49 protein-coding genes, 1 tRNA gene and 1 pseudogene (1 of these 51 running past the window's edge) are annotated in these 57,671 nt (G+C 39.7%); 33 read left to right on the plus strand and 18 right to left on the minus strand.

The features are described from left to right. Nucleotides 1–253: 253 nt before the first annotated feature. From FTT94_RS01730 to FTT94_RS01745, 4 genes are all read right to left on the minus strand, one after another. A complete protein-coding gene (locus FTT94_RS01730; RefSeq protein ID WP_168377838.1) occupies nucleotides 254–784 on the minus strand; it encodes a gamma carbonic anhydrase family protein in 531 nt (176 codons plus the stop codon). 103 nt (nucleotides 785–887) lie between these two features. Continuing rightward, complete coding sequence (gene dacC / locus FTT94_RS01735; RefSeq protein ID WP_078191838.1) at nucleotides 888–2,036, minus strand: D-alanyl-D-alanine carboxypeptidase PBP5/6; 1,149 nt, start codon at nucleotides 2,034–2,036, stop codon at nucleotides 888–890. 118 nt (nucleotides 2,037–2,154) lie between these two features. Beyond that, complete coding sequence (locus FTT94_RS01740; RefSeq protein WP_180088102.1) at nucleotides 2,155–2,541, minus strand: MCR_0457 family protein; 387 nt, start codon at nucleotides 2,539–2,541, stop codon at nucleotides 2,155–2,157. A gap of 228 nt (nucleotides 2,542–2,769) precedes the next feature. Continuing rightward, a complete protein-coding gene (locus FTT94_RS01745) occupies nucleotides 2,770–3,144 on the minus strand; it encodes an MCR_0457 family protein (protein ID WP_078190174.1) in 375 nt (124 codons plus the stop codon). Between the two features lie 116 nt (nucleotides 3,145–3,260). Between FTT94_RS01745 and surE the strand changes: the two genes are divergently transcribed. From surE to FTT94_RS01760, 3 genes are all read left to right on the plus strand, one after another. Further along, nucleotides 3,261–4,034, plus strand: a complete 774-nt coding sequence (surE, locus tag FTT94_RS01750) for a 5'/3'-nucleotidase SurE (RefSeq protein WP_180170121.1) — start codon at nucleotides 3,261–3,263, stop codon at nucleotides 4,032–4,034. A gap of 114 nt (nucleotides 4,035–4,148) precedes the next feature. Beyond that, entirely contained in the window at nucleotides 4,149–4,979 is an 831-nt protein-coding gene (locus FTT94_RS01755) for a peptidoglycan DD-metalloendopeptidase family protein (protein ID WP_180009371.1), read from the plus strand. Between the two features lie 92 nt (nucleotides 4,980–5,071). After that, complete coding sequence (locus FTT94_RS01760) at nucleotides 5,072–6,001, plus strand: LysR family transcriptional regulator (protein WP_180004878.1); 930 nt, start codon at nucleotides 5,072–5,074, stop codon at nucleotides 5,999–6,001. Between the two features lie 68 nt (nucleotides 6,002–6,069). On the opposite strand, the gene FTT94_RS01765 is transcribed toward FTT94_RS01760, so the two are convergent. After that, a complete protein-coding gene (locus FTT94_RS01765; protein WP_180170122.1) occupies nucleotides 6,070–7,281 on the minus strand; it encodes an aspartate aminotransferase family protein in 1,212 nt (403 codons plus the stop codon). Nucleotides 7,282–7,479: 198 nt separating this feature from the next. Here FTT94_RS01765 and grxD point away from each other — a divergent pair, with 198 nt between their 5' ends. Further along, a complete protein-coding gene (grxD, locus tag FTT94_RS01770; RefSeq protein ID WP_067762767.1) occupies nucleotides 7,480–7,821 on the plus strand; it encodes a Grx4 family monothiol glutaredoxin in 342 nt (113 codons plus the stop codon). A 182-nt stretch (nucleotides 7,822–8,003) separates the two neighbouring features. On the opposite strand, the gene FTT94_RS01775 is transcribed toward grxD, so the two are convergent. Further along, nucleotides 8,004–10,673: an ATP-binding protein gene (locus tag FTT94_RS01775; RefSeq protein WP_180170123.1), complete on the minus strand. Its 2,670-nt coding sequence runs from the start codon at nucleotides 10,671–10,673 to the stop codon at nucleotides 8,004–8,006. Nucleotides 10,674–10,857: 184 nt separating this feature from the next. On the opposite strand from FTT94_RS01775, the gene FTT94_RS01780 reads away from it, so the two are divergent. From FTT94_RS01780 to rpmE, 5 genes are all read left to right on the plus strand, one after another. After that, a complete protein-coding gene (locus FTT94_RS01780) occupies nucleotides 10,858–13,002 on the plus strand; it encodes an MFS transporter (RefSeq protein WP_180170124.1) in 2,145 nt (714 codons plus the stop codon). Nucleotides 13,003–13,200: 198 nt separating this feature from the next. Beyond that, a complete protein-coding gene (gene gloA / locus FTT94_RS01785) occupies nucleotides 13,201–13,602 on the plus strand; it encodes a lactoylglutathione lyase (RefSeq protein WP_078190168.1) in 402 nt (133 codons plus the stop codon). Nucleotides 13,603–13,826: 224 nt separating this feature from the next. Next, nucleotides 13,827–14,801 carry a bile acid:sodium symporter family protein gene (locus tag FTT94_RS01790; RefSeq protein ID WP_078190167.1) on the plus strand — a complete coding sequence of 325 codons (975 nt, stop codon included), beginning with the start codon at nucleotides 13,827–13,829 and terminating at the stop codon, nucleotides 14,799–14,801. 51 nt (nucleotides 14,802–14,852) lie between these two features. Then, nucleotides 14,853–15,323, plus strand: coding sequence for a hypothetical protein (locus FTT94_RS01795; RefSeq protein WP_180050539.1), 471 nt, complete (start codon nucleotides 14,853–14,855; stop codon nucleotides 15,321–15,323). 217 nt (nucleotides 15,324–15,540) lie between these two features. Continuing rightward, a complete protein-coding gene (gene rpmE, locus FTT94_RS01800; protein ID WP_078190165.1) occupies nucleotides 15,541–15,765 on the plus strand; it encodes a 50S ribosomal protein L31 in 225 nt (74 codons plus the stop codon). An 83-nt stretch (nucleotides 15,766–15,848) separates the two neighbouring features. On the opposite strand, the gene FTT94_RS01805 is transcribed toward rpmE, so the two are convergent. The 3 genes from FTT94_RS01805 to epmB are packed head-to-tail and all read right to left on the minus strand — an operon-like array spanning nucleotide 15,849 to nucleotide 20,736. Beyond that, a complete protein-coding gene (locus FTT94_RS01805; protein WP_180162589.1) occupies nucleotides 15,849–17,978 on the minus strand; it encodes an EAL domain-containing protein in 2,130 nt (709 codons plus the stop codon). Beyond that, on the minus strand, nucleotides 17,960–19,705 hold the full coding sequence (locus tag FTT94_RS01810; RefSeq protein ID WP_180170125.1) for a GTPase: 1,746 nt from the start codon (nucleotides 19,703–19,705) through the stop codon (nucleotides 17,960–17,962). The genes FTT94_RS01805 and FTT94_RS01810 overlap by 19 nt, the downstream gene beginning before the upstream one ends. Before the next feature lie 14 nt (nucleotides 19,706–19,719). Then, a complete protein-coding gene (epmB, locus tag FTT94_RS01815; protein ID WP_180170126.1) occupies nucleotides 19,720–20,736 on the minus strand; it encodes an EF-P beta-lysylation protein EpmB in 1,017 nt (338 codons plus the stop codon). A gap of 388 nt (nucleotides 20,737–21,124) precedes the next feature. Between epmB and efp the strand changes: the two genes are divergently transcribed. The 7 genes from efp (at nucleotide 21,125) to FTT94_RS01850 (ending at nucleotide 28,536) form a co-directional block, all read left to right on the plus strand. Further along, complete coding sequence (gene efp, locus FTT94_RS01820; RefSeq protein ID WP_067762759.1) at nucleotides 21,125–21,694, plus strand: elongation factor P; 570 nt, start codon at nucleotides 21,125–21,127, stop codon at nucleotides 21,692–21,694. A gap of 194 nt (nucleotides 21,695–21,888) precedes the next feature. Then, complete coding sequence (locus FTT94_RS01825) at nucleotides 21,889–23,991, plus strand: carbon starvation CstA family protein (protein ID WP_180170127.1); 2,103 nt, start codon at nucleotides 21,889–21,891, stop codon at nucleotides 23,989–23,991. Nucleotides 23,992–24,004: 13 nt separating this feature from the next. After that, nucleotides 24,005–24,307, plus strand: a complete 303-nt coding sequence (locus tag FTT94_RS01830; protein WP_078190160.1) for a YbdD/YjiX family protein — start codon at nucleotides 24,005–24,007, stop codon at nucleotides 24,305–24,307. Between the two features lie 229 nt (nucleotides 24,308–24,536). Beyond that, nucleotides 24,537–25,493: a MoxR family ATPase gene (locus FTT94_RS01835; RefSeq protein WP_180170128.1), complete on the plus strand. Its 957-nt coding sequence runs from the start codon at nucleotides 24,537–24,539 to the stop codon at nucleotides 25,491–25,493. Nucleotides 25,494–25,505: 12 nt separating this feature from the next. Continuing rightward, on the plus strand, nucleotides 25,506–26,411 hold the full coding sequence (locus FTT94_RS01840) for a DUF58 domain-containing protein (RefSeq protein WP_180170129.1): 906 nt from the start codon (nucleotides 25,506–25,508) through the stop codon (nucleotides 26,409–26,411). Between the two features lie 3 nt (nucleotides 26,412–26,414). Continuing rightward, entirely contained in the window at nucleotides 26,415–28,427 is a 2,013-nt protein-coding gene (locus tag FTT94_RS01845; RefSeq protein ID WP_180170130.1) for a DUF3488 and transglutaminase-like domain-containing protein, read from the plus strand. Between the two features lie 32 nt (nucleotides 28,428–28,459). After that, nucleotides 28,460–28,536 (plus strand) — tRNA-Val (locus FTT94_RS01850). An 86-nt stretch (nucleotides 28,537–28,622) separates the two neighbouring features. On the opposite strand, the gene FTT94_RS01855 is transcribed toward FTT94_RS01850, so the two are convergent. Together FTT94_RS01855 and FTT94_RS01860 are read right to left on the minus strand one after the other, a co-directional pair. After that, nucleotides 28,623–29,369, minus strand: a complete 747-nt coding sequence (locus FTT94_RS01855) for an IS5 family transposase (protein ID WP_180170131.1) — start codon at nucleotides 29,367–29,369, stop codon at nucleotides 28,623–28,625. A gap of 401 nt (nucleotides 29,370–29,770) precedes the next feature. After that, entirely contained in the window at nucleotides 29,771–30,199 is a 429-nt protein-coding gene (locus FTT94_RS01860; RefSeq protein WP_078191820.1) for an OsmC family protein, read from the minus strand. 148 nt (nucleotides 30,200–30,347) lie between these two features. Between FTT94_RS01860 and crp the strand changes: the two genes are divergently transcribed. The 8 genes and pseudogenes from crp (at nucleotide 30,348) to FTT94_RS01900 (ending at nucleotide 41,101) form a co-directional block, all read left to right on the plus strand. Continuing rightward, nucleotides 30,348–31,058 (plus strand): cAMP-activated global transcriptional regulator CRP, encoded by a 711-nt coding sequence (gene crp / locus FTT94_RS01865; RefSeq protein ID WP_180004890.1) that lies wholly within the window; start codon nucleotides 30,348–30,350, stop codon nucleotides 31,056–31,058. Nucleotides 31,059–31,260: 202 nt separating this feature from the next. Then, nucleotides 31,261–32,310 carry an NADP(H)-dependent aldo-keto reductase gene (locus FTT94_RS01870; RefSeq protein ID WP_180115110.1) on the plus strand — a complete coding sequence of 350 codons (1,050 nt, stop codon included), beginning with the start codon at nucleotides 31,261–31,263 and terminating at the stop codon, nucleotides 32,308–32,310. Nucleotides 32,311–32,657: 347 nt separating this feature from the next. Beyond that, complete coding sequence (gene clpB / locus FTT94_RS01875) at nucleotides 32,658–35,237, plus strand: ATP-dependent chaperone ClpB (protein WP_180021988.1); 2,580 nt, start codon at nucleotides 32,658–32,660, stop codon at nucleotides 35,235–35,237. A gap of 225 nt (nucleotides 35,238–35,462) precedes the next feature. Further along, nucleotides 35,463–36,297 (plus strand): annotated as a pseudogene (locus FTT94_RS01880) (hypothetical protein). Next, nucleotides 36,297–37,847, plus strand: a complete 1,551-nt coding sequence (locus FTT94_RS01885) for a GH3 auxin-responsive promoter family protein (protein ID WP_180170132.1) — start codon at nucleotides 36,297–36,299, stop codon at nucleotides 37,845–37,847. The pseudogene FTT94_RS01880 and the gene FTT94_RS01885 overlap by 1 nt, the downstream one beginning before the upstream one ends. A gap of 1 nt (nucleotide 37,848) precedes the next feature. Continuing rightward, complete coding sequence (locus FTT94_RS01890; RefSeq protein ID WP_180170133.1) at nucleotides 37,849–39,015, plus strand: GNAT family N-acetyltransferase; 1,167 nt, start codon at nucleotides 37,849–37,851, stop codon at nucleotides 39,013–39,015. A 128-nt stretch (nucleotides 39,016–39,143) separates the two neighbouring features. Then, a complete protein-coding gene (locus tag FTT94_RS01895) occupies nucleotides 39,144–40,445 on the plus strand; it encodes a DUF945 family protein (protein WP_180170134.1) in 1,302 nt (433 codons plus the stop codon). A gap of 233 nt (nucleotides 40,446–40,678) precedes the next feature. Then, on the plus strand, nucleotides 40,679–41,101 hold the full coding sequence (locus FTT94_RS01900) for a hypothetical protein (protein ID WP_078188623.1): 423 nt from the start codon (nucleotides 40,679–40,681) through the stop codon (nucleotides 41,099–41,101). A 41-nt stretch (nucleotides 41,102–41,142) separates the two neighbouring features. Here the strand turns inward: FTT94_RS01900 and rlmKL are convergent, their stop codons facing one another. Then, nucleotides 41,143–43,347: a bifunctional 23S rRNA (guanine(2069)-N(7))-methyltransferase RlmK/23S rRNA (guanine(2445)-N(2))-methyltransferase RlmL gene (gene rlmKL, locus FTT94_RS01905; RefSeq protein WP_180170135.1), complete on the minus strand. Its 2,205-nt coding sequence runs from the start codon at nucleotides 43,345–43,347 to the stop codon at nucleotides 41,143–41,145. Nucleotides 43,348–43,568: 221 nt separating this feature from the next. On the opposite strand from rlmKL, the gene FTT94_RS01910 reads away from it, so the two are divergent. The 5 genes from FTT94_RS01910 (at nucleotide 43,569) to FTT94_RS01930 (ending at nucleotide 49,405) form a co-directional block, all read left to right on the plus strand. Next, nucleotides 43,569–43,925, plus strand: coding sequence for a hypothetical protein (locus FTT94_RS01910; RefSeq protein ID WP_180010389.1), 357 nt, complete (start codon nucleotides 43,569–43,571; stop codon nucleotides 43,923–43,925). A 369-nt stretch (nucleotides 43,926–44,294) separates the two neighbouring features. Next, nucleotides 44,295–45,311 (plus strand): aspartate carbamoyltransferase catalytic subunit, encoded by a 1,017-nt coding sequence (locus FTT94_RS01915; protein WP_180010388.1) that lies wholly within the window; start codon nucleotides 44,295–44,297, stop codon nucleotides 45,309–45,311. A 9-nt stretch (nucleotides 45,312–45,320) separates the two neighbouring features. Next, the gene (locus tag FTT94_RS01920) at nucleotides 45,321–46,556 is read left to right on the plus strand and encodes a dihydroorotase (RefSeq protein ID WP_180170136.1); all 1,236 of its coding nucleotides are present in this window, start codon (nucleotides 45,321–45,323) and stop codon (nucleotides 46,554–46,556) included. Nucleotides 46,557–46,779: 223 nt separating this feature from the next. After that, entirely contained in the window at nucleotides 46,780–48,255 is a 1,476-nt protein-coding gene (locus FTT94_RS01925) for an OmpA family protein (RefSeq protein WP_180170137.1), read from the plus strand. Nucleotides 48,256–48,376: 121 nt separating this feature from the next. Next, nucleotides 48,377–49,405, plus strand: coding sequence for a DUF1311 domain-containing protein (locus tag FTT94_RS01930; RefSeq protein ID WP_180170138.1), 1,029 nt, complete (start codon nucleotides 48,377–48,379; stop codon nucleotides 49,403–49,405). A 48-nt stretch (nucleotides 49,406–49,453) separates the two neighbouring features. Here FTT94_RS01930 and FTT94_RS01935 read toward each other — a convergent pair whose 3' ends face one another. Both FTT94_RS01935 and FTT94_RS01940 read right to left on the minus strand, forming a co-directional pair. Then, on the minus strand, nucleotides 49,454–49,900 hold the full coding sequence (locus FTT94_RS01935; RefSeq protein ID WP_180170139.1) for a universal stress protein: 447 nt from the start codon (nucleotides 49,898–49,900) through the stop codon (nucleotides 49,454–49,456). Nucleotides 49,901–50,041: 141 nt separating this feature from the next. After that, nucleotides 50,042–50,485 carry a universal stress protein gene (locus FTT94_RS01940; RefSeq protein ID WP_078191806.1) on the minus strand — a complete coding sequence of 148 codons (444 nt, stop codon included), beginning with the start codon at nucleotides 50,483–50,485 and terminating at the stop codon, nucleotides 50,042–50,044. Between the two features lie 311 nt (nucleotides 50,486–50,796). On the opposite strand from FTT94_RS01940, the gene FTT94_RS01945 reads away from it, so the two are divergent. The 3 genes from FTT94_RS01945 (at nucleotide 50,797) to FTT94_RS01955 (ending at nucleotide 52,792) form a co-directional block, all read left to right on the plus strand. Continuing rightward, entirely contained in the window at nucleotides 50,797–51,804 is a 1,008-nt protein-coding gene (locus FTT94_RS01945; protein WP_180170140.1) for an alpha/beta hydrolase, read from the plus strand. A gap of 81 nt (nucleotides 51,805–51,885) precedes the next feature. Then, the gene (locus FTT94_RS01950; protein ID WP_078188613.1) at nucleotides 51,886–52,230 is read left to right on the plus strand and encodes an SMR family transporter; all 345 of its coding nucleotides are present in this window, start codon (nucleotides 51,886–51,888) and stop codon (nucleotides 52,228–52,230) included. Between the two features lies 1 nt (nucleotide 52,231). Continuing rightward, entirely contained in the window at nucleotides 52,232–52,792 is a 561-nt protein-coding gene (locus FTT94_RS01955) for a TetR/AcrR family transcriptional regulator (protein WP_180055160.1), read from the plus strand. A gap of 304 nt (nucleotides 52,793–53,096) precedes the next feature. Here the strand turns inward: FTT94_RS01955 and FTT94_RS01960 are convergent, their stop codons facing one another. From FTT94_RS01960 to FTT94_RS01975, 4 genes are all read right to left on the minus strand, one after another. After that, on the minus strand, nucleotides 53,097–54,266 hold the full coding sequence (locus tag FTT94_RS01960; RefSeq protein WP_180114066.1) for a benzoate/H(+) symporter BenE family transporter: 1,170 nt from the start codon (nucleotides 54,264–54,266) through the stop codon (nucleotides 53,097–53,099). A 560-nt stretch (nucleotides 54,267–54,826) separates the two neighbouring features. Continuing rightward, the gene (gene leuE, locus FTT94_RS01965) at nucleotides 54,827–55,477 is read right to left on the minus strand and encodes a leucine efflux protein LeuE (RefSeq protein WP_180170168.1); all 651 of its coding nucleotides are present in this window, start codon (nucleotides 55,475–55,477) and stop codon (nucleotides 54,827–54,829) included. A 72-nt stretch (nucleotides 55,478–55,549) separates the two neighbouring features. Further along, nucleotides 55,550–56,539, minus strand: coding sequence for a transaldolase (tal, locus tag FTT94_RS01970; RefSeq protein ID WP_078191801.1), 990 nt, complete (start codon nucleotides 56,537–56,539; stop codon nucleotides 55,550–55,552). Between the two features lie 89 nt (nucleotides 56,540–56,628). Beyond that, nucleotides 56,629–57,519 (minus strand): LysR family transcriptional regulator, encoded by an 891-nt coding sequence (locus tag FTT94_RS01975; RefSeq protein WP_180170141.1) that lies wholly within the window; start codon nucleotides 57,517–57,519, stop codon nucleotides 56,629–56,631. Nucleotides 57,520–57,635: 116 nt separating this feature from the next. Between FTT94_RS01975 and aceI the strand changes: the two genes are divergently transcribed. After that, nucleotides 57,636–57,671 carry the beginning of a chlorhexidine efflux PACE transporter AceI gene (gene aceI / locus FTT94_RS01980; RefSeq protein ID WP_168377760.1) on the plus strand. 390 nt of this gene lie beyond the right edge of the window, so the window shows 36 of its 426 coding nt (coding positions 1–36); its start codon is at nucleotides 57,636–57,638; its stop codon lies beyond the right edge, outside the window.

The following is a 57,671-nucleotide window of genomic DNA, read 5'->3' on the forward strand; positions in this document are numbered from 1 at the left end:
AAAGTTGACCATGAGATGCCTGTGTATCGCTTGAACTGAGGATCAGAAAGCTTGTTTGAATCGATGTATTTCATCCGCAGATTATGCACGAATGCTAAGAAATCCGGAGTGCAAATATTAACCAAAAAGAAGATCGTTTTTTGATTTATGAAAGAGATCTATTCTAATATATGCATTTTAGGTGCAAAACAATAAATAAATTTTTAGCATTGAAATAATGCTTTAATAAAAATTAACCTAAATAAAATCTATTTTATTTATAATTCCCCGACACCTTCACATAATTCTGCGCTGAATACGGTAAAAATGCTTTTTCTTTATCGGTTAGGGGGCGGACTTTTTTGACTGGACTGCCCACATATAAATAACCACTTTCCAAAACCTTATTTGGTGGAACAAGTGAACCAGCACCAATCATCACATCATCTTCAACAATTACATCATCTAAAATAATCGTACCTATACCGACTAAAACACGATTACCAATGGTACAACCGTGTAATTTCACATGATGACCAATTGTCACATCTTCACCAATAATCAGTGGAGAACCCTCAGGTTTATCGGCTTTTTTATGACTCACATGCAACATTGAGTGATCTTGCACATTAGAGTTTTTACCAATACGAATATGGTTTACATCACCACGAATCACAGCAAATGGCCAAACCGAAACATTTTCAGCCAATACAACATCGCCAATCAAGACTGACATTTCATCGATATAGCAAGAGTCAGCAATACGTGGAACAGTGTCTAAATAAGGGCGAATGTTTTGGCTCATAGGAAAGTCATCTACAGGTTTTTAGGCAGTATAAAATAAAAAAGCACCTAGACCGAAATCTAGATGCTTTCACTTTAGTCTTAATATCGAGTTTTCATCAAATTTAGAATAAGTTACTAAAGAATTGTTTGATGTGATCAATCATTTTTGCAAAGAAACCAGCTTCTTCGACATTTTGTAGAGCGACAAGTGGTTTTTCAGCAATGACTTTGCCATTAAGCGTTGCAACGTATTTACCAACCACTTGACCTTGTTTTAAAGGAGCAGTCAATTTAGGTTGAACAACCAATTGAGTTTTAATGGCGTTCGCTTCGCCTTTAGGCATCGTCACGTTAAAGTTTTCAGCTAGACCTACTTGAACTTCATTGTCTTTACCGTACCAAACTTTTGCTTTTGCAAGCACTTGTTTAGCAGGTTGAACTTTTACAGTTTCAAAGTTTGCATAACCCCAAGCTAAAATTTCACGTGTTTGAGATGCACGTTCGTTCATGCTTGGCGCACCAAAGATCACTGAAATTAAACGTAAAGGACCACGTTTAGCTGAAGTCGTTAAGCAGTAGCCAGCTTCTTCAGTATGACCAGTTTTTAAACCATCTACACTTGGGTCAGTATAAAGCAGGGCATTACGGTTGCCTTGCTTAATGCCATTGAACGTAAATTCTTTTTCAGAGTAGATCGGATAGTATTTTGAACTGTCATGAATGATATGTTGCGCAAGAGTCGCCATATCTTTGGCAGTCGAGAAATGACCTTCAGCTGGCATACCTGTCGCATTGATGAATTGAGTATTCACCATGCCAATACGTTTCGCTTCTTGGTTCATCATGTGGGCAAAGGTGCCTTCATTGCCAGCAATATGTTCTGCCATAGCTTTAGAAGCGTCATTACCCGACTGAATGATAATGCCACGTAACATTTCTAATGCAGTTGCAGTACCGTTGAGCGGAACGTACATACATGACTCAGTGCTGCTGCCGCGACACCAAGCCGACTCATTCATACGTACTTTTTCATTTTCAGTTAGTTCACCGCTTAATAACTTTTGCTCAATGATGTAACTGGTCATCATTTTTGTCATTGAAGCAGGAGCTAATTTTTCGTTTTCATTTTTAGAAGCAAGGATTTGCCCTGTCTCATAGTCCATCAGCACATAAGATTTATTATTTAATTCAGGTGGTGCAGAAAGGACAGTTGCCGCGAATGAAAAACTAGGTGCAAGTAGTAATGCGGCAAGGGCGGTTTTTCGGGTCATTCTGGGTGGTTCCAATAACTTAGGTATAAGCACAAAGAGCCTAGCATTTTAGGACAAAGCTAGGCGGACTGCTATGGGGTGCAAGCGCTTATTTTAAAAGTATTGTAACCAATTGGTATTATTTGCTGTAAGCAGTCAATTCTTTGCAAATCGCACCATTTTTCTTATCGCCAGCTTTCTTCGCATCAGACTGCGCTTCTTTTAAAGCATCTTTAAAACTTTTTTGTTTGCTGAGTTGCTGTAAAGCATTTACTGGGTTCTTTTCATTCGGCATATATTCTTTAGCTAATTTTGCATAACCCGCTTCAAACTTTGGTTGATCTTTGTCATTCACCAGTTTTGGGCAGACTTCAGATAGTACATAGATAGCTGCAAGTTCTTGAGTAGTCACTTGAGGTGTAGGGGTAACTTCAATTTTTTCATCTGCGGCATGTGCAGACAAGGTAGTGAAAGCAAAAGCAGAAAGACTAAGGGCACAAAGAGATTTTACAAAGGAGTTTTTCATTTAAATAACCTGTTAAATAACCTAAAAGATATCAAATAGCTAAAATTTATTTGCTTAGCTTAATCGTATTTCTGGTAGAGATCAGTAGAAAATTGTATTGAAGCTGTTTAAAAATCAATACATTGTGAAAGAAAAAAGGATGAGGCTATAAGGCTTCATCCTTTTTTTGGCAGGTTTGATGCAATAAGGACTAACCTATTTAGAGGACGTCCAAAGCTGAATGATCAATTAACCTTCATAACTTAAAACGTCATCACAAACTGATTTTTGCTCAGCTTTATCAGTTTCTTTAGCAGCTTGACGCGCTTCTTCAAGAACTGATTTATATTCGCTGTCAGACTGTAGTTTTTCTAATGTCATTGATTTATCAGAATAATCAGCAAGATATGTTTTAGTGAGTGCTTGAATGTTGGCATCAAATTTTGCATTTTGACCAATAATCGCAGGGCATACTTCTAACATGACTTGTGCAGATGCAATGTCTTCTTTTACGATGGTATTGGCTTCTTCTTGAGTGAAGTCATTGTCTGCGACCACAGTTTGAGTCATGCAAGCTGCTAGAGCAAAGCCCAATAAACCACGAAGTGCTACGGTTTTATTCATTTTGTACACACACATTTATGCTGGATGTTGAAATGTAAATATATATAATTATTCATATATTTCAATAAAATGTTCTTGCGAGTCATTTTTAATTTTTTAGTAATGGAAATTTAGTTGTGAATATTTTAATTGCCAATGATGATGGCGTTTTTGCTCCCGGTATCCAAGCTTTAGCACATGCATTGCGTCCTCTCGGTCGTGTGGTGATCGTGGCGCCTGAAAGCGAACGCAGCGGTTTTTCAAGTGCTTTAACTTTAGATCGACCATTACGACCTGTCGAAATTGCACCGAATATGTGGGCGGTAAATGGTACACCTGCGGACTGTGTGTATTTATCAATGAATGGCTTGTTCGACTTCGAATTTGATCTGGTGGTGAGTGGAATCAATAGTGGCGCAAATCTGGGTGATGATGTGCTGTATTCAGGGACAGTGGGTGCGGCATTTGAAGGCCGTTTAATGAAACAACCTGCGCTAGCCGTCTCTTTGGCTGGGCCAAATGTGCGTAGTTATAATAACCCAGAAGATTATGCAGTCGCCGCGCAATGGGTGCATGATTTTATTGCCAATGGACTACCCGCGCTACCTGCACGACATATTTTTAATATTAATATTCCAGATGTTGCTGAACTTCAAGGCACCAAAGTGACCTATCAAGGAAGACGTTTACAGTCCAAACCGATTACCAGTCATGTAGACCCGCGTGGTCGTCAAGTCTATTGGATTGGATTGGCAGGCGAGGCAGTGGCAGAGCCTAAGAAAGGCTTAACGCATATCGAATCAGACTTCTTTGCAGTTGCAAATGGTTATGTCAGTGTAACGCCTATACAAATGGATGCTACAAACTATGAGATTTTGAATAACTTACACGCAGAGTTATCTAAATCTTAAGTATTAATGTTATAACTTTGTGAAAATGGTTATGCCGCAACTTTTTTAGAGTGGATTTTTGCTAATCTTAGCCCATTCATAATGACTATATTTGAATTATTAGTGAGGAAGATGATGTCCCTGGTGTCACAATATCGCGTTATTGCCGCTCCTGCAGCATTATTTAAGACCCTTGTTTTATCTGCTGCGGTTGTTACGACTTTGGTCATGACTGGCTGTGCGTCAAAACCACAAATTAATAATGCGACCCGTTATGCGACTGCTCCGGATTATTATACAGTTCGTTCGGGAGATACTTTAAGTGGCATTGCCGCTCGCTATGGTTTGAGCTATGTCAGCATTGCAGAAATGAACGATATTGCGCAGCCTTATCGCATCTATGTTGGACAATCCATTCGCCTTAAAAATGGCGGCTCACGTCGTACAACGTCTACGCAAGCCATGACTCAAGCGGCACCAATTCAACGCCAAACGATTGCAATGCCAACGCAAACAGCGCCCGTGACTCAAGCTTCAACCACTCCATCGACAGTGACGCGAACTACAGTTCCAACGCCAGTGGTCAGTTCTTCAAGTTTACGTTGGGTGAGTCCAGTATCACGTCCTACGGTATTACAAGGCTATAACTTAGCATCGAATGTGAAAGGAACACGTTACGCAGGTAATACAGGTGATCCTATTTTTGCAGCAGCTGATGGTCAAGTGGTCTATGCCGCCGATGGTCTTAAAGAGTACGGCAATTTAATTTTGGTGAAGCACATTAATGGCTATATCACTGCATATGCACATAACAGTAAAATGAATGTCAAAAGTGGCGATACTGTGAAAGCAGGGCAGCAAATTGGTGAGATGGGTTCATCGGGTACAAACCGTACGATGCTTGAGTTTCAGGTGCGTTTAGATGGTAAACCAATCAATCCAACTTCAGTTTTACCAAATAATTAAATATATAATGCAAAAGCAAAATATCCCCGTATAATACAATGAGTTGCTTTTATCGAAAGATGAAGCTTCTCATAAGTTTATGAGGGAAATTTATGTTAGATCAACTTCGAGCAATGGGTGTCTTTGCTTGCGTTGTGGAAAAAAATTCGTTTAGCGGTGCTGCTCGTGAGTTAGGTATTACCACGAGTGCCGTGAGTCAGCAAATCCGCTCACTAGAGCAGGATATGGAAGTCATTCTTTTACATCGTTCAACACGTAAGTTAAGTTTGACAGAAGCTGGACAAGCTTTTTTTCATAGTTGCCAAGAGATGCTATCTGCCGCAGAGCGCGGCAAAATTCGTATCAATGAACTTCGTGACGACTTAGTCGGTGAATTACGTATTGCATCGACACCAGAAATTTGTGCGAATCATGTGATTCCTGCATTGTCACATTGGATGTCGGCACATCGCGGTTTATCCGTTCATCTAGAAGCAGATAATCAATATATCGACTTAATTGATGGCCGCATTGATATTGCGCTACGCATGAGTTCAAAAATTGATGATCAACAGTTTCATGTGGTGCCATTGGCACATGTTGAACAAGTTCTCGTTGCAGCACCAAGCTATATCAACCAAACCAGTTTAATTACACGACCAGAAGATTTACAAAATCATGATATGGTTCAAATAAATTTGGTTAAAAACTTTCAGCATTTTGCATTTGAAAATGCAGTGACTAAAGAGCAGGTTGCATTGGATGTGCACTCCCGATTTACAACAAATAATGTATTTGCTGCAAAAGCAATGTGTCAACAAGGACATGGCATTGCAAGAATATTATATCTAGATACGCAAAAAGACTTATTAAACGGTTCTCTTGTTGAAGTTTTACCAGAATGGCGTTTACCATCATTTACTCTATATGCGGTGATGTCTAAACGTGATCAACAGCCTACTAAAATTCATCGTTGCCTAGATGCATTAAAATTGTATTTCAGTCAATTACCAGGCGGACGTGTATACCAAGAAGCCTCATAAAAACAAAAAAGGTTTAAAAAGATATAAAAAAAGCCGCAATCAGCGGCTTTTTTTACTTTCGGCACAAATTACGCTAGAAAGTTTTTCACCATTTTAACAATGCGTTCAATCAAGATATCCGCTTGTTTTTTATTGATGTTCAGCGTAGGTAATAAACGAATCACAGAGCCTGCTGTTACGTTAATAATCAAGTGATGCTCATCACGTGCAATATTCACAAGTTCGCCACATGCTTTTGGTAATTCAATGCCGACCATCAAACCAAAACCACGAACAGTCACGTTTTGCTCTGAAAGTTGCTCTGTGAATTGCTCAACAAGATACGCCCCCATATTTGCAGCATTTTCAACAAGGTTTTCTTTTTGAATGGTATCAATCACGGTATAAACCACACGTGAACCTAATGCTGTACCGCTATAAGTTGAACCGTGGTTACCCGCTGTTAAAACGCCAACACCACGACCTTGAGTCATGACTGCGCCGATAGGGAAGCCATTACCCAGACCTTTAGCTGTAGTTAGCACATCAGGAACAATATTAGTGTGTTGATACGCAAAGTATTTACCTGTACGACCATTACCTGTTTGCACTTCATCAAGCATCATTAACCAGTTGTGCTGGTTACAGATACGACGAATTTCTTCTAGGTAGCTAAAACCCTGAGGTGCAGTATTTACACCACCTTCACCTTGGATCGGCTCAACCAAAATCGCTACGATGTCAGGGTGGTGAATCGCCGCTTCCTCAATCGCTTCGATATCACCGAAAGGTACACGGATAAAACCTTCAACCAATGGGCCAAAGCCTTCTTGAACTTTTTTGTTACCTGTTGCAGATAAGGTTGCCATGGTACGACCATGGAAAGAATGATCAGCAACGATAATTTTTGGTGTTGCGACACCTTGCATATGACCAAATTTACGTGCAATTTTGATTGCACCTTCATTTGATTCTGCACCACTATTTGAGAAGAAAACTTCTTCCATACCCGCAACTTCAGCTAATTTTTGCGCAGCAGCCGTTTGCCAAGGCACTTCAAATAAGTTACTGGTATGAATGAGGGTCGCTGCCTGTTCAGCAATTGCAGCTGTAATTGCAGGATGTGAGTGACCTAAACCACAAACAGCGATCCCTGTCAGTGCGTCTAAGTATTCTGTGCCATCTGCGGTATACAGGTGAGCACCTTGACCTCGGACAAAGCTGATCGGTTGGCGGCCAAATACTGGCATCAAGTGCGATGGTTGATCAGTTTGTACTGGGGCAAGGGTAATGTTATTCATGACTAACTCTAATTTGTCAGGTGATTGAAATAATATAGAGGAGACGCCATATATATATGAGCATCAAGAGGTCTATATAAGCAAAATATGACTCACTTGAAAAGCTGAAATGTAAATAAAACGTGAAATATTGCTTTAGTCATATTGTTTTACTCAGTTTTGGGTATAATGCGAAGCAGATTTATTGAGGATATATCAATGACTGAACAAGCACGCGATACAGAAGCGTTAATTCGTGACCAAATTGCTAAACACGCAGTTCTACTTTACATGAAAGGCACTCCACAGTTTCCACAGTGTGGTTTCTCTGCGCGTGCAGTAGAAGCGCTCAGTCAAATTGGTCGTCCGTTTGCTTATGTAAATATTCTTGAAAATCAAGATATTCGCGCAACTCTTCCACAAATTGCAAACTGGCCGACTTTCCCACAATTATGGATCAATGGTGAGTTGATCGGTGGTAGCGACATTATGCTTGATATGTTCCAAAAAGGTGAATTACAACCTTTAGTTGAACAATATAGCCCAGCTCCTGAAGCTTAATTGGATGTGTATTTGATGATTTTGATCATTGGATACAGATAAAAATAGCGCCTTTAAGGCGCTTTTTTTATGACTTATTTATCAAAAAAGTCGTGGTTTATGCGTTTTTCCACCATCCCCATACGCATTTAAAGCACAAAGGGTGGTGGAAAAATCAACAAATGAATAAACTCATCGAAGATTTATGACGGATTGTCTTCAGTCGGACTTTCTTCAACACGTTGCTCGTTTTCAGCAATCCCATTTTTAGCAGTACTGTCTTGAGCTTCAGACTTCTTTGCCTTTTTATCTTTATTCTTTTTTGACTTCTTCTTTTTTTTCTTTTTCTTTGGCTCTTCTTCCTCAAACTCAGCACCGTCTTCAATCGCTTGCCAGTACTCAAGTTGCTCCATGACAGCAGCGTAGATTGAGCCTTTGCTATAACGACCTTTTTTATCAAGAGTGCCTACTGGACGCGCCATCAAAATTTCTAATGCTTGATCAATGGTATCTATGGCGTGAATATGGAATTGACCTTGTTGCACAGCTTCAATCACATCTTTGCGTAACATTAAGTGCTGCATATTTTGGCGTGGAATAATCACACCTTGCTTGCCTGTTAGCCCTTGTAATTTACATGCATCATAGAAGCCTTCAATCTTGGCATTTACACCACCAATCGGTTGAACTTGACCCAATTGGTTCATTGAGCCAGTGATTGCCCAAGATTGATCGATCGGTAATTGGCTAATAGCGGAAATAAGAGCTGAAAGCTCTGCAACAGTTGCGCTGTCGCCATCTACTTGGCCATAGCTTTGCTCAAAGGCAAGGGCAGCAGAGAAATGTAAAATTTGTTCACGACCAAAGTGTGCCTTTAAGAAACTCGACATCAATAGGACGCCTTTGGCATGTAAAGAACCACCAAGTTCTACACTACGCTCGATATCTAAAATATCGCCGCCGCCTTGATAAACCGAAGCCGTTAAGCGTGACGGTAAACCAAATTCAACATCTGCATATTGAATCACAGAGAGGGCGTTGATCTGCCCGAATCGATGACCTTTGGTTTCGATTAACTGTGTACCGCGACTGAGATCTTGCCAATACAATTCACGTAAGTAGCCTAGACGGTATTTACGATGATCAAGAGCGGTGTTGATATGTGTTTCTGTCACCATTTTATCGCCAGCAAGTGCTGCATGATGATGTGCTTCACGAATCAAATCACCTAAGGTGAGGGCATGTAATGACAAAGAGCTTTGATCTTCAGCTTGACGACTTGAATCAGTTAACAGTGCAGCAAGTGCCGTACGGTCAAACGGCAGAAGTTTGTCAGTTTGCACATAGTCAGCAATCAGCTGCATATATGCCTGCTCATTAATGTCATTACGTTGTAATGTATCGGTAAAATCGGCACGAATTTTAAAGACACTGCCCAGTTCTGGTTCGAGTTCTAAAATATCGTAATAAATATCAGGTTCAGCAAGCAGGATCACTTTGATATTTAAATCAATAGCTTCAGGCTCAATCGAAATACTGCCTGTCAATGTAAGCATATGTTCAAGTGAAGACAGCTTTAAATGTCCTGACTTTAATGCACGTTTTAGACCTTGCCATGCATAAGGCTGCTCTAAAAGTTGTTCAGCTTCCAAGATGAGGAATCCACCATTGGCCTTATGCAATGCACCAGGACGGATTAACGTAAAGTCTGTGGTGATGGTGCCATTTTGGGTCAGTTGTTCGACATGACCTAGCAAATTGTAATGGGTTGGGAAATCTTCAAAAATAACTGGCGCACCAGCATTTGGTTTGTGTGAGGCGATAATGTTAGCTTGGTAGCGAGATGGCACGCGGTTAAATAGGCCAGGTGTAAAGTCATCTTCTTCTTGCTCAAGCACAAACTCAACATTTTGAATGATGTCATCTGCATATTGCTTCAGATAATCTTCCAAGCCTTCAACCATGCTGAATTTATTTTGAATTACATCAATACGCGGCATGACGACTTGTTTAGCAATTTCACGGTTTAAAACCTGAACTTTATCGCGTGCGTCATCTTCAAGATCACCAAGATGTAGACCAAGACGTTCAAGTTTTTTATCCATATAACGGACGTTTGACGCAATTTCAGCACGTTGTTTGCTGCTTAAAGCATTGATGTCTTCTTTGGACATTTCTTGGTATTTGTTATCGACCAAATGCACGGGAACGAAACAATGATCATCATCCTGAGAAATCAGTTTAAGATCGAGCTCTTCACCTTCTCGGGTTAATTCAACTAAAGCAAGATGTTGTTCATCACCAGCATGTTGGCGAATCATTTCAATGCGATTGTGATAGGTTTCTGCGGTGAAGCGACGTTCAAGCTGTTTTAATATAGTTTGCCAACTTTGATGTAATAACGTTTGGAATTTTGTCGCTTGACCAGAAGGAAGTTTCAGCGCAATCGGTTCACGCGGAAACTTGAAATTATTGACATACACCCAGTCTGAAGGCGTTGGCATATTTTTAGCGTGTTGTTGTAATAAGCGCTTAATCATGGTGCGCTTACCTAAGCCTGCGGTACCTACAGCAAAAATGTTATAGCCTGAATAGGGCAATGCAATGCCAGCTTCAACCGAAGCACGGGCACGATCTTGTCCTAAAAAGTCATTGAGTGGTTTGATCCGCTTGGTAGACGTCGGTATTTTTTTAAGCTCAGGCGTATGCGTCAGCTGAAGCGGCTGCAACTGGGTTTTAGTTAAAGTATTCTGTATTTCGGGTTGATCAAAAGCACTCTTTAGTGTCGTTACTGTTTCTGCTAAGTTTTTTGTGTTGGTTTCATTAATGGTGGTTGATAAAGAAGAGTGAATTTGTTCAAGTCGCTGGGTCACTGTTGAATCCAAAAAACTAAAGAATAGAGATATGTAATTAAGGTATACAGGTTTAATGCCAAAGATCAAGCAACAGCATGCGAAATATCGATAAAATAAAACAATGATTTCATAAATGTTGTTGAAACCGTTGTCATTAAGCGCTTGAATAGCAACATTCGATTTTGACAAAAATAACTGAGTCATGACAACACAAGCTTCAGGATGGAAATCTGCTTTTACTGCATTTTTAGACCGACGTGCGCTGATTATGCTTTTTCTTGGCTTTTCGGCCGGTATCCCAATTTTACTGATCTTTTCCAGTTTATCGCTTTGGTTAGGTGAAGCAGGAATTGATAAAAGTGCAGTGACTTTTTTTAGTTGGGCAGCGCTTGGCTATTCGTTTAAGTTTGTTTGGGCGCCATTAATTGATGAGTTACCTGTGCCATTTTTAACCAAACAACTCGGACGGCGCCGTGCATGGTTGTTGATCGCTCAAGTTCTCATTATCTGTGCAATTTGTATCATGGCATTTTCAGACCCAGCTTTAGGACAAAGCTATATTTACCAAATGGCTGCTGGAGCCGTATTACTAGGTTTTTCTGCCGCAACGCAAGACATTGTGATTGATGCTTATCGTATCGAGTTGGCTGAAACTGAAATGCAGACCGTTTTAGCTTCGACCTATAATGCAGGTTATCGTATCGGCATGATCGTGGCAGGTGCAGGGGCGTTATTTTTGGCTGCATATTTAGGCACGGCCAAAGGTAACTATATTTATGAAGCTTGGAAATATACTTACCTTGCAATGGCTGCTGTGATGGCTATCGGTATTATCACAACTTTATCGATACGTGAGCCGCAAGTTGACCGTGTACAAAAGCATTATAAACGGACCGACTATTATCGTTTAGTCGCTGTATTCTTTGCTGCGGTGGTTGCCTTTGTCTTGAGTTATATCTATTCAGGTGTAGCGGTTGAAAGCTTGAAAGAGCAGTGGCAAATTTCAGACTCATTCGCCTTGTTCTGTTTAGAGGCTGTACGCTTTATTGGTTCAGCTGTGGTTGCTTTTGGTGTCGGTTCTGTTTTAGTGAAATCGGGTGCTGTAAATAAGCAGATGGCATTTGAAACTTGGGTTAATCCAGTTGCAGATTTCTTTAAGCGTTATGGTCTAAAACTGGCTTTAGTGTTGTTGTTACTTATTGGTTTTTACCGTATTTCCGATATTATCGCCGGCGTCATTTCTAATGTGTTTTATCAAGATTTAAACTTCACCAAAGAGCAGATTGCCGAAGCTGTAAAAGTCTATGGTGTGATTTTTAGCTTGGTTGGCGGCTTCCTTGGCGGTTTGCTAGCGCAGCGCATGAACATTATGAAATTGATGTTTGTTGGTGCGATTTTAGCAAGTTCAACAAACTTGATTTTTATCGGTTTGGTCAAATCAGGTCAGCCATTGAGTGATGTTATTGTTAATGTAGCAGGGCAGCAATATACAGCGACGCCGGATGACACGGGAGCTTGGGCAGTTCAAATTCCAAAAGCAGTCTTGGCAGCTGATCAAAATATTCAGGTCAGTGCGGATTATCAGTCGAAGAATCAACATCCAGTACAGGTGAGTTTGCCGTATCTGAATAATTCTTTTTCAAACTCAGCAATGATGTTGCTGCCAGTGACTTCAGATAACACGATTTCAGCTCAAGAGACTGCAAATAGTATCGTGGTCCGTGGACAATACTTGGCAGGCGAGTTAAAAGAGAATCAAAAAATTCAAATTATTTTGGATGCTAAACCGTTCGATGCGAAGCTTGATAAAACTGGTGTTTTTAGTGCTGCAATTCCAGGTCAAGCGTTCGAAACAGCAAAGCAAAAAACATTAACGGCTCAACTACTAGAAAATGATGTAGTGAAAAAGAGTGTCGATTTAACATATCAAGTGAATACATCAGCCAATATGTCAGGTGTGCTTGGTGTTGATATTCAACCGATTAATTTGGCAAGTGCTGAACAGAATGTGGACATCAAAGGAAAGGTTATTAAGCCTTATAGTTCGCTTTGGTTATATTTCGCGATTATTGTTGATAACTTGGCTTCTGGTCTTGCAGGCGCGGCGTTTATCGCATTTTTATCGAGTTTAACCAGTGTTTCTTTCACAGCCGTTCAATATGCCATCTTTAGTTCATTAATGACTTTAACCCCTAAAATTTTAGGCGGTTACTCAGGTACGATTGTGACCAATATCGGCTATCCGAACTTTTTCTTGATGACAACTCTAATTGGTATTCCTATTTTAATTTTAGTGGTTTGGGTCGCCAAACTATTGAGAGAACATGAACAAAAATTTAATTCATAATTCAATTTGAATTAAAAAAAGCCTATTCAGTTTGAGTGGGCTTTTTTATTCTAAGCTGTTAAATAGCCTAAGCAAATTTATGATTTAAGGCGAGGATATTTGAAATAAGTGGGTATATGCGTTCTAGACTTAAATTGAACTTTGTATGTTAAATCCCTATAGTATTCAAACATAATGATAGATTTAGGAAACTCGATTATGCGCATGCTGCATACCATGTTACGTGTAGGCAATTTAGAGCGTTCATTGGCGTTCTATACTGAAGTACTCGGTATGACTTTGCTTCGTAAGCGTGATTATGAAGAAGGTCGTTTTACTTTGGCATTTGTGGGCTATGGTGATGAAGAAAATCATACTGTACTCGAGTTAACGCATAACTGGGATACAGATAGTTATGAGTTGGGAAATGCGTATGGCCATATTGCTATTGCAGTAGATGATGCCTACAAGGCTTGTGAAGAAATTAAAGCACGTGGCGGAAACGTGGTACGTGAAGCAGGACCAATGAAAGGTGGTGTGACCGTCATTGCCTTTGTTGAAGATCCAGATGGCTATAAAATTGAGTTGATCCAACAAGACTCAAATGCACGAAATAATTAATCTGCAATTATTCATTTAAAGTCATATGTAATGCTGAATATTCTTATTTATAATTTTTTTTGCGTTGAGCTCACTATCAACGTTTAAAATAATGAATATATCGGAGAAAAGCTGGCTTTATTTATATGGCCCAGTAAGATGAAATTTACTCAATGGTAAATTTAGCTTATTGGGCATTTTTTTTGCCGATGAGCTTTAAAGGGAAATTTGTACAGGATGTTGTTATGCTGAAAATGTTGGCTTTGGATCGTTTTACCATTCTACTTTTTGTAATGGTCATACTTGCGACTTTTTTGCCTGTTAGTGGTCAAGCTGCAGAAATCTTTGGCTATATTACCACGGCTGCAATTGCCATTTTATTTTTCCTCCATGGTGCAAAGTTATCTCGTGAGGCTGTGGTTGAAGGCATAATGCATTGGAAGTTACATGCTTTAGTTTTTGCTTTTACCTTTGCATTATTTCCATTATTGGGTTTAATGGCGAAACCAATCCTCGTGCCGATGTTAGGGCAAGAGTTGTATTGGGGCTTTTTGTTTATGTGCTTTTTACCTTCGACAGTACAGTCTTCCATTGCATTTACTTCGGTAGCACAGGGTAATGTTGCTGGTGCAGTCTGTAGTGCATCATTTTCAAATATTATTGGTATGTTTATTACCCCAGTGATGGTGGCCTATTTTATTCTCGGCCAGTCACAACATAACTACGATCCGACAGCATCTATTATTCAAATTACGCTGTTATTACTCATTCCCTTCATTTTAGGGCAGCTCCTCCGTCCTTGGGTGTTTCCTTATATGAAGAAAATGCCAAAAATCGTGAAGGTATTTGATCAGGGCTCAATTTTGATGGTGGTCTATGGTGCATTCAGTAGTGCAGTGGTGGCAGGGCTATGGCATCAAGTGAGTGGTATGACCTTATTCCTATTGATTGTGGCGTGCTCAGTTCTATTAACGATTATTATGTTATTGGCGTTATATGTGCCACGTTGGTTGGGCTTTAGCCGAGCTGATCAAAAGACGATTTTCTTTTGTGGTTCTAAAAAAACCTTGGCGAGCGGCGTGCCCATGGCACAAATTTTATTTATTGGGCAGCCGATGGGGATGATAGTTTTACCGATTATGATCTTTCACCAAATTCAGTTGATGGTCTGTGGTGTGATTGCCAACCTTTGGGCAAAACAAAGCCGTGGGCAAGAATAGGGCGAGATGAGTACGTCCTTTTAAAATACCTTATATAGATGAAAAAAAATCATGAAAATTAAAAGAGGCTTCTTCATTTTATTCTTGGGTTTGAACACAGTCGTTCATGCCCAAGAGGATTTATCCGTAAATAGTAACCGTGATGTCATTGAAAAAATGCCGCTCATCAGCCTGCAGCCCATGTTGGATTTTTGTCGTGATCGACAACCACAGATGAATACGGAATTAGATCAGGCTTATCAAGCTGCCAAGCTAAAATTAATTGCTGCGGTTCAGGCTGTCCGTTTTAATGGTGTAGAGCCATTAAAAGCAAAAGATGTTGATTTGCCAGTCGATGCACAATTTAAACAGCAGCTTCAAGGCATGTTAGAGGGCATGAGCAAATCATTACAGCCAGTAAATGCAGCGACGTTTTGTCCTGCATTTATTGAAAAATTAAAACATTTTGATCAAGCCCAATTTCAGCGTACAGTCGAATTACAATATCAGAAATATTTAGAGCAAGCTCAACCTAAAGAGTAGAGTGATTCAGCCTTGAATATCTATTTATTAACAATAAAAAATCAGCTATAATTTGCCCCAACTTGTTGTGCTTAGCTCTGGCGGTATCCGTCTCGGTGGGCCAAAAGAATGGTCTGTTATGGTGTTGGTCTGCTTTTTTAAGCCTTCCTTGTAGTGATGCAAGAGTGATCAATTGCGATGACAGCTAAACCTTCTTAAATCTTAGGAGTAATCGACGATGCGCGCCGATATTCACCCAAAATATGAAACTTTAGTTGCTACATGTTCATGCGGTAACGTAATTGAAACTCGTTCAGCTCTTGGTAAAGAAACTATTTACCTAGACGTATGTTCTGCTTGCCACCCATTCTACACTGGTAAACAGAAAAGCGTTGACACTGGCGGTCGTATCGACAAATTCAAACAACGTTTTGCTGGTATGTCACGTTCTATCAAACGTTAATATCCAAAACGAAAAAACGGGCTTTATGCCCGTTTTTTTGTGCCGATAAAAAGATCAACCTTAAATCGGCAATGTTCAGAACCTTATTGGTCCTGAACATCGATGAGATGGTCGAGTTTCTTCTGGAAATAATCACCTTGAATAAAACGAGCTTCTACATTCCAAGCATTGGCAAACAGTGTCATGTCATTTAATTCACGTAGCATGATTTCAACAGTTTTGATTTCATGATAAGTGGTAATTTTTTCTTGCAGCTCTTGGCATGACTTGTCGTTTGCAAGCATTTGGGTCAAGCTTGAATCTAGTGTTAAGCAGTGAACATCCATTTGACGTAATAATGATTCACTAAACATCGAATGACCAAAATTACGTAAAGCCAGTTCGGCACCATTTTTACGAAGTTCAACAAATGCTTTTTGAGCGGCATCAATATTGAGCTGAATGTCTTCTTCTGCAAATTGTAAAATCAGTGGATTCTTCAATTTACTACGAATAATCGTAATGAGTTTTGAAATAAACTCAGGGAAGGTGCGGTCGTTATATAGCACTTCCTTGTTGAGGTTAACGATTAATTTAGCTTCAGGGAACTGAGTAATAAAGTTGTGTAGCTGTTTACACGATTCAACCAAGATCCAACGATCCAATTTAATGGATAGCTCTGAGTCTTCAGCCAATTCACGTAGTTGGGCGATATCTTTCCATTTATTTTCAAAAATAAAGCCGCTGGTTACTTCATAAGTATAAAGATGTGAATCTTCTTTATCATACAGTTGCTGATATTTAAGATGAATTTCACCGCGTTCTAAGCAGTTGCGAAGAGCCTTGATAACAGGAGCTTCATCACTAACGACAATCGGTGCGATTTGCGCTTCTGGTGTACCAAAATCCAAACTTGGTATGTCAATTTCTAATGGAATAGTTAAGTCGATTTCAGGTGCTTGTTGGTTGGTTGGTAGCGCAGTATTAAAGGCTTTCGCAATAAAGGTATCAAAATGTGCTTCATCACGAATATCGCTGTCTAAAACACTGTATCCTATGCGTAAATTTAATGGATAAGTTTCATTGTTTACACTGAGTAATTGAGGTTTGCTCAGGGTATTAAGACCAATCAATTTAGACTCAAGTTTGAGCTGATTATCCGCTTGGAATAAGGCAACGATTGCACCATTATCTAAACCAAATAATGGAGCATGAGTCTGATCTTTCAAGAAGTCTTTAATATTGGTGAAATAGCTCTTATAAGTATTCCAATCTTTTTGAAAAATCGCATCTGAGCAAGAAGCCAATGTAAATAGAACTAATGCATTTACATTAGCAGGTTGCTGAGCAATAGTACGGTTGAGTTGTTGAAATGCTTTTGGTTTTTGTGGGCTAGCTTCAACTTGAGCATTGCTTACAGCATTGCTGCTTTGACTGCCAATTTCAATTGCGAGCTTTAAAGCATCTTCTTCAGCTGCGGCAATAAATTCGAGTTTTAGTGGGTTTTGCCCAGCCACTGCGATATTTTGTGAAACGAGATCAAAACGTCCTAAATCGAGCTGCCCTTGGCTAATTTTTTTAAAGCGTTGCTTAAAGTCGTTAAGGTCAGTAGGTTGTAATAGATCGAGTAAAGGCAGACCAATTACATCATCTTCATTTTTTAGACCAAACAAAGTGAGATATTCAGCATTGGCTTGAATATGAATGCCTTCTTGAATCACGGCAACCGCTTTACGACTATCTTCAACTAAAGACTGGGTTTGGATTTGAGCTGTTTCGAGCTCTTCCATTAAATGTTGCTGCGATTGTTGTAGGCGACTAAAGGATAAAGCACGGATTAAACCAAAATAGAAACTCTCAGGTTCAGCAATATCGACAATGTCATAAATCCCTTTTTTGACTAAACTTGCATATTGTTCTGCTTGATAGTCTTCGGGTTTAAGTAAAATAATCGGTAAATTCGGTTGGCTCGATAGTTGAACTAAACTTAAAGCTTGTTCATATTTTAAATCATAAGCACGTCCAAAAATGATCAAGTCCCAATTGAGATTCAGCTGTTTTTCGAAATTTTGTAAATCATCAAGTAATATGGCATGAACTTGATGTTCGCTGTCTGTCAATAAATCACGTATCTGGTTAAAACGTATTTGATTATCATCAATAATGAGTAATCGAGTTTCCGTACGTTTTAGTTTTTTGGATAGTAATGGATTTCTCACTTTAATGCTTCCCATAAGTCGTTATTTTTGATCTCATTGCTCTGTTTCGCAATATAGTCTTTAACGACATTTTCTTGCTCTTCATTCAATAATTCATATTCAAAGCGAATAAAGCTTTGTGTCACCAACTGCGCTTTGGTGAGATAGACTTTGATGTCTTCTTTGCCTAAGCGAAGGTGGATCGTTTGTTTCTCTCGGAAGAGATTTGCCCCAGGTAAAATTAAGGTCGTAGACACTTGATCAAGTTGTGTGGTCTGTACCAATAAAGCAGGTTGATGATTTGTTGTATTGCGGTCGGTACGGATATGGGCTGAACATGGATACAAATCTTGAGCCAGTACTTCGAGACCCAATTCCAAACTTTTTTCAGTCGATTGTTTGATCCAACGAACAACACCGCCACGCCATTGGCTTTGAGCATTTTCTTGAATCAAAATAAATTCGCCGGTTTTTAAATTAGCAGGGGTAGGGCCAGTCCATTTAATGCGATAACCATTCACACTAATATCTAATACGTCAGCGGTATGAATCTGTTTTGCTTCACGATCTAGCGCTTTCGCATTAGTCATGCCTGTTGGCATATTTGAATCATGCGAATTGACAAAAGAGGCTTCATTGTGGAATTGATAATTGCCTTCCAAATCTAAAGTTTCGTGGAAGTTTTTACCTTTAGAGAGATAGAAATGCGCCACCATTAAGCTAAAGCAAATATTAATTTGCGCAGAATATTCATAACGTTCATGACGGCGTTCAGTGTTGTTGGTCAAAATATTATGAATATGGAAATATAGCGCTGGAGTTAAAAATAACTTTTCATTTTTAGATAAATAATTGGCATTTCTAGTTTGCGTTTCGGTCAAATGATCGAGCAAGTTTTGCGTTGAAATGTATACATTGGCTTGATAAGACCGATCTTGTTTTGAGTTATAAATCGGTGGGTGATCTTTTTTCGTGTCTACAACATAGCGTGAAAGCGTGGTTTCTTTCGGTAGGATTTGAACCAATTTTGCCCAGTCAAAGCTACATAAATACAAACCTTGGATTTCAGCAGGGCGAATCTGATGATTATTGAAAATATCTAATAAGATTAATTGTGCATAAGCTTGAGCAATATTTGCAATTTGATGTTGAGTACCCAGTAACTGATTGACATTACTTTGATAGAAATTGTGTTCAATGGCACATTCAATCAGTTGATGTGCCGCAATCCATTGACCTGCAGTCGGTGTGGCATACAACATATGTTGTTGATACAACAACAGTGTCAGTTGTTGCAACGCATAGTAGATTGATGCAATTCGAGCGGTTTGTAAGCTTTTTTTATGGCCGAATGAAAAAATCGAAAACTTTTGTTGATTAAGCTGCTGATTACATCGTTTGGCAATATCAATATAGATTTTGGCAAAGTGACTGCGTAAAAGCATCGCCAATTCAATGATTTGTTCATTACGATCCGTGGTAATGAGGCTTTGATTGGTAAAGTGTTTTTCTAAGCTTGTGAGCACACTTTCCATAGTCGGATGTAAAATTTGAACCAAATCAAAACGTAACATCTCTTGGCATTTCAGCTCGGAGATTTCAAGTAAGGCATTGAATAAAGCTTTAGATGAGGTACCTAATTGTAAAATTGAAATACCGTTTAACCACTCTTGCAGACCTTTAGCATTGGTCGGACAAAAGCTTAATTTATCCAGCTTTAATTCAGTCGGATTGTAAAACGTATCTGAAGTATGCGTGGTCATCTTTATTATTTAACTCAAAAAGTTGAAGCCCCAAAAAGCGGTGTCTTGTTTTTTTCGCCCGCTATTTCCCGTACAAGTTTAGGAACCAAATAACCAGGTAGGTTCTCTAAAACTTTTTTATAAATTAAATCAATATCCTGAGCTGGTGTATCGAAATGATGAGCACCTTTTACTTTATCCAGAACATGCAAATAATATGGCATTACACCTGCGTCGAATAAGCGGTAACTTAAATCGACTAATACTTCTGCAGAATCATTAACCCCTTTTAATAAGACTGCTTGGTTCAGCACGGTGATTCCTTGTTTGACAAGCTGTTGAAGCTGGCTGCACGTGAAGTCATCTAGCTCTGATGGATGATTTGAGTGTACCACTAGAATAATGCGTAGCCTACTGTTTTTTAAAATAGAAACCAGCTCTTCGTCGACACGGTTGGGGATTACGATAGGAACTCGTGAATGAATTCTCAAAAATTTAATTTGTGGCAAAGTCGATAAACGTTCAATCCACACTTGAAGTTTACGATTTGATAGTGTGAGCGGGTCTCCACCACTTAAAATCACTTCATTAATATCGGGTTGTTGTTCGATATATTGCTTAATGTTTGCCCAATCGTCATTTTTAGGCAGGTTTTCTTGGTAGGGAAAATGTCGGCGGAAACAATAACGGCAATGGACCGCGCAGGCGCCGGTTAAGGTCAGTAAAAAACGAGACTTGTACTTATGTAATACCCCTGGCTGTTGGTTTGCTTGTTCTTCACCTAATGGGTCGGTAACAAAACCGGCGTGTTCTTCAAGTTCTAAATGATGCGGTAGGACTTGGAGTAAAAGCGGATCGAGCGGATTACCTTTTTGCATTTTTTCGACAAAAGCGCGCGGAACGCGTAGGCGAAACTCATCTGCTGCGAACTGAGCACCCGATAATAACTGATTATGCGAAAGTTCTAATACATCGAGTAATTCTTGAGGATTTGTAATCAAATCACTCAATTGAGTTTGCCAGTTTTGCTCTTGAAATAAATAGTTTATCATGCCGATTGTTTAAAAAATGCAGAAAGGTGAGTGGGGAATATTGCTGAAATTAATGCGTCGAACTTTGAAGTGTAAGCTGAAATAATTCCGAAAAAGCTTACACCTGATGAAGCCTACGAAACATTTATTAAATTTCATTAAACAGCAATTTTACCTGTTTGTGGGCATTGTATAAACAAAGTTCTTTAATGTCTGAGTGTAAGTTAAGCAGCTTGACCCCTTTAATGGGGATTTTTTCGTTGCGACATGGTGCATTGGTCATTTAGAATACGCAATATCACATTAATGTGCATGTGGCAGCCAATGTTACAGTCAGTACTTGCTAAATGACATGTTACAGCCCATAGCATCTATAGATTAAAGTTAGTAAGTTTGGAGTGAGCCAGTCATGGCCTATTATTCTACGAATGATTTCAAGTCAGGCCTTAAGGTCATGCTTGACGGTAACCCATGTTCAATCATGGAAAACGAATACGTAAAACCAGGTAAAGGCCAAGCTTTTAACCGCGTAAAATTACGTAACCTTAAAACTGGTAAAGTTTTAGAAAAAACTTTCAAATCTGGTGATTCACTAGAAGCTGCTGACATCCAAGAAGTTGAAATGAACTACTTGTATAACGACGGTGAAATGTGGAACTTCATGGACCCAGAATCTTTCGAACAAATCGCTGCTGATAAAGTTGCTATGGGCGACGCGGCTAAATGGTTGAAAGATGACTCAAATGAACTTTGTACAATCATGTTATGGAATGGTGTTCCTTTAACTGTGAGCGCGCCAAACTTCGTTGTATTAAAAATCGTTGAAACTGATCCAGGTGTACGTGGTGATACTTCAGGCGGTGGCGGTAAACCGGCTAAGCTTGAAACTGGTGCAGTTGTACGTGTTCCATTATTCGTACAGCAAGAAGAAAGCGTTCGTGTAGACACTCGTACTGGTGACTATTTAGAACGTGCATAATGGTTTAAAAATAGACTATTATCGAAAGGGATGAAGTGATTCATCCCTTTTTTTATACCTATTGGTTTAAATTTTTATTCCAAAGTATTAGATGAAAAAACCTATAACAGGAGTAGAGTTTCAAGGGAAGAAACAGCAGTACCTCGAACAAGAAAAATCAAGCTGATTTATTTCAACATTTATGAGGGATTGAGATGGAAACCATTCAACCGAAGTCAGGAATGGCTTCAAAGATTATCTGGCTGTTTGTAGCCATTCTAGGTGCCGTTTCATTCGGCATACTAGCACTCAGTCGAGGCGAGCATGTCAATGCAGTTTGGCTGATCCTTGCAGCAATCTGTGTGTATAGCATTGCATATCGTTTTTATAGTTTATTTATTGCCAATAAAGTCTTTGAACTGAATGAGCGACGTTTAACGCCTGCCCATCGCTTAGCTGACGGTTTGGATTATGTGCCGACCAATAAAAGCGTTCTATTTGGTCACCACTTTGCTGCGATTGCAGGTGCAGGTCCTTTAGTCGGACCAATCCTTGCTGCGCAAATGGGTTATTTGCCGGGAACAATTTGGCTCTTGGTGGGTGTTGTTCTCGCCGGTGCGGTTCAAGACTTTTTAGTCTTATTCATCTCAACGCGTCGTGATGGTCGTTCACTCGGTGAAATGGCAAAACAAGAACTGGGTTCTTTTGCCGGAATCATCGTGATGCTTGGTGCACTTGGCGTGATGATCATCATTCTAGCAGTGCTGGCTTTGGTGGTTGTAAAAGCGTTGACCAATAGTCCGTGGGGTGTCTTCAGTATCGCTGCCACTGTACCGATTGCGATTTTCATGGGTATCTACATGCGATTTATCCGTCCGGGTAAAATTGCAGAAGTGTCGATCATTGGTTTTGTACTGATGATGGCTGGGATTATCTATGGTGGCGACATTGCACAGCATCCGTACTGGGGGCCATTCTTTACACTTTCAGGTACTGAATTAACTTGGTGGTTGATTGGTTATGGTTTCGTGGCATCAGTATTACCTGTTTGGTTACTGCTTGCACCACGTGATTACCTATCTACCTTCTTGAAAATTGGTGTTATTGCAGGTTTAGCAATCGGGATCATGTTTGCTTTACCTGAGATGAAAATGCCAGCGGTAACGCATTTTATTGATGGTACAGGTCCTGTATTTGCAGGCTCAATGTTCCCATTCTTGTTTATTACCATTGCCTGTGGTGCAATTTCAGGTTTCCATGCGCTCGTTTCTTCAGGAACGACACCGAAGCTTGTGAATAATGAAAAAGATATTCGCATGATCGGTTATGGCGGCATGTTGATGGAGTCTTTTGTTGCGATTATGGCTTTGGTCTGTGCAACGATTCTTGAGCCAGGTGTGTATTTTGCGATTAATGCACCAGCAGCTGTGATTGGTACAACGGTAGAATCTGCTGCGGAAGCAGTGCGTACATTAGGCTTCGTGGTAACACCTGAAGCATTGACCCTACTTGCACAAGAAGTAGGTGAAAACTCGATTCTGTCTCGTACAGGGGGTGCGCCAACATTTGCGATTGGTATGGCTCACATTATTACGGAAATTTTCAATAACCGTTCAATGATGGCGTTCTGGTATCACTTTGCGATTTTATTTGAAGCACTCTTCATTTTAACTGCTGTGGATGCAGGTACACGTGCATGTCGTTTCATGGTGCAAGATACAGTGGGTATCGTGGTTCCAGCGGTTAAAAACTCACATAATTTCTTCGGAAATCTGTTAGGTACGGCGGTGGCTGTCGCAGGTTGGGGCTTCTTCGTTTACCAAGGTGTGGTTGATCCACTCGGCGGTATTAATAGCTTATGGCCGCTATTTGGTATTGGTAACCAAATTCTTGCTGCGATGGCATTGATCTTGGGTACAGTGATTTTATTCAAGATGAAAAAACAAAAGTATGTTTGGGTGACAATTATCCCAACATTATTCTTGTTTATTACTTCAATGAGCGCTGGTTGGCAGAAGATTTTCCACGAAAATCCAAAGATTGGTTTCTTGGCGCAAGCAGATCGTTTTAATGCCGCAATTGCAAAAAATGAATTGTTGGCACCTGCGAAAACCATGGCTGAAATGCATACGGTTGCATTGTCGAATCAAATCAATGCCGGTCTTTGTGCATTCTTTATGATTGTGGCATTTGTGATGTTATTTGCAGCGATTGGTGTGGTGCGTCGTGCTTTGGCAAATCCAAATCCATCGGTGAATGAAGCAGAAGCGATTTACCGTGACCCAGCTGAAATTAATCCGTCGAATTCAGCACATTAATAGGGGAATATGAATGAACCTGAAGTTTGCAAAAAGTGGAAAAACGGTGATTTATAAAATCATTAAAATGACCATTATGTCGCAGAAGGATCTAATTCTGAACCCGAAAAATTGGTCACGTATTGCGACGTTGTGGCAACGTTTACAGCAAAGCTTCCGCCTGATGGTGGGTGTGCCAGATTACCAAAACTATTTGGAACATATGGCAAAACATCATCCTGATTTGGAAGCGATGGATGCAAAAACATTTTATCGTCACTGTGTAGATGCACGTTATCCATCAGCTGGTGGTGACATGAAGAAGTGTCCTTGCTAATGCTTTGACTTGTGCTAAAAATCCAATAAAAAAAGCGTTCTTCGGGACGCTTTTTTTTTGCTGAATTGTGATCAGTCGAAGCGAAAACAACGCTTTTGTATACCCAATAAATATCAAGCGTATGTATTTAAAGTATTGAACTGGGTATAGATTGGAGATAAACACTGTATTTTTAAATAAAACCCTGTATGTTAATCATTCATTTAACTTTTTTATTGGGGAATAAAAGGTGTTTTGGGGATCAGAGAAAAGCCAACAAAATAATACATCAACGCTTTTAAGTGAGCAGAGCCTTGCGCCTTTTTACCCGAAAATAAATACATTCCTCGAACAAATTAACCAAATTATTTTGGATAAAAATCAGCAAACCAAATTGGCTTTAGCTTGTCTATTGGCAGGCGGGCATGTGCTATTTGAAGACTTACCTGGTTTAGGAAAAACGACATTATCTAGCGTCTTGTCACATTTGGCGGGATTAAAGTTTCAACGGATTCAATTTACCAATGACATGCTGGCCAGCGATGTGATTGGGGTAAATATGTTTAATCAAAAAGAACATCATTTTGAGTTTAAATCTGGGCCGATTTTTACCCAAATTTTATTGGCAGATGAAATCAACCGTTGTAGTCCAAAGACCCAAAGTGCTTTATTGGAAGCGATGGAAGAGGGGTATGTGACGGTTGATGGTGTGCGCTATGCTTTGCCTCAACCATTTTGGGTGATTGCGACACAAAACCCTTTATTTCAAAGTGGTACTTATGCCTTACCTGAGTCCCAGTTGGACCGGTTTTTAATGCGTTTGTCTTTAGGTTATCCATCGCGTCAGGCAGAGAAATTATTGCTCCAACAAACTTCACGCCATGATCTGATTGCGGCATTAGCACATATCTTTAATGAATCAGAAATTTTACAACTACAAGGCTTTGTCGAGCAGATACATCTGAGTGATCGTTTGATGGATTACATTTTGGATCTTGCTGCTGAAACACGTAAAGGGAGACATGGTCTTTCTACGCGTGGTGTTTTATCCTTAAAAAAAGCTGCGCAAGCCTATGCGCTGATTGAGCAGCGAAATTATGTGAATCCTGACGATGTACAAGCCGTTTTTACAGCTGTGGTATCTCATCGAATTGGGTTGTCAGATCTTGAAGCCTTTAAGCTTTTAGAACAAGTTTCGATTCAATAAAGGAGTTGAACCTTGGCTTCAATGTGGCAGCAATGGATTGAACGTCGATTTAAAATCGATCAGCACAAGCAGCTGACTCAAAAAGATGTCTTGATCTTTATCTATCAGCAAGGCTACTTGTATTTGGTATTAATTTTCATCACTTTTATTGCAGGTGTGAATTATGCCAATAATTTGATTTTAGGCTTTTGCTTTTTAATTAGCGCCGTATTGAGTATTAGTTTCTATATTACTTTTAAGCAGCTTCATGCGTTGCAGATTCAAATAAATGTTGTTGATATCCCGCAAGCTGGGGAATTACTTTCGGTTGAAATTTACTTTAAGCAAGATGCTGAACAGGCGAGATATTTGTGGATTAAAACTGAAAATCAGCTACATAAAATATTAGTCAATGAGCAACAGCACTGTTTCCAGTTAAATTTTACAACCAGCCAACGCGGTGTTTTTCAGATTCCACCCATACAAATTTATAGTGTTTATCCCTTTGGTTTAGTGCGGGCCTGGACGTATTTGTACGTACAGCAACCAGCGTGGGTTGCACCTCAAGCCAGTTTGCATTCCGTTGAAAATAAGCAACAACAGCAAAATTTTGAACCTGATCTTGATGAATTTCGCGAATTACGTAGTTTTCAGACGGGGGATTCACTTCATGCGGTGTCTTGGAAACAAGCAGCACGAGGACAAGGCTTATATGTGAAAGTCTTTGAACAATATGAAGATCTAAAGAAATTGAAGATTCATTATCACCATATGCCAGCTCAAAGTCATGAAGAAAAACTTAGCCTCATGATGGGTTTGGTCGAGCAGGCTGAAAAAAATCACGATCAATATGCACTGTATTTACCTAATGCTGAGTTAGCATCAGGCACTGGAAAACTGCATTATTCCGAAGCAAAACGGTTATTGGCGCAGGCTTAAGAGATGATTGAAAATACCATACGCCGCTCAATATTACTCACTTTAGCATTGGTGCTCATTGCACAAATGCTTTATATCCCTGTGGCGACATCATTAGTATTTTTAGTTATTTGGCTTATTTTATTACTCAATACCCGCGCCAGTAAAAAACCATTTTCTAAAATTTTAACCTATGTGCTGACATTGACAGCATTATTTAGCATTTATATAAGCCATAAAACCTTTATTGGTGTTGATGCAGGGGTTGCAGTACTCAGTACATTTTTATTTGCTAAATCTTTAGAAACAAAAACACGTCGTGATGTAATTATTTTATTTAACTTTGCGATGTTTGTGATTGCCAGTAGCTTTTTGTTTAGCCAGTCTTTTGCCATGGCATTGGTTATTTTATTGGCGTTGTTGAGCTGCTTTATTGGATTATATCGTTTACAGACCGTTGGTTTTAGCCAAAACTCAGGCGGTGAAATACAGGCGATTAAACAAGATATTGGGCATGTGGGTAAATTTATTGCCTTAGCTGTTCCATTCTTTATCTTGCTGTTTCTCTTTTTTCCACGCCTGCCGCCGCTATGGCATATTCCTATTCCTGAAAATAAAGCCACAACGGGAATCAGTGACAGCATGTCTCCGGGCGATATTGCTGAGTTATCACAGTCGAGTAGTTTGGCTTTTCGTATAATCGGTGATATCCAAGCCTTGCCACCACGTACAGAGCTGTATTGGCGGGCGATGGCATTAGATGAATATGATGGTGCTAAATGGACCAGTCATTTTTTTAACCAGAACGTTATACAGCTGAATCCAGCCGAGTTAAAACCCAAACGGACATTGAATTATCAATATTTGGCTGCCGACCCAAGTGTGATGTGGATTATGTCGTTGGAGCAATCCGTTCCCAATGAAGCACGTTTTGCTTTAGGTCAAGATGGTCGAATTACACCCTACCGATTATCAGCACGTACGGAGCCGATTCAACTGAAATGGTTAGGACGTGCAGAGCCGCCACAAATAAAAAATGTGACTTTACTTGAAAAATTAAACACACGTTATGTTGAAAACTTGGATGTTCAATCACAACAATTGGCCCAAACTTTATGGCAGCAAAGTCATCAAAATCCTGAGCGTTATATTGCAGAAGTTTTGCAATGGTATAAACAAAATCGCTTTGCATATACCTTAAGCCCAGGTGTATTGGGGCAAAATCGGATAGATGATTTTTTATTCGGATCAAGACAGGGCTTTTGCGAACATTTTGCTTCGAGCTTTGCAATGTTGATGCGCTATGTTGGTGTTCCATCGCGTATTGTCGTGGGATATCAAGGTGGTCAATTAGCACCAGATGGAAAAAGTTGGGAAGTTCGTCAACTTGATGCACATGCGTGGACAGAGGTTTATGTCAATCAACATTGGCGTCGAATTGATCCTACAGCCATGATCGCACCTCAGCGTATCGATGGTGGGATGCAGGATTATATGGAACAAGATCGGACAATTTTTGGGAGCCAGCAGTCTACTTGGGCCTATCAACAATTTTCGATGTTGAAAAAAGTCCGTGTATGGAGTGATTATGCGAGTTACCAATGGCAAAGCAAAGTGGTGGGCTATAATGCTCAATCTCAACAACAATGGTTTAAAAAGCTCGGTACAAATTCTGCTTATGCAGGTGTTTTAATTCTTATTTTGAGTATTGGTGGCATTGTAGCATTATATTTTATATGGATTTTGCGGAAAAAAAGAAAAAGTTTAAGCCCGCTTGAAAGAGAAATTACCAATTTCGCAAAGAATTTACCCTTGAGCCAGCAAAAAGTGGCTTCAGAAAGTTTTAGGCATTGGTTACAACGTTTGGCTGAAAATATACCTGAACAGGAAAGGGCGGCATTTGAACAAGTTATTACGTTATTTGAGCAGGAAATTTATGTAGGTACCGCGCTAAGTTCTCATGATATTCAATATTTTAAGGCTTTGCTTAAAACTTGTACGCAAAGTTTAAAAAACTCAGAAAAGAGCTTGTCATAAAAAATAAAAATGAATATGATTCTACGCATTCTAGGTTTATAGCTCAGTTGGTTAGAGCGCTACGTTGACATCGTAGAGGTCACCAGTTCGAATCTGGTTAAACCTACCAAATTCAAAAAGCAGAATCAAAATGATTCTGCTTTTTTTTATCTGAAATTATTAGGGTCTGTTGACATTTACTGTTCATAATTAACCCTATAAAGGTAGCCATAAAAATATACAGGCTAAAGCAACAGAACTTTGATAATTGCTTTTGAGCTTGTCATATCGAGTAGCTATTCCTCTAAATTGCTTTAATCTACAAAACATATTTTCAACTAAATGCCTGATTTTATATAAATACCAGTCCATATGGTCATTGTTCGATTGGCTATTCATTTTCCTTGGTATATTCGCTTTAGTCCTTGTTTTCCTGATCTGTTCACGCAGTGATTCTGAATCATAGCCTTTATCTGCGCATACCACTTTTGTCTCTTTTAAATCTAATGTTGATATTAAATCAGGTGCAACTTTAACATCATGTGTGGTCCCACCGGTAATCATGAAATCAATAGGATTGCCATGTGCATCAACAATCAAATGTATTTTTGAGGAGTTTCCTCCTACACTTTTAGAAATAGATTGATTCGCTATGCCGGCAGAATGTTGATGAGCACGTACATGAGAGCCATCAATAAAAATCCACTCCATATCGGGGAATGAGGCTAGTAATTTGAATAATCTAAGTAACTTACCGCTGCTTGACCAACGATTAAAACGTTTGAAAATAGAGTTTGAATGACCAAAACAAGAAGGAATATCTCGCCACGGACAGCCTGTTCTAATTCTATAGAGAATAGCTTCAATAAAATTGCGTAAATTTGAGTTGTGGTGAATGGATAAATTACGCAGAATAACTTTCAACTTTTGCCAGTGTTGATCTGTCAGCATGGTACGAGGCATAGCGAATAGTAAAATTGGGTTTGGCGATTTGATTTTACTACTTCGATTTTTTTAAGCTAAAAGTGTCAACACACCCTAATTAAAGTGTTATTAAGACTATAGTTAAATCAAATCTACTTATATGTAAGGTGTTCTTCGCAATCGTTTTCAATCGTATTTGGCTTGAATAGATTCATATGGATTGAGTCGTAAAATCATCATGAGATGGAATTGGGTGTAAATGCATCTATGTGCAAATACATCAATTTGGATATTGATTGTTTAAGTGATTAAGCCAAACTTCTTTGGCTCATATTTCTGCGTTTATGACTATATAGCAGTGCTTTATACAATGTATGCTATAGCGGATTATTTGAAACAAAAAAGCCGCATTCTATGCGGCTCTTAATTGAACAAATAAATTATGCATCTTCAGTTTCTAAAATTTCGAAGTCATGGGTAATTTCTACACCACCATCCATCAGCATTTTACTAGCAGAACAGTATTTTTCAGCAGAAAGTTCAACCGCTTTTGCAACTTGCTTTTCCTTCACGCCATGACCAGTGACTACAAAGTGCAAATGAATTTTAGTGAATACAGCAGGAATAGTGTCGGCACGTTCTGCATTTAATTCACAACGAACATCGGTAATGTCTTGGCGTGCTTTCTTTAAAATCGTCACAATATCGAAAGATGCACAACCACCAAGTCCTGTTAAAATCAGTTCCATTGGGCGCGGACCACGGTTTTCACCGCCATATTCTTGTGATCCATCCATCATAACAGTGTGACCACTTTGAGTTTTTGCTTCAAAAGCAACATTCTCTAGCCAATGAACACTAGTTTGCATTGCAAGTCCCTAAAAAAAGCTATAAATTTACGCAGTACCTGTACACTAACATAAATTGAGTTGATAAGGAATTTCAACTCTTACGTGTGACAAGTTCACTTTAGGTCTTGTGCGATCTATAAATTATCCATATTCGGAAACTGTTAGCATGACTTCAAACTTTTCACAACTTAGCACAGATGCGCTATCTCCGGGGCAGTTACCTGAGTCGGTGAAGGCATTATTAAAACGTGCATATATCAATCGTTACCCAAAACGTACAACAATCATTGATGCGGGCTCAGAATCTAAATCTTTGTATTTAATTCTTAAGGGTTCAGTATCTATCATTTTACGTGAAGATGATGAGCGTGAAATTGTGGTTGCGTACTTAAATGCGGGTGACTTTTTTGGGGAAATGGGTCTATTCGAAGCAAATGCACAGCGTACTGCAGAAGTGCGTACGCGAGATGTATGTGAAATTGCTGAGATTACCTATGAAAACTTTCATGAATTAAGTAAACAATACCCAGACTTAAGTTATGCGGTATTTGCACAGCTTGTACGCCGTCTTAAAAATACGACGCGTAAAGTAACTGACCTTGCGTTTATTGACGTGTCAGGTCGAATTGCACGTTGCTTAATTGATTTATCTTCACAACCTGAAGCAATGATTTTGCCGAATGGTCGTCAGATTCGTATTACTCGTCAAGAGATTGGTCGTATCGTGGGTTGTTCCCGTGAAATGGTTGGTCGTGTTCTAAAAACACTTGAAGAGCAAGGCATGATTGAAACTGATGGTAAAGCGATTCTAATTTTTGATGCATCGCTTGAAGATAAAAGTCAATTGGCTTCTGACGAATTTGACGACGAAGAATAATCATTCTTCTAAATAAAAAAAAGCAAACTCAGGGGTTTGCTTTTTTTATGTCTATTCATTTCTCACTATTATATCTGAACAAGCTTTTCTCACATTTTTTGACAAATAAACAGAAAATTATGATTTAAACAAAGCCGATATCTTAGGTAAGCTACTTCGTGACTTATATATTGATATTTAAAATAAAGAGGGAATTTGTGGCATGCAATTTAAACCATTGGCACATAGCGGAATTTTAGTTCCAGAAATTTGTTTAGGCACTATGACGTTTGGTGAACAAAACACCCAAGCAGAAGCTTTCGAGCAACTGGATTATGCTTTAGAGCGTGGTCTTAACTTTTGGGATACTGCAGAAATGTATCCTGTCCCACCGAAACCTGAAACCCAAGGTTCAACTGAAACTATTATAGGTAACTGGATTGCAGCTCGCGGTGGACGTGATAAATTAATCTTAGCTTCAAAAATTGCAGGACCGTCACAAGGCGGTAGTCATATTCGTGACGGGCAAACCAAATTTATTGCTTCGGAAATTGAGTCTGCTCTAGATCAATCTCTTCTTCGCTTACAGACAGATTATCTTGACTTATACCAACTTCATTGGCCGCAACGTCCAACTAACTTTTTTGGTAAATTGGGTTATGGCAATGCCGAAGCGAACAATACGCAAACTATTACCAATTTAGAAGAAACATTGGTTGCTTTAAGTCATGAAGTGAAAAAAGGTCGAATTCGCTCAATTGGACTATCTAATGAAACGCCATGGGGAACTTTAAAATTCCTACAACTTGCAGAAAAGCATGGTTTAGAAAAAATTGTCAGTGTGCAAAATCCGTATAGTTTATTGAACCGTACTTATGAAATAGGTTTATCTGAAATTGCACACTACGAAGGCGTGGGCTTATTGGCATATTCACCTTTAGCATTTGGTTATCTAACAGGTAAATTCCGTCATGGTGCACGTCCTGCCAATGCTCGAGTGACACTATTTTCACGCTTTAGCCGCTATTCAAATGCGGAGAGTGAATGGGCAACAGAACAATATGCACAATTGGCAGAACAGCATGGTTTAACGTTGACACAGTTAGCACTAGCATTTATTAAGCAGCAATTTTTTGTCACCAGTACAATTATTGGTGCGACAAATCTAGATCAGTTGAAAGAAAATATTGATGCTTTTGAGGTGAATTTATCAGAAGACATTTTAAAAGGGATTGAAGCTATTCATCGCCAACAGCCAAATCCTGCACCTTAAGCTGAACTTTTTAGTGGATTAAGCAAAAGCCTGCATGTAAATGTGGGCTTTTTTGACATTTGTATTATTTAAGCAAATGGAAAATCATTGAATTTTATTGTCAGAAAGTCAGTTGAGTTGACAAGAAAATTGCCTAAAAATACATATGTATTTAAACAATATAATAAAGTACTAAATTCTTCAATAAATGACTTGAAAAGTATTCTATTTATACCAATATTATAATTGAGATTTATCTTTATCTTAAAATTAACTCATTGAAAAATATTTGAAAAATGTATTTGAAATTTTAAATATGACTCCCATATATGCTTCAAGTACAGAATTTGTTGTGAGGAATAACAAGAATGCGATTCGAAAAATTCACAAACCGTTTGCAGCAAGCATTATCCGATGCCCAATCTTTAGCAATGGGGAAAGACCATACAGCCATTGAAGGAATCCATATTCTTTCGACATTGCTTGAAGAGCCTTCGAACCAAAGCTTGTTACAACAGGCAGGTGCTAATCTTCCTGAGTTAAAAACCAAACTTCAGCAAGCCCTACAGGATACCGCCACCATTGCGACGCCGACAGGGGACATCAACCTAAATCCTGAAGCAGTCAAAGCGCTAAATTTAGCCGATAGTTTTGCGCAAAAAGCTGGAGATGAGTTTCTTTCTACAGATTGGGTGATTCTCGGTTTAGCTGAAACGGGTAAAACCAAAACCTTATTAAATAGTGTAGGCGTAACGACAGATAAATTACGTAGTGCAATTGAACAAATACGAGGCGGTGAACAAGTCATGAGTAATAACCACGAAGATCAACGTGATTCACTCAACAAATATACCTTAGACCTCAATGCACGTGCATTAGAAGGTAAGCTAGATCCGGTCATTGGTCGTGACGAAGAGATTCGCCGTACCATTCAGGTTTTATCACGCCGTAGTAAAAACAACCCCGTACTGATTGGTGAGCCGGGTGTGGGTAAAACTGCAATCGTTGAGGGCTTAGCACAGCGTATCGTCAATGGCGAAGTTCCTGAAAGTCTGAAAGGTAAACGTGTACTTTCACTCGACCTTGGTTCATTGCTTGCAGGTGCAAAATACCGTGGTGAATTTGAAGAACGTCTTAAAGCCGTTCTAAAAGATTTGGCCAAATATGATGGCGAGATCATTCTCTTCATTGACGAATTACATACGCTTGTTGGCGCAGGTAAAGGTGATGGTGCAATGGATGCAGGGAATATGCTTAAACCTGCGTTGGCACGTGGCGAACTTCGCTGTGTAGGTGCAACCACCTTAGATGAGTACCGTCAATATATCGAAAAGGATGCGGCATTAGAACGCCGTTTCCAAAAAGTGATTGTTGATGAACCGAGCGTGGAAGACACCATTGCGATTTTACGTGGTCTAAAAGACAAATATGCAACCCATCATGGTGTGCAAATTTTAGACTCTGCAATTATTGCTGCGGCAAAAATGTCGCACCGTTACATCACAGACCGTCAGTTGCCAGATAAAGCCATTGATTTGATTGATGAAGCAGCATCACGAATCAAAATGGAAATTGACTCTAAACCAGAGCCACTTGATCGTTTAGACCGCCGTTTAATTCAGTTAAAAATGCAACTTGAAGCCGTAAAAAAAGATGCGGATTCAGTGTCGAAGGCTGAAGTTGAGCATTTGGAGAAACAAATTGCTGAAGTTCAAAAAGAATATAGCGATTTGGAAGAAGTGTGGATTGCGGAAAAACGTCTGGTTGACGGAACGAATCAAGCTCAAATTGAGTTAGATAAAGCACGTACTGCCTTTGAAAAAGCACAACGTGAAGGTGATTTAGCAGAAGCGAGCCGTTTGCAATATGGAGTCATTCCTGAGTTGCAAAAACGCTTGAATGAAGAAGAAGTTGCCGAGGTGAATGAAGAACCGAAACTGATTCGTACCAAAGTCACTGAAAATGAAATCGCTGAAGTGGTAAGTGCGGCTACAGGTATTCCTGTTGCAAAAATGCTACAAGGTGAACGTGAAAAACTCTTACACATGGAAGAGTTCTTACATAACCGTGTAGTCGGTCAAGATGAAGCGGTCGTAGCAGTATCAAATGCGGTGCGTCGTTCTCGTGCAGGATTATCCGATCCAAACCGCCCAAGTGGTTCATTCTTATTCCTTGGGCCAACAGGTGTAGGTAAAACTGAGTTAACCAAAGCTCTAGGTAACTTCTTATTTGACAGTGATGATGCGATTATTCGTATCGACATGTCAGAGTTTATGGAAAAGCATTCGGTGAGCCGTTTAGTGGGTGCTCCTCCGGGCTATGTGGGCTATGAAGAAGGCGGTGTATTAACTGAGGCTGTACGTCGTAAACCTTATAGTGTGGTGTTGTTTGATGAGGTTGAAAAAGCCCATCCAGACGTCTTTAACATCTTGCTTCAAGTGTTAGATGATGGTCGATTAACTGACTCACAAGGTCGTGTGATTGATTTCAAAAACACCGTAATCGTGATGACCTCGAACTTAGGTTCAACCGATGTTCGTGAATTAGGTGAAAACCCGTCGAAAGACGAAGTTCGTGCTGTGGTCATGGCTGCTGTATCTGAACATTTCCGTCCTGAATTTGTGAACCGTATTGATGAGCTGGTGGTTTTCCATTCTTTACAAAAAGCGCAAATTCGTGGCATTGCAGATATTCAGTTGGATCGTTTACGTTCACGTTTGGCTGACAAAGACATGAGTTTGGCAGTTGAAGATAGTGCCTTTGAGTTACTTATCGATGCTGGTTTTGACCCTGTATATGGTGCACGTCCTCTAAAACGTGCCATCCAACAACAAGTTGAAAATACACTGGCACAGAAAATCTTGTCAGGCGCGTTCCAACCGGGCGATACGATTGTTGTTCAAGCGGAAGGAGATCACCTAAGTTTTGACAAGATGAAACTCAATTAAAAGGTACAAATTAGCCACGTTCAGTTGTAAAAACAGAAACCCGGTTTAGGCCGGGTTTTTTTATTTTACGCTTTTCGTGATTTTCGTTTAAATACGTAAAGTTGATTGCATTTCATCATTTTCACCCACTAATATGACGCCCGCACGCATCCAACGAGATGGCTGTGTTCTGTAAAACAAAAACAATATCGCGCGTTCATCAAGAATGAATGGCAACAGGAAATTATGATTATGATGGAATTTAAACTGCTTAGGCAGATCAAAAAAGAACCTTATAGTTTATATAAACATACTGGTGACATCACTGTTCAAGAACTCAAACGCATGTATGGTATTTATCAAGTATTATGCCAATACCCGTTATGAAATTTTTGAACGCGACTTCTTAGAAAAAACCGGTGTTTTTTTTATTATTGAACCGAAAAATAATCAAATTGTCGGATTTTCGACGGTTATGGAACGTGACTTTGTTGTTGATGGTAAAGCCCGACATGCTTTTTTCAGTGGAGATACCATTATTGAGAAAGAGTATTGGGGAAATCGTGCATTAACTAGAGCAATGTTCCGTTATATTATTAGTTTTAAATTTCGTCATCCAAGAACACCTATATATTGGATTTTAATCTCTAAAGGCTTTAAAACTTATCTGCTCTTAGCCAATAACTACTACAGCTACTATCCACACTATGGTGAGAAAAATGCTCATCTCAAAGACTTTGTTGAATCGTACTGTAAAGAATACTTCTCAGAATATTATAACCACGAAACGGGTCTGCTGAATTTTGGCGAAGACTATCAACCACTCAAAGCAGATGTTGCGCCCATCACCCATGAAATGCGCGAAAATAATACCAAGATAGCTTTCTTTGAAGATAAGAACCCAACTTGGGTCGATGGAACAGAACTTCCGTGCATTGGTGAATTACGCTGGAGCGATTTATACCGTTATGTAAATCGATTCTTAACCAAGACCACCAGTGTGAGTAAACATGACAGCAAGTTACGTTATAAGTCACGTACATTGCATATTGCGACAGGTTCAGACTCGAAGGTGGCCTAATGGGATTGCTTCTCACTACAGCACATCAAGTTTTGAATATTGCCTGCCGTAAAGCATTTCAGCGCTATACACAGCAGGCAAATCAGCTGGAAAATGTGCAACGTAAAAAATTAAGTCATTTTTTAAAGCAGCACATTTCGCAAAATTTAAGCTATGAGCAATTTGCCAAAAAATATCCGCTTTCTCGTTATAGCAATTGGAAAAGCCAAATTGAACAATCCAGACAAAGTGGCAAAAATAGTTTGGGGCCTGAAAAAATTGTACGGTTTCAACCGACCAGTGGGTCGAGTGAAGCAATTAAATTCATTCCCTATACTCAGGCTTTTTTAGATGAACTGGATGAGGCTATTGGTTTATGGCTGACTAATTTATATCGGACACACCCACAACTTAAAAATTCAACGCATTATTGGTCGGTTTCATGGTTGCCTGAAAGCCAGCGAAAGCTTTTAGAAAATAGTAATTTAAATGATGACAGTGCGCTGCTTAATCTGTCGAAGCGAGTGTTGAGTAAAATTACTCAATCGGTACCGACTGAAATTGCGATGGCAAATTCAGCCGAAGATGCCATGTTTGCAACCGCGGTGTATCTCGTTGCAGATAAGCATTTAGGCATGATTTCGGTATGGAGTCCTACATTTGCATTGCAATTGCTGGATATTATTCAAGAACATCAAGCTGAAATTGTACAGGTCTTAAAAACTGGACAATGGCAACGTGATGGTTTGAGTTTTCTGCAAGTTCCTAAATCTTGTCAACAATGCTATCGCTTACAAGACTTGGATTTGACCCAAGCATCGGCGTGGAAAAAACTGTGGCCTAAACTCAGTCTGGTTTCGAGTTGGGATACAGCGAGCGCAGAGCAGTGGGCAGTACAACTCCAGCAACGAATTGCAGGTGTGGCATTTGAAGGTAAAGGTTTATGGGCAACTGAAGGCGTAGTGACGATTCCATTTGCAGAGCGTTTTACCTTAAGTTATCAGTCACATTTTTATGAATTTATTTTGCAGGACAGCCAAATAGTGGTGCCATCTTGGCAACTGAAAATAGGCGATATCGCTAGTCCTGTGATCACGACAGGTTCAGGATTAATTCGTTATGTGATTGATGATGAATTAGAAGTCACCGACTTTTATCAGCAAGTGCCATGTTTTAAATTTTTAGGTCGAAAAATGACGGTTGATTTGGTCGGAGAAAAGCTCGACCACAATGCAGCAGTTAAAGTCCTTGCAGAGTTTAAACAAGCGGATTATTTGCCGATTAGTATCTTGGGTATTGAACAATGTTCGGTTAAAAAACCACACTATATTTTACTCAGTGAAGGCAATGTAGATAAACAACCATCCGCTCAAGCACTAGACCGTTTGCTTAAACATAATTTTCATTATGAATTGGCACGCGATCTAGGGCAGTTGGATGAACCTGAAGTGGTACATGTACAAGATGCTTGGGACTACTACAAAACACTAGCCATGAACAATGGCATGATTGAAGGGAATATTAAGCCTGAGCCGCTTAAGAAAATGAAAACAAAAATAATTGAGTATTGAGATGGATATCGATGTGTTAGATGCACCGTTCGACGAAACGGCGTTATATCATTCAAAGAATGAGACTAAGTTTGCGGTTCGAAATGCGACTGTCGAAGATGATGAGCAACTAATGAAAATTAGTGCAGAGACTATGCCAAGCAATGGCATCACATTATCTTATGCGCGTCACCCCAGTTATTTTGATGCCAGCCACGCACAGTATAATCGTCCAGATTTAAAAGTGGTTGTCCCTGTGGAAGATCCATCTATCGTGATTGCGATGATGAATTTGGGATGGCGTTATTGTTATATCAATGGTCAGCCTGACCTGATGCGTTATGTCGCCGATTTAAGAATGAATCCAGCGTATCGTGGTGCTAAAGTCATGCGCTTATTGATGGACTATCTCCATGATGAAATACCACAAGACACGATTTTTGAAAGTGTGGTTTTAAACGACAATATTGTCGCTGCCAGTATTTTACATCATGAAAGATCTGGATTTCCGCTGCCATATTTTTATGATGAAATTCGAACCTTTACCGTTTCACAGGCAGTGAAACCAAAAACTTTCAATCAATATCAATTTAAAACCCTGACTGCTGAACGTGTAGATGAAGCGAATGATTTCATTTTAAAAATGAAAGACCATTATAATTTTTTACCTAGCTATGATTTTAATGCTTTGGTAGATGGTCAAAATCCATTTTGGGCATGCTTAAATCTAGATGACTTCTATTTGATTTACGATCAGCACAATCAGTTGGTTGGACTTTATGGCTTATGGAATCAAAAAAGTTTTAAACAAACTCGAGTGATCGATTATTCAAGGTCATTAAAGTTGATGAAACCTTTTTATAATGCCTATGCCAGTGTGCGTGGTGTTTTATCACTGCCAAAAATTCATGGAACCTTTGATTATTTAATGTTGCATAGTCCGCTATGTCATCCTGAACATCTGGACGTATTTGCAAGTTTGATTTTTCATGCAAAACAGCAGACAAAGCAACGTGGTAAAGAAACCTATTGTATTACTTTGGCAGAGAAGGACCCGCGTATTGAGTGGATGAAAAATACGACCTCACATGTGTTAAAAGCCAAGCACTATTTTCATAGTTTTAAAGCCAATCCATACGCTGCTTTTGATCGTAAACGTATTAGTTATTTTGAAGTTGGGCGTATATAGAGGAAGTGATAACGATCAAAAAATCAATTAAAACTGCCAAATCAATCATTTAAAATCATTCTAATTGTGTACTTATGTAACTGAGTTCTTCAGTATACTGCGCAAAGAATAATCAGAATGAGAAAGACATGTCGAAGTTGATGTGGGGAATTGGCAGTTTAGCGGTGCTTTCAGCAGCAGTGGTGGGAGGGAATTTATATGCAGATAAATCTCTTGCCCAATTTTATACACAGAATAATTGGTCCGCAGCTGTACAAGATGTTGATGTAAAGTACAGCAATTATCAAATGGGCTTGATGGGTGGAACAGTCGATTGGGTATTAACCCTGAAAACAGACCCGTGTAAACCGAAAGAAGTGATCGTGTTGAAGGGTACCGATCAGATTCAACGTGGGTTGAAAGGCTATAACATCAACTCGAATTTTAAGATTGTTCAACAACAAAGTACGTCTGAATATGCCAAGCTTTTTGGTTCGGATTTAACTGCAAAAACCTTGGTTAATTGGATTGGTCAAAGTAAAACAGATTTACAGATTCCTGCATTTAAAACGACTGCACAAGGTGCAACGGTACAAGCTGATGCCAGCCAATTGCAAATTCGAATCAATAGTTTACCAGGGCAAGCCACTAAGGTATCCGAACTTTCAATCCATTTACCTGTGGTTAGGTTGAGTGAAGGTCCAATGCAAACCATGGTGCAAAATTTTTCGATGAAGACCAATCAAGGTTTAAATCAGGAAAATCTTGAAAATGGTTTTCTTGAAATCCAAGCGGGTTCTATCAAACGTTTAGATCAAAAGTTCTCAGGCGGCATGCGTGGTATGCAACTGCGTTGGGAGACCGAGCTAAATGAACATGATGTGGACTTTGAAGGCTATTTAAAAGCTGATGAGATGGATTTCCCAGGTTCACCGGTCACCAAAGATTTCGCACTAAATTTGGCATTGCATAAAGTCAATCTGGATAAAGTCCGTGCATTTAGTGAACTTTTGCATCAGGTGGAAAATTCATGCGATGCAGTGGGTGAATCAAGTGAAGAAATGACTCAAGCTTTCTTAGCAATCGCAAGCCAAGGTTTTGATTTTGAGTCTAAAGATAACTCGATCAGTATTGGTGGAGGTACAGCCTCTGCAAATGTCGTGGGGAAAGTCATGCCGGGTCACCATGCTTCAATGGAGTCTTTTATCAAAATGGTGCCAAGCTTACTGGATTTTCAAGCAGACTTAAGTTTTGATAAAAATATGATGACTGCAATCATGAATAACTTTTTGCAATTACAGGGCAAAAGTTTGTCAGGACAGGAAGCTGAAGCCATGTTTGCTGGTTTTGAAACATCAGGGCAAGGCAAGCGCGATGGCGATAACATGGTCATGAGTATGCAATATAAGTTCGGTCAAAAGCTTTTTGGTCAAGCCATACAAAAGAAATAAGCAACAAGTCGTTAGTCGTTTAGTTTGAAAATATAAAACCGTCATTGATTGACGGTTTTACATTTTTAGCTGCGGAATCATGATGTTCACTTTATCGGAACACAGCGGCCTAGCCATTGTTGAACAGTTGAAAAGTTGCTAGCGTCAATGGGCAACTAGCCAATGAAAACAACAATAGGAAAGACACCATTTCACACGATTATTTTTTTAGACGGAAACTTGTTCATTCATCCATGCCTAAATGTTCTTGGGTAAAACACAGTCTTATTAGTAGCATTTTTCTGATCGCTGTTCAGTCTACCGCTTTTGCGGGTACTTCAATTTCAGATCAGCGTTTGTCGAATGAAACGCAAGGTAAAAAACAATTTAGTGAAGAAACCTTAGATATTATTGAGAGTGAAGCAGCTAAACCCAAAGAAGAGCAGCAGAAAAATTCAAATCATAAATCTAATCGTAATAATAAGATCATTCAGGAGACCCAGCTTGAAGGCTCAACCATGAGTGATTATTTGCTTCAAAAGAAAAGGGCAGCGGATCAGGTCGGGTTAATACAATCTCCAGAAGTGGCACCGATTAACCGTATCGTGCTGCAAGAGCGACACGAAAATATTCGAGTAACGTATCCAGATGGCGTCGTGGTTGAAATGAAGCACTGACGTGCTTCATTTCATAGATCAGGAATTTCTAAAGTTAAACTTTAGATTTGTGGATGGGTGATTTTCCATGCACGGTGAATTTTGGTATTACGTTTAAAGTCTAGGCCAATGGTTTCATTGCTGATTTCTTCAACGTCAAACATTGCCATGATCACATCGTCCATCTCAAAACCACGGTAGTTGTTTGAGAAGTAAAGCGTTCCGTCAGTGGTTAAACGGTTCATGGCACGTTTAAGCAAAGACATATGGTCGCGTTGGACATCAAACGTACCATAGAACTTTTTAGAGTTAGAGAATGTTGGTGGGTCAATAAAGATCAGGTCATATTGCTCGTGACCTTCTTTCAACCATTCAAAACAGTCGCTAGAGAAGAACTGATGTTGTTCATCTGCATGATCTACTGTCAAACCATTCAGTACAAAGTTCTCTTTAGACCAGTTTAGGTAGGTATTTGACAAATCGACACTGGTCGTACTTGCTGCACCGCCAAGCGCTGCATGTAAGCTCGCTGTAGAGGTATAGCTATATAAGTTCAGGAAGTGTTTACCTTTGGCTTCTTTGGCAATACGTAGACGCATTTGACGATGGTCAAGGAACAAACCTGTATCGAGGTAGTCTGTTAGGTTCACCAAAATCTTTGCTTTGCCTTCTTGAACGATAAAACGTTTAGACGCGGTACTTTGTTTGGTGTACTGATTTTTACCTTCTTGGCGGGCACGTGTTTTAATGAAAATCGCATCACGACCTAAGCCTGTCACTGCACGAATCGCTTGCAGTGCTAAGTTAAAGCGTTTTTTGGCTTTTTCCGGGTCAATTTTTTTCGGTGGTGCGTATTCTTGTACGTGTAAACGATCACCATACAAATCTACCGCGACATTAAAGTCTGGCAAATCGGCATCATATAAACGTAGACAGAAAATATTTTCTTTAACTGCCCATTTTTTAAGATTCTGCATGTTTTTTTGCAGACGGTTAGTAAAGTCTTCTGCACCTTCAATTTTTTCAAATTGTTGAGGTTCCCAATGCTCGAGGAAAGGCTTTTGAACTGCTGCAGGTTTGACTGTACCAAAACGGACGTAAATTGGGAGCTTACCATTCATCAAACGCAAAATTTGCGGATCATTAAAGGCAAGGACATCGGCCTGTTCAACTTGTGCTGCAATAATAGCAGCAGGCTGATTTGGGAAGTTCTTTTGTAATAGTGCCGATAAACCTAAATACAGTGCGCGGTTAGAGGCTTTATCACCTAAACGCTCGCCGTATGGAGGATTAGTGACAACAAAGCTTTTCTTACCTGTTGCTTGGAATTCTGGCCAGTCTGCAAGTGTACGTTCTTCAATTTTAATTTGATCAAGTACAGATTCGAAACCTGCAGCAATAATATTTTGTTTGGTCGCTTTTACCGCTTCCCAGTCTGCATCAAATGCATAGAATTGTGGGAGAGGGTTTTCAAGTGCAGCTTTATGACGCTCAGCCGCTTCGCCTTTAATTGACATCCAAAGTTCATGGTCATGACCATTCCAACCATTAAAACCAAAACGACGAACAAGGCCTGGTGCGCGGTCAGTCAAAATCATTAAAGATTCAATGATAAAGGTCCCTGAACCACACATTGGGTCCAAGATAATATCGGGTTGATGTTGTTTAAGTTTTGCTTTCTGTAAGATAGCAGCCGCTAAGTTTTCTTTAATCGGTGCATCTGTCATGTAGCGACGGTAGCCGCGTTTATGCAGAGAGTCACCTGATAAATCTAAGCAATAAGTATGTTCAGTTTTGCCAGCTAATACATACAACGTAATTTCAGGTTGCTTAATGTCAATGCTAGGACGTTTGCCCACAGCTTCCATAAAGGAATCGACCACACCATCTTTAACACGTAAAGTTGCGAACTGAGAATTGACTTTAATGTCACGTTCGATGTGTAAACGCACGGCAAATGTACTTTGTGGTGTAAAAATAAGTGACCAATCAAAGTTTATTGCACCTTCATAGAGCTCTTCCGCTACATCACGTGCATCATGCGTGAACTCTAATTCATGTGTATGAATCGGGGTGAGTACACGAGAAGCCAAACGTGACCACATGCAAATACGGTATGCATCTTCAAGTGTGCCTTTGAATACAAGACGACCCGGGAATTGTTCAATATTTTGAACACCTAAACCTTCAATTTCCTCGCGGAGTAAGGTTTCCAGTCCATCTGCACAGGTAACCCAATATGTAGAAAGACGCGGTTTCGAATTCATGTAAATTTCCAAAGGCAAAAAAGCAATCGCATATTTTAACGTATTTTCGTGGATTTGGGCGGACGATATTGCGCTGAAACGGGAGAAATATCGGTAGATTTGAATGACTTTATCAAATTTATTCTGTGTACATTGTGAGAAATATCACTTAATGGTACAAAAATTGCTATAACCCTGATCAAATTTCGATCTTTATAATATTGATATCATTAGGGGTATTTATGACAGGGCTGGCAATCAATAGTCAATCAAACGCATTTTCAATTGCAACTTTAATCTATGCGCGCTTACGTCGTGTGTCAGGTCGGGTTATTGACGCATTATATGTGGTTGAGAATGTCGAATACGCACGCTTTGTTTCTAACTTGGCTTTGGAAACGGCCGATCCTGAATTATCTCGTTTGGTTGCGCGGCTTTACAGCGAGTTGAATTTGCATGAAGCTGCAGTTTCAGCACAAGAAGAACCAATAGTTAGCTCAGTTCAATCTGAAACAGCAGAAATTTTAATGAGCGAACCGACTGCGGAAGATATCTATAAAGCACAGGTTGCACATCGTTATATTGGCGCATTGCGTTAATTCAATCCCGCTGTGAGCAGCAGCATAAATTTCCTGCTGCACACCGCCTGAAGTATCAACCATCTTTCCATGTTTCAAGAGCTGTTGAACTGTGCAGAAGGCGGTTGTTCATAGCTGAACTTTATCTGTTTGAAAGTATTCAATTCAATCAAAAATAAGGACAGATAGAAGTCCTGTTTGAAGGCTTTTTGAAAGGGGAAAGGTGAAGTTTAATTTAAACCGTTTAATTTATCTAATTGAAATGATAGATAGGAATTTGAAAATTCATTTTGAATAACATCATGCGTTTGCATTGAACGTTGAAAACTTCAACTGCCATTTGCCAAGATTCTCTGTATAATGCGTTAACTTAACGATAAGGAATCTCTCATGCACTTGGCGGCATTGCATACACCGAGCCAGATTCAACTCAACCAAGATGGTAACTTAAAACATTTCCTCACCATCGAAGGCCTTTCTAAAGAAACTCTCACAAAAATATTGGACACTGCACAGTCCTTTTTTAATGACCAAAATCAGCTGATTACCAACAACCTTTTAGAAGGTCGTACGGTGATGAACCTGTTTTTTGAAAATTCAACACGTACCCGTACCACTTTTGAAGCGGCAGCAAAACGCCTGTCTGCAAACGTATTGAACATTGATATTGCACGTTCAAGTACATCAAAAGGCGAGACACTGCGTGATACCTTGTGGAATTTAGAGGCGATGGCGACCGACATTTTTGTGGTTCGTCATTCATCGTCAGGCGCGCCGCATTTTATTGCCAAAGATGTTTGTCCGCATGTGGCAATCATCAATGCAGGCGATGGCCGTCATGCGCATCCAACGCAAGCCATGTTGGATATGTTGACGATTCGCCGTGAAACCAAAAAGAATTTTGAAGACATTTCCATTGCCATTATTGGCGATATTAAGCATTCGCGTGTTGCCCGTTCAGATGTCGCTGCATTGCAAACATTGGGCTGTAAAGATATTCGTGTCATTGCGCCAAATACTTTGCTGCCTTACGGTTTTGATGATTATGGCGAAGGCATTCGTTTGTTCAACAATATGGAAGACGGCATTCAAGACTGCGACGTGATTATTACTTTACGTATTCAAAATGAACGTATTGATTCTCCTGCGCTGTCATCTCAAGCTGAATTCTACAAAATGTACGGTTTGAATAAAGAACGCTTGGCTTTGGCAAAACCTGACTGCATCGTGATGCATCCGGGACCAATGAACCGCGGTGTTGAAATTGACTCGAGTATTGCCGATGGTGCTCAGTCCGTGATTTTACATCAGGTGACCAACGGTATTGCGGTGCGTATGGCGGTACTGGCTTTGGCGATGCAAGGTCAGCTGCAAGAAAAAGGTTTAATTGAAGCGATTGCGGTTTAAGGGATAGTCATGAGTATTGTTAAAGTTGAAAATGTACGTGTCTTAGATCCAATCAATCAAACTGACAGCGTACAGACGGTTTATATTGAAAATGGCCGATTGGTTGCCGAAAGCAATGCCGCTGAAACCATTGATGGTCAAGGCAAATGGCTGATGCCAAGTATGGTTGACCTTTGCGCGCGTTTGCGTGAGCCGGGTCAGCAGCAGCATGGCACTTTAAAGTCAGAAGGTAAGGCTGCACGTGCGAATGGTATTTTGCATGTGTTTACCCCGCCTGACTCAAAACCGATTGTGCAGGACAATGGCGCATTGATTCATGGCCTGGTGGAAAAAGCCATGATTGATGGTGGCATTTATCTGCAGGTGATTGGCGCGCAAACTCAAGGCTTGTTAGGCAAGCAGCCTGCGAATATGGCGGGTTTGAAAAAAGGCGGCTGTACAGCAGTATCGAATGCCAATGCGCCATTTATGGACGATGATGTGGTGATTCGTACTTTGGAATATGCAGCGGGTCTGAACATGACCGTTGTGTTCTATGCCGAAGAACCGCAAATTGCCAAAGATGGTTGTGTGCATGAAGGCTTTGTCGCATCTCGTCAAGGTTTACCGATGATCCCTGCATTAGCGGAAACCGTAGCCATTGCAAAATATTTATTGATGATTGAAGCTACTAAAGTGCGTGCGCACTTTGGTCTGTTGTCATCAGGCGCATCTGTCGAATTAATTAAACATGCTAAAGCGAAAGGCTTGCCTGTGACTTGCGATGTAGCCATGCACCAATTACATTTAACTGATCAGTTGATTGATGGCTTTAACTCACTTGCACATGTTCGTCCGCCGCTGCGTTCTGAGCAAGATAAAGACTTGCTCCGCCAAGCAGTGAAAGACGGTGTGATTGATGCAATTTGTACGCATCATGAGCCGCTGAGCAGCTCTGCGAAAATGGCGCCATTTGCTGAAACACAGCCCGGTTTTACCGCATTTGATACTTATGTGCCTTTTGGTATTCAACTGATTCAAGAAGGCCTATTAAGCCCACTGGAATGGGTTGAGAAAGTCACACTCGCACCTGCTAAAGTAGCCAATATGCAACAACGTTGGGCAGATGAAGCGGGTTGGGTGCTTGTTGATCCAGAGCTTGAGTGGACCATTAATAAAGACGCGATTGTGTCAAATGGTAAGAACACACCATTAATTCAGCAAACGGTAAAAGGTAAAGTAGTTCACGCTTTTTATGCCGTTTAAGCGCACGCTCAACATGGAAATTTGTTGATTCTCAGAATTTTGATTAGACATTAAAAAGTCAGCTTCGGCTGGCTTTTTTAGTGAAGATTGAAATTAAAAGATTGAAAATAAAAGAAGAAATTAAAGCGTTGACAAGTCCGAACAAATTATTACATTTGATCAAAAAATAAGCATATAAACTGAAGTACACATGAAAATAATGACAACTGCATGGAGTACAAATATGAGTATAGATTTATTAGCGCTGATTAAGCAGCACGTCTCCTCGATTGTGCTGGACGGTGATACACAACACTTAACTGAAAAAAATTCAGCCATTAGCCAGTTTATTCCATTCCTGTTAAATATTTTTCGATCCAAACCTGAATTTATTGATGCCTTTCAAAAACAGTTAAACCCACGTATTAGTGATATATTTTCGGCAAATCCCACATTAAAAGATCAATTTTTGCAACATCTCGGTGGCGGTACGGCCCCAACGTCAGAAATAGAGCAAACCTTAAACCACTCTATAGCTCCAACTTTAGGGGCACTTGAAAATGAAGCGGGTTCATCTGATCCCGTCGCAATCACGCATTTACTCGATAATCATGCAGATAGCATTTTGGCAGCACTCCCACAATGGGCTGTACCTTTACTCGCAGGTTTGGGGATCAATACAGCAGCCGGTCGTACATTACACCAAGCGCCTGCCGTTGAACCAACACCTGTTATCGTTGAAGAAAAACGCTCGAATTGGTTATTGCCGATTATTGCGTTGCTTATATTATTGGGTCTGATCGCATTTTGGTTTAAGTCTTGTACCAATAAACAAGAACCAACCACCTCTGCAACAACGGTTGCACAGCCTGCGGCATCTCAGCCAGCACATTTGCAATTTAGCACTGGTGCGGATGGGCAGTTAACCAACTGTCAAATTCAAACAGGTGATTCAAATTATCTTGAAATTTTGCAGCAACAAGTCAAACAGATCTTTAACTTTAATACGGGCTGTGGTGCTTCATCTGATGCCAGTTACCATACGCAATTTATTGATCAAGATACCATTCCAACGGTTCTGCAAAAACTCAAAGGTGTGCCAAATACCACTTTAACCTGGACTGAAAATCAGTTATCGATTTTGTCGCAAAATCCTGCTGATGCTCAAAACCTTGCCAATCAAATTAAACCTTTAGCAAAAAATATGACGGTATTGGTTCAAGAAGGTGTGAGCGAACAAACAGCAGTAGATAACAGTATTACTGATGCACAAAAAGCACTAGCGAGCATTAACCCTGAACAAGTTCGTGCCCTAGATGTTGCGACTGCGCTGAATTTACAAATTATTAATTTTGCGACAGGTTCATCTGATATTCCTGATGTGAATAAATCGATTTTGGATCAAGCGGCAGCGTTAATGCAGCGCGCAACACAGGTACATCTGACTGTACAAGGTCATACCGACGCTGTGGGTAATGCGGAAGCGAATAAAGCTTTATCGCAAGAGCGTGCACAAGCTGTGGTGGATTATTTGGTGTCGAAAGGCGTTGATCCTGCACAGCTTCAAGCGGTGGGTTATGGTCAAGAAAAACCGGTAGCAGAAAACATCACCAAAGAAGGTCAATTCAAAAACCGACGTATTGAGTTTGAAGTTTTAAATACCGAGAATGGCAAAGTACGAGATGTTACCAATGAAGGCGTGACTGAAAAGGCCAATTAAAACCGTACTAAATGAGATGATATATAAAAAATCCCTGCACATGCGGGGATTTTTCTCGTCAAAGCGCTGTAATTTTGAGTAAAATACGCCCGAAGAATAAAATCATAATGGTACTTATACAATGAAAAAAATAGTCATCACGAGCCTCATGTTGTCTGCGGCATTGATATCCGGCTGTGATAATTTTAAAAATAAAAAAGATGCTGAAGCCAAAACGGAAGCGCCTGCTTTGGAAGATTGGAGTTGTACTGCACAAGCCAATATTGACCAATTGCAAGATCATTTAAAAAACGAATATCTCAAAGAATTAAACAAAGAAATACGTCAGTCCGATTATGAAGCCGATCAGCAACTTATGGATCTGATTGTAAAAAATCTAAAATTTAACATTCAAAATGTCACGACTTTAACTGAAGACCCTAATAAAGCCAAAACATTGGAATGTAGCAGTCAATTGTTGGTGGTTTTCCCGAAAGGATTACAAAAGCGTGCTGAAAACGCCTATGCTGAACGACCATGTGACGAAGGCTGTGAAGAACGTGGTAATTATACTTTGAATGATTCACTCGAAGATGGTGAGTCAGGCTTAAGCATGGACAATGATCAGCTTAAAGGGAACTTTAGCTATAGCATCACTAAAACGGACAAAGATGGTTTAAGTTTAAGTGTCCCAAGTCAAAATGACGTAATTGATAGCGTTGTAACAGTGACACGTCATGCGGTGCTATATGCGGCATATAGTGCTCAAAATAAGCGAAACGAAGAATCCTATCAGCAAGGGATGGAGAGTCAATCTCAACAAATGAGCCTTGCACAAAAGGCGATGGATATTCGTAAGAAAGAGCTAGATCAGGATAATGGCAAAGTGGTGGACCGTCTCAATCAGACTTGGGATCGTTTTAGTGATGAACAAAAGGCGCAGTTACAGCAAGATCAAGCAGACTGGTTTGAAAAGCGTGATATCGACTGTAAAGTGCTTGCACAAAAAAGTGTTTATTCATTAAATGAAAGTGAAAAAGAGACTTATCAAAAGCATTCGCAATACTGGGATGATGCGATGAATACGCAAAATCAAGAGTTGCAATATACCAAATGTTTTAATCAGAAAACTACAGAACGAATTGTGTATTTAAATAACGTGTTTAATTGATCTAAAAGAAGAAAAGCCCTCAATGAAGGGCTTTTTTTGAATCTTAGTTTACTGCTTGATGATCAAAACAGGAATTGGGCACTGCGTTAAAATATTTTGTGCCACGCTGCCTAGCATGGCTTTTTTCAAACCTGTGCGTCCATGTGAACCCATGATGATTAAATCCGCAGAGATTTCATCAGCCACTTGTAAAATCCCTTCAGTTGGCGATACACCATGAATCAAACGAGTTTTAACTTCGATACCATCACGTACAAAGGTTTGTTTGATATCTTCTAAACGCAGCTGAGCACTTTTTTCAGCTTGCATAAAATATTCAGTGATTGCAGGTGCCACAGCATAGAAATCGACACCAACGAATGGATCAACAGCAACAACACTGACAATAGTCACGTGTGCATTTTGACTTTTAGCCAAGCTGAGGGCATGTTCAACAGCAGAATATGAAATTGGAGATTCATCCACAGGGACTAAAATTTGTTGATATTGACTCATATCTGCTTCCTTAATATTTTAAATGTTATCAATCTAATCTTGCTCTATTCACGATATTGTATGAATTAGACAAAAGGGTAAGCTTTTTGGTGAAGGGTGTGCTGAATACAAAAAAGCCCACATTGTGTGGGCTTGGTCATCTTAAGCTTTTACAACCAACACGGGTAATTCAGTATTGCTGAGTACATCTTGTGCGAAGCTGCCGAGTAGCATTTTCTTAAAGCCTTTGCGACCATGTGAACCCATCACGATCAAATCAGCTTTGACTTCATTGGCTGCTTCTACTACACCTTCAGCAGAAACTTGGCCTTTAATGATTTTACTTTGTGCTTCTACACCCACTTCAGTTGTAATTTGCACAGCTTCTTTCAATGCAGATTCTGCATTTGCATAAGCTTGTACGAAATATTCTTTCATGATTGATGAAGAATAATAGAAGTCTGCATCGGTAAATGGGTCTTCAGCTACAAGGCTGATTAAAGTGAGTTGGCTGTTAAACGCCTTGGCAATAATTGCAGCTTTTTTAACTGCAGAAAACGAGATTTCTGAACCATCGACAGGTACTAAAATGTTTTGATATGACATGGAACAATCTCCTGTAATTTTGCTTTTAAACCCTATAGATTATTGATAACACATTGTCGTGCATGGTTCAATTTATTAATCTAAAAAATATTGTAAATTCATAAAATTACATAAATTAATGTCGATAAGTCGTCAAATAAATCTGAGCGGAAAACTCGGACTTTGCTCAAAAAATATTAAAATAAAATCGACTAATTTTCTCGGATTTTGAGCCTAAATGATCAATTTGAACTTTATAAAAATAAGCCTAAACTATATACAGTTTTAAATCTAAGATTTATAACAGAATTGATGCGATTGGATAGTTTGATATGTCATATAAAGCAGGGTTGGTTGTACTCAGTATGTGTTCAGTGTTGTATTTGTCTGGTTGTCAAAACACGCAAAGTAGTACCAAAGTGATTGCAGGTGCTTTTAACTTATCGACACAAGTTCAAAAGACCTTCATCAACCTACATGCTCCTGACAATGTTATTGTGCAGTCAAATATTCAATATCTACAAAATCCAAATTTAAGCTTGGATATCTATCAACCTGAAACAAGTACGGTTATTGCACCCAGACCAACAATTGTTTGGATCCACGGGGGCGGTTGGGTCTCTGGCTCAAAAGAACATGCAGGGGGATATTTTAAACGGCTCGCAGCCCAAGGCTATAATGTGGTTTCTGTTCAATATCAGTTTGCACCTGACGCCATTTATCCCACACAGCTCAACCAAATAGATGCAGCACTGACGTTTTTGAATCTACATGCAGCACAATATGGCATTGATTCGCAAAATATGTATTTGGCCGGGGATTCTGCAGGTGCAAATATGGCCAGTCATTATGCCGCCTTGGTTACGAAGCCAGATTTTGCGAAAGCGTCAAAGATTCAACCTGTATTAAAGCCTTCACAGCTTAAAGGGCTGATTTTACATTGTGGTATTTATGATTTAAACAGCTTTGTAAATACTGCACCCGCAGAGATTGGACTGATCGAGTGGGGCGTCTATAACTTAGTTCAGGCGTATACCGGAGACAAAAAAGATGATGCCGAGTTTTTAACGCGTATTTCAACGGCCTCAAATATTAATGCAAATTATCCGCCTGTATTTATCAGCGGTGGCAATAAAGATTTTTTAACCAAAACGCAATCTGAGCCTTTTGTAGAAAAATTGAAGGCAAATAATGTACCTGTGACGGCGGTATTTTATCCAGATTCGAAAGAATATTTGGTACATGAATATCAATTTATGATGAGTAAAAAGGCTAGCCAGCAGACCTTTGATCGCACTTTAGAATTTTTGCAACAACACGTACAGTCCGTTAAAAATTAAAAACAGACTTAAAATGCTTGCAGAATAATCTCTAACTTAATAACATACCTACCAGTTGGTATGTTTGTTTTGGAATGAATAATGAATTCGGTAACATTGGCGTATGGCTTACTGTCATTGGCGATTATCTCAGAAGTAATTGGTTCGACATTTTTGGTGAAGTCAGAAGGCTTTACCAAACTTGCGCCTTCATTGGCTGTCGCAGTTTTATTCTGTTTGGCATTTTATTTATTGTCTCAGGTGATTAAAGTCATACCACTTGGTATTGCTTATGCCATTTGGGCAGGCGTTGGTATTGTTTTAACCGCACTAATTGGCTACTTTATCTTTCGTCAAAGTTTAGACCTCCCAGCCATGTTAGGGATAGGCCTGATTGTTTCAGGTGTGGTCGTGATCAACCTGTTTTCAACTTCAGCTGGACATTAATATGGATAATCCGCATCAGCGCAAGAAAGAGCCTCAACTGATACGCCAAAGTATTTTGCAGCATGCAATCCGTCTTGCTGCAGATAAAGGTGTCAACGGGGTGTCGATTCAAGCCGTTGCGGATTTAGTTGGGGTTACAAAAGGTGGTGTATTTCATCATTTTTCAAATAAGCAAAAGCTCTTAGAGTCCATGATTGTGATGCTTTTGGCTCAATTAGACGAGGTCGTTGACCGATTAATTGACGAAGACCCTGAGCCATACGGTCGTTTTACCCGAGCCTATATTGAAATTACTTTAGAAAAACAAATCATGGGTTTGCAACAGTCATGGTCTGCGATTTCGATGACCATGCTGACTGATAAAACTTTTAATGAATATTGGATTGAATGGATGAACTCACGTTTAGAGCGACATCATCAGACCGATTTAGATATAGAACTCAAAATTGTTCGTTATGCAGCTGATGGTATTTGGCTCACCGCTTTTACAGAAGTGGAAGATGAAAGTGAAACCCAATTATTAAAACAAGAACTGATCGCCAGAACGTATCGAGCGAAATAGATTAAATAACTGATTTTACATACGTAAAAGTAATTACGCATTTTTAAAATGATTTTTAAGTCTATTCGACAGAGTCTTACATCTAGGGATTGAATAAAGGGATTAACCTTCGGCTGGAGGTACTCTTGAAATGTTGTTTCTCATTCGGCAAAATGAGAAGCGTGCTACGTAAGGAAACCATTTTGCGGAGCATTGCTCCTCACCGCAAAAACATTTTTGATTAGAAATAGTCCAATCTCAAACACATGCGGATGACGTTACCGCGTATCATTCTTTATTTGAAGCAAATTATTTAACTGAGGGCTTAATTTCTTTTATATTTGAAAATAGCATGCACGACTAAACCAAAGACCAAACCCCAAAATGCAGAGCCAATACCAAAAAACTGTACGCCCGATGCACTAAACAAGAAGGTGAGTAGAGCGGCGTCACGTTCACTCGCTTCTTGGAAAGCAATGACGATGTTGTGTCCAATGGTGCCTAGTAGGGCAATGCCTGCTAAAGCGGTAATAAATACCAATGGGAAAGCGGTTAAGAAACTCACCAAAGTGGCTGCAAACAGGCCCATCAAAATATAAAAGAAGCCACAGGTCATACCTGCGATATAGCGCTTTTTCTCATCGGGGTGGGCTTGGTCATCTAGACTGATGGCAGCACTAATCGCAGCAATATTGACACTAAAACATCCAAATGGCGCGAGTAGCGTTTGGGCTGTCCCAGTCCAACCGATCAGTTGATTGACGTTGGGTTGATAGCCATAACTTTTAATCATGGCTAAACCCGGTAAATACTGAGAGGCCATATTGATTACAAAGAGTGGTAGCGCTAAACCCAGTATTGCTGAGATCGAAAATTCAGGTGTGACCCAAACCGGCTGTGCGAGTTCTAAATTAAGCGCCGGTAATTGAAAGCCAAGTAATAATGGGCAAAGCATAATGCCAATGATTACCGTAATGACAATGCTATAACGCGGTAACAGTCGTTTACTGAGGACATAAGCTGCGAGTAAACCAAGAACGAATGCCCATTCATTTTGTAAACTGACAAATAACTCAATACCAAATTTAAGGAGTACGCCTGCTAACATTGCACTGGTTAGACTTTGTGGGATATAGCGCAGTATTTTTTCAAAAATACCTAAAAATCCGAGTATTGCTGTCAATAAGCCGCAAACAAGAAATGCACCTAGGGCGGCATTCATGCTGTAACCATTTGCGGTCGCTAAAATCAGTGCCAGTCCTGCAGTGGACCATGAAGTCGCAACAGGATATTTAAATTTCCAAGACAGAATCAGCCCGCTTAAGCCGATACCCAAACCGAGTGCCCAAAACCAAGAGGTAATTTCTGCGGTGTTGGCACCGAGCAGTTGTGCAGATTGGATCACCAAAACAGCCGAAACGCTGATCCCGACTAAGAACGTAATAAAACCTGCAAAAGCAGCTGGAATGGAAAAGTCTTGGAGTAGTTTTTGCATAATGATCGAGCTATGAGTATTGTTGGCGCAGATTTAAGATGACATTTTTCAGGATGATACGCTCAAGCCCTGTACAGTAAAAGTGCTCATCGAGAGATTATGGAAATACTTTATTTATTCACTGATGTTACGCAGTAACATCAGAAGAGCCATTTGATTCAAATAAAAGAACGATACGCGGCAACGTCATTCGCAAGTGTTTGAGACAGGACTACTTCTATTCAAAAATGTTTTTGCGATACTTTGAATAATTAGACGCTAGTGAACGAGTTTTGCGGATGACAATGGTTTTGGGTACTTTTGCCGAAACAAAAGTACCTCCAGCCGAAGGCTAATCCCTTTATTTAAATCCTAGATGTAAGACTCCGTCGAATAGACTTAAAAAGCATTTTAAAAATGCGAAATTACTTTTACGTGCGTAGCATCAATTATTAACAAACGGCACTTTAATAGAACGAATCGACAACCACACATTGTGGATGTTTCATCCTTTTAAAAGTTAAAGGCATCGTAGATTATCCGGAGTTAAAACTTTGAGCTTTGTACTGTATACATATCATTTACATGGTAGATGTCGCAAGCTTTAGACCAAATCCGCAAAATAGAAGACCAACTGCTGCCACGCAGCATGCCGTAAATTTATAACGATGGCTAAAATAGGTGGCCAGTTTTGCACCCGAAAAGATCAAAATCGTTAAATAGCTCATACTAATAATTTGCAGTACGATCGCGAGTGCGGTGAATGTAATCGCAGGATATGGATATGCAGGATCGACGAATTGCACAAAGAACGATAAGTAAAAAAGAATGGCTTTAGGGTTTAAAATACTGATGGTTAATGCAGTCTTAAACGGTTTCAATTCATTCAAACTCAGTTGCTTGGTGTCGAGTTGTTCTGGCATTTGAACGGCATTCCATGTTTGGTAGGCAGCCTTGAAAAGTTTGATACCTAGATAACTTAAATACAGCGCACCGACAATTTTTAATAATAAGAATAACCAAGGGAAGGCATGAAGTAAGGATGCAGCCCCTAGAGCGGTGAGTAAGATTAAGATTAAATCGCCAGTATAAACGCCAAAAGCGCCTAAATAGCCGACCTTAATGCCATAGCGAGAAGCAACAGACATGACATAAAGTGAATTTGGCCCGGGTAAAATCACAATTAATATCGTACCAATAATAAAGGTCGTTAAGTCTGTGATTCCAAACACTGAAGACACTCTAATAAAAACCGAAGCTGTAGTATACAACTTCGGTTCTAAATGAAACTGAAAATTTCTAATTTATGCTTTTATTTCAGCATCTAAGCCAAAAGTTTGACGCAGTAAGCTACTTAATTGCTCACGGGCTTTAATAAAACCATCAATACCGCCTTGTAATAGTTGGAAAGACATTAAGTCTTTTTCAACTTCAGCTTTGAAAGTTTGCTTGTCGAGCACTTGTACATCGTGTTGACAGTGTGCATGCGCATGATGATTAGACAATTGCACTTCCACGGTACGCTGATCTTTTTCCAGTTCTGCCAATAAATTCGGTGAAACCGTCAATAAATCACAACCTGCTAAACCAAGCACTTGATCAATACTACGGAAACTAGCACCCATAATTTCAGTTTTGATGTCATGTTGTTTGTAGTAGTGGTAAATCTGCTTCACTGATAACACGCCTGGATCTTTCTCAATCGGGTAGCTATCCACATTTTCAGCTTTTTTGTACCAATCTAAAATACGACCGACAAATGGCGAAATCAGCGTGACTTGAGCATCTGCACAGGCTTGAGCTTGATGTAAGCCAAACAATAAAGTCAGATTACAGTGAATGCCTTCGGCTTCAAGGGCTTTAGCGGCTTGAATGCCTTCCCATGTTGAGGCAATTTTAATTAAGATACGGTTTTGATCGATACCATACTGTGCATATAAAGCCAATAACTCTTTAGCTTTTGCAATGGTGGCATCAGTATCATAAGACAAGGCTGCATCGACTTCTGTAGATACACGTCCTTCGATCAATTTTAAAATTTCAACACCAAATTTGACCGTAAGAATATCGATGGTGCGCTCAACCAGCTCATCGTTTTGATAACCTTCTTTACGCGCTTGTTCAAAAGCACTTTCAATCAGTTCTTTATTTTCAGGTTGATTTGCCGCTGCTGTAATTAAAGATGGATTTGTAGTCGCATCCAATGGACGGAATGTATTAATCGCAGCTAAATCACTGCTGTCAGCAACAATCGTTGTTAGGCTTTTTAATTGGTTTAACGCATTTTGAGTCATTTGAAATCTAGTTCTTAATGTTCTTGGTGTACATACTTTTATAACACAATCTGTTTAGAACCCAACCAAAAACCGCCCAATTAGGCGGTCTAAATCGTAGTTTTTCGTGAATTTCGGATGTGATTAATCAAAAAATGAGCAGCCGAGCCGAGTGGTTTTTCACGGTTCCAGACCAAGTCGACGAAATATTCAAATTTGGGTGTGAAATCTTGAAAGCTTAAGATTTTGAGTTGATCTTTGAGCGTCGGATTTTCATTAAACATCTCTAATGGAAGCACACCCCAACCCAGACCTTGAATAATCATCGAACAAGCAGAGTGGTGGTTATCTGTACGCCAACTGTGTTTGGAAAATAACAACTCTGGTTTGATACTTTTATCACGACTTGCAACCACGATTTGCCGACTTTGCAAAATTTGCTCAAAACTGACTTGCTTAAATTTCGACAGGCCATGTTTTGTCGCAGCAACAGGAACCAATGCTTCACGTTTCAATTCGACAAATTGTTCATAACTCTCAAGCTGTTCACGTTCAAATATTAGAGCAAGCTGTGCTTGACCTAGTAATAACATCTTTTGGGCATCTTCTTGAGGCGCAGAAAAAATATTGATTTGCAAAGATGGAAAATGAGCTTCTAGCAAAGAGATATAGTCGGTCCACTGCGTATGAAGCAGTTCTGATACCACCACGATATTCAGTGATGACTCTAAACCATGACTCAGCGCAATTGCATGCTGTTTCCACTGATTGATTTCTATCAATAATTGTTCAGTTTTTTCATACAGGTTTAGCGCTTGAGCTGTGGGCACAGGTTCACGACCAACGCGCTCAAACAGTTTAAGGTTGAGATCAATTTCGAAATTGGCAATGGACATGCTGACCGCTGAAGGCACTTTGCCGAGTTGTCTGGCAGCTGCGGAAAATGATCCTGTTTCCATGACTGTTTTAAAAATCATCAGTTGTTCTTGATTAATATTCATGAGCATACAGAAAAATAAAGGAATACAACCTTTCAATAATATTGAAAGAAACTAACTCGATTAATCAATAATATAAAAATAAAATAAGTTTTTTACAAATGATAGAGTGTTTCAAAATGACGATTTCCAAGAGAAGGATTATTCATGCGCTA

The organism is Acinetobacter sp. YH12027 (genome assembly GCF_013420085.1).
Classification (GTDB): Bacteria; Pseudomonadota; Gammaproteobacteria; order Pseudomonadales; family Moraxellaceae; genus Acinetobacter; species Acinetobacter amyesii.

What these genes read in the sequence shown, in the direction of transcription:
- FTT94_RS01935 (WP_180170139.1), bottom strand. Translation starts at nt 49,900, where the DNA reads ATGAGTCAATATCAACAAATTTTAGTCCCTGTGGATGAATCTCCAATT.
- FTT94_RS01755 (WP_180009371.1), top strand. Translation starts at nt 4,149, where the DNA reads ATGTCCCTGGTGTCACAATATCGCGTTATTGCCGCTCCTGCAGCATTA.
- FTT94_RS01805 (WP_180162589.1), bottom strand. Translation starts at nt 17,978, where the DNA reads ATGGGAAGCATTAAAGTGAGAAATCCATTACTATCCAAAAAACTAAAA.
- crp (WP_180004890.1), top strand. Translation starts at nt 30,348, where the DNA reads ATGACTTCAAACTTTTCACAACTTAGCACAGATGCGCTATCTCCGGGG.
- FTT94_RS01960 (WP_180114066.1), bottom strand. Translation starts at nt 54,266, where the DNA reads ATGCAAAAACTACTCCAAGACTTTTCCATTCCAGCTGCTTTTGCAGGT.
- FTT94_RS01910 (WP_180010389.1), top strand. Translation starts at nt 43,569, where the DNA reads ATGACAGGGCTGGCAATCAATAGTCAATCAAACGCATTTTCAATTGCA.
- FTT94_RS01810 (WP_180170125.1), bottom strand. Translation starts at nt 19,705, where the DNA reads ATGACCACGCATACTTCAGATACGTTTTACAATCCGACTGAATTAAAG.
- FTT94_RS01845 (WP_180170130.1), top strand. Translation starts at nt 26,415, where the DNA reads ATGATTGAAAATACCATACGCCGCTCAATATTACTCACTTTAGCATTG.
- FTT94_RS01795 (WP_180050539.1), top strand. Translation starts at nt 14,853, where the DNA reads ATGAAAATTAAAAGAGGCTTCTTCATTTTATTCTTGGGTTTGAACACA.
- FTT94_RS01945 (WP_180170140.1), top strand. Translation starts at nt 50,797, where the DNA reads ATGTCATATAAAGCAGGGTTGGTTGTACTCAGTATGTGTTCAGTGTTG.
- FTT94_RS01975 (WP_180170141.1), bottom strand. Translation starts at nt 57,519, where the DNA reads ATGAATATTAATCAAGAACAACTGATGATTTTTAAAACAGTCATGGAA.
- FTT94_RS01760 (WP_180004878.1), top strand. Translation starts at nt 5,072, where the DNA reads ATGTTAGATCAACTTCGAGCAATGGGTGTCTTTGCTTGCGTTGTGGAA.
- FTT94_RS01790 (WP_078190167.1), top strand. Translation starts at nt 13,827, where the DNA reads ATGCTGAAAATGTTGGCTTTGGATCGTTTTACCATTCTACTTTTTGTA.
- rpmE (WP_078190165.1), top strand. Translation starts at nt 15,541, where the DNA reads ATGCGCGCCGATATTCACCCAAAATATGAAACTTTAGTTGCTACATGT.
- FTT94_RS01730 (WP_168377838.1), bottom strand. Translation starts at nt 784, where the DNA reads ATGAGCCAAAACATTCGCCCTTATTTAGACACTGTTCCACGTATTGCT.
- efp (WP_067762759.1), top strand. Translation starts at nt 21,125, where the DNA reads ATGGCCTATTATTCTACGAATGATTTCAAGTCAGGCCTTAAGGTCATG.
- FTT94_RS01855 (WP_180170131.1), bottom strand. Translation starts at nt 29,369, where the DNA reads ATGCCTCGTACCATGCTGACAGATCAACACTGGCAAAAGTTGAAAGTT.
- FTT94_RS01740 (WP_180088102.1), bottom strand. Translation starts at nt 2,541, where the DNA reads ATGAAAAACTCCTTTGTAAAATCTCTTTGTGCCCTTAGTCTTTCTGCT.
- rlmKL (WP_180170135.1), bottom strand. Translation starts at nt 43,347, where the DNA reads ATGAATTCGAAACCGCGTCTTTCTACATATTGGGTTACCTGTGCAGAT.
- FTT94_RS01765 (WP_180170122.1), bottom strand. Translation starts at nt 7,281, where the DNA reads ATGAATAACATTACCCTTGCCCCAGTACAAACTGATCAACCATCGCAC.
- FTT94_RS01920 (WP_180170136.1), top strand. Translation starts at nt 45,321, where the DNA reads ATGAGTATTGTTAAAGTTGAAAATGTACGTGTCTTAGATCCAATCAAT.
- FTT94_RS01745 (WP_078190174.1), bottom strand. Translation starts at nt 3,144, where the DNA reads ATGAATAAAACCGTAGCACTTCGTGGTTTATTGGGCTTTGCTCTAGCA.
- gloA (WP_078190168.1), top strand. Translation starts at nt 13,201, where the DNA reads ATGCGCATGCTGCATACCATGTTACGTGTAGGCAATTTAGAGCGTTCA.
- grxD (WP_067762767.1), top strand. Translation starts at nt 7,480, where the DNA reads ATGACTGAACAAGCACGCGATACAGAAGCGTTAATTCGTGACCAAATT.
- FTT94_RS01940 (WP_078191806.1), bottom strand. Translation starts at nt 50,485, where the DNA reads ATGTCATATCAAAACATTTTAGTACCTGTCGATGGTTCAGAAATCTCG.
- FTT94_RS01900 (WP_078188623.1), top strand. Translation starts at nt 40,679, where the DNA reads ATGCCTAAATGTTCTTGGGTAAAACACAGTCTTATTAGTAGCATTTTT.
- clpB (WP_180021988.1), top strand. Translation starts at nt 32,658, where the DNA reads ATGCGATTCGAAAAATTCACAAACCGTTTGCAGCAAGCATTATCCGAT.
- FTT94_RS01915 (WP_180010388.1), top strand. Translation starts at nt 44,295, where the DNA reads ATGCACTTGGCGGCATTGCATACACCGAGCCAGATTCAACTCAACCAA.
- FTT94_RS01870 (WP_180115110.1), top strand. Translation starts at nt 31,261, where the DNA reads ATGCAATTTAAACCATTGGCACATAGCGGAATTTTAGTTCCAGAAATT.
- FTT94_RS01930 (WP_180170138.1), top strand. Translation starts at nt 48,377, where the DNA reads ATGAAAAAAATAGTCATCACGAGCCTCATGTTGTCTGCGGCATTGATA.
- dacC (WP_078191838.1), bottom strand. Translation starts at nt 2,036, where the DNA reads ATGACCCGAAAAACCGCCCTTGCCGCATTACTACTTGCACCTAGTTTT.
- tal (WP_078191801.1), bottom strand. Translation starts at nt 56,539, where the DNA reads ATGACTCAAAATGCGTTAAACCAATTAAAAAGCCTAACAACGATTGTT.
- FTT94_RS01825 (WP_180170127.1), top strand. Translation starts at nt 21,889, where the DNA reads ATGGAAACCATTCAACCGAAGTCAGGAATGGCTTCAAAGATTATCTGG.
- FTT94_RS01955 (WP_180055160.1), top strand. Translation starts at nt 52,232, where the DNA reads ATGGATAATCCGCATCAGCGCAAGAAAGAGCCTCAACTGATACGCCAA.
- FTT94_RS01895 (WP_180170134.1), top strand. Translation starts at nt 39,144, where the DNA reads ATGTCGAAGTTGATGTGGGGAATTGGCAGTTTAGCGGTGCTTTCAGCA.
- FTT94_RS01890 (WP_180170133.1), top strand. Translation starts at nt 37,849, where the DNA reads ATGGATATCGATGTGTTAGATGCACCGTTCGACGAAACGGCGTTATAT.
- FTT94_RS01860 (WP_078191820.1), bottom strand. Translation starts at nt 30,199, where the DNA reads ATGCAAACTAGTGTTCATTGGCTAGAGAATGTTGCTTTTGAAGCAAAA.
- FTT94_RS01950 (WP_078188613.1), top strand. Translation starts at nt 51,886, where the DNA reads ATGAATTCGGTAACATTGGCGTATGGCTTACTGTCATTGGCGATTATC.
- epmB (WP_180170126.1), bottom strand. Translation starts at nt 20,736, where the DNA reads ATGATAAACTATTTATTTCAAGAGCAAAACTGGCAAACTCAATTGAGT.
- FTT94_RS01925 (WP_180170137.1), top strand. Translation starts at nt 46,780, where the DNA reads ATGAGTATAGATTTATTAGCGCTGATTAAGCAGCACGTCTCCTCGATT.
- FTT94_RS01780 (WP_180170124.1), top strand. Translation starts at nt 10,858, where the DNA reads ATGACAACACAAGCTTCAGGATGGAAATCTGCTTTTACTGCATTTTTA.
- FTT94_RS01885 (WP_180170132.1), top strand. Translation starts at nt 36,297, where the DNA reads ATGGGATTGCTTCTCACTACAGCACATCAAGTTTTGAATATTGCCTGC.
- FTT94_RS01830 (WP_078190160.1), top strand. Translation starts at nt 24,005, where the DNA reads ATGAACCTGAAGTTTGCAAAAAGTGGAAAAACGGTGATTTATAAAATC.